This is a genomic window from Siphonobacter sp. SORGH_AS_0500, assembly GCF_002838835.1.
Classification (GTDB): Bacteria; Bacteroidota; Bacteroidia; order Cytophagales; family Spirosomataceae; genus Siphonobacter.
Genome location: NZ_NHPP01000027.1, coordinates 1 through 47,180 on the forward strand (window position 1 = coordinate 1; position 47,180 = coordinate 47,180).

The following is a 47,180-nucleotide window of genomic DNA, read 5'->3' on the forward strand; positions in this document are numbered from 1 at the left end:
GGTATGGCTTTCATCGTACGTATTCGCCCGATACGACTGTAACTGTCCCCCCACAAGCCGCCAAAATACATATAAGCTACGCCGTCATCATCCACAAAAACCGCAGGATCAATGGAATAACTTCCCTGGATGGCTTCGGGTTGCGGGGTAAAGGGTCCGGCGGGAGAATCGCTGACGGCGACGCCAATCTGAAAAATGCCGTCGGCTTTTTTCGCGGGAAAATACAGGTAATACTTCCCTCCTTTAGATGCCGCATCGGGTGCCCACATTTGCCGTTCTGCCCAAGGCACCTCCTTTACGTGCAAAGCCAGTCCATGATCAACTGCGGGTGCATTCGGCGTTTCCATGGAAAAAACGTGGTAGTCTTCCATGGCAAAATGGCTTCCCAAATCGTCAAATGGAATACCGGCATCAATATCATGCGAAGGATAGATGTAGATTTTTCCCTCAAATACGTGAGCCGACGGATCAGCGGTATACATGTGAGAGACCAGCGGCTGGGAAATCGCCTGCGTACGGAGTTCTGCAAAATCAATATGCTCAATTGAATCTTCTGGCATAGCAAAAATTAGTTATGGGTTTCTAGAAGGGCACTACGTCTGGCCTGAAGGTCTAATTCAAGCTTATCCTCCATTTTTTTATCAATGCGGTATCCGAACAGCAGCGTTGCTCCGCCCATGAAAATCAGGCCGGGAACCAAACTCACCAGTAAGCGAATGCCCTGAACGGCACTTTCGGTCTGCACAGCCGCCTCGGCATCGTAACCGAAGGTACTGAGCAACCAGGCGGCAATGGCTCCTCCAAAACTCAGGCCTACTTTCAGACCAAAAATCATGGCGGAAAAATGATGGCCGTTGCTCTCCGGTTGTTCTTCCATTCACTGTAATCGGCTACGTCGGCTATCATCGCCCATAAAAGCGGCGTGGTGATGCCGTACAGAAAGCCATGCAGCGTCTGTAAGGCAAAAACGGTGGACACGGCGGTCTGCGGAAGGAAATTGATGACCAGCAAAGTCATTCCCGAAAGGGTCAGAAAAATAGCATACACATTTCGCTTTCCGATTTTATCAGCCAGCGACTTTGAACAGATGATGCCTACAATCATAGCCAGGGTACTGGCCGCACTCACCACACTGGCCGTGGCGTAGGGAGCACTGCCGGGCTTGCGAAACTCAGCCAGAGCCGCTTTACCCGTGATACTTTCCAGGGAATTGAGCAGGCTTCCAAAGCCCAGATTATCCAGAAAAGCAACCTGACTGGCGGTAGTTAAGTAATACTTGAAGTAAAAAATGTTCATTCCACCCTTGATGGCCAGGGTAATAAATACCAGAACGGTGAGGCCCAGCATAATCAGCCAGGGCCGGTTATGAATCAAATCCGACAAGTCCTGTACCAGCGGCGTCTTCTGTTCTTTAGGCGGTGAGACGCGTTCTTTGGTGGTGAAGAAGGTAATCAGAAAACAGATTACCCCGGTAATGGCAAATACGGTCATTACCTTTTCGAACCCGGCGGCCTTATCGCCTTTACCAATCGAAATGACCAAAGGCAATAACAATACCTGTACGATAAACTGAGCAATCATTACCGCCACAAAACGGTACGAAGAAAGGCTGTTGCGTTCTTTCATATCGCCCGTCATTACCCCACTCAGGGCCGAGTAGGGCAGATTATTAGCCGAATACACCATAACCAGAATCAGGTACGTCACGAACGCATACGCTATTTTCCCGCTTTCGCTAAAGGAAGGCGTCGAAAAAGCGAGCAGAGCGATGATGCCGAAGGGTACAGATGTCCAAAGGATCCAGGGCCGGAATTTGCCCCATTTCGTCTGGGTTCTGTCGGCGATGGCTCCCATCGCCAGATTGAATATGGCTCCAATAAACCCACCCGTGAGCATAATAAAGCTGGCACTTCCGGGCGAAATTTTATAGACATCCGTATAGAAAAACGTAAGAAAAGCCATCAGCGTCTGGAAAATAAGGTTCGCTGCCAGGTCTCCCAGGCTATATCCTATTTTTTCGAGTACTGATAATTGAGGTGAGGGGGATGGTCGCATGGGTTAATTATTGATGAGCCTGAATGACTTTATAAAAAGCTGGTTTGGGATTGTATTGCCGGTCGAACAGCAAGGGATAATTGGTTCTTCCCCGCACGGGCCAGCCGTTAAGCCAGCTTTGTCCATCATGCACGCCCCAGAAAGTAACTCTCGCTATTTTGTCTTTGTGCTTCACAAACAGCTTAAACAGCGACTCGTAATCACGGGCCAGTTGTTGCTGAAGTGAGTCGGGTAGTCCGCTGGTATAAGGGTTCAGGCCTTGCTCATTACTCATCCGCTGGCTGACTTCAGCTCCCTGAAAATCACGTTTCAGTACCTCAATGTCCAGCTCCGTGATGGCTACTTTAACACCCAAAGCCGCGTACGCCAAGATGCTTTCTTCGATATGCTGTAAGGGGATTTTACCTACGTGCCAATGGCCCTGAATACCCACGCCGTCAATTCGTACGCCTGCCGCCTGAATCTTTTTAATGATTTCAATACAACCTGCTCTTTTGGCGGGTTGCTCATTGTTGTAATCGTTGTAGTACAGTTGCGTTTCGGGGGAAGCCGCCTGAGCCAGTCTAAATGCTTCCACCAGATACCCTTCGCCTAACTTATTGAGAAATATGGATTTGCGGAGTGTTCCATCTTCGTTTAAGGCTTCATTAACGACGTCCCAGGATTGTACTTTTCCACGGTAGCGACCCGCAACGGTCTGGATGTGTTCTTTGAGGAATAACTGAAGGGAGTCCGCACGCTTGATTTTCCGTACAAAAGGCGGCAACTGACTATGCCACACCAGCGTATGAGCATTGATGGCCAATTTATTCTTTTTTCCAAATTCAACCAGCTTGTCTGCATACGTGAAGTTGTATTGATCCCAACGGGGGTGAATCACTTCCGCCTTCATGATATTTTCGGGCGTAGCGGCATTGAATTGCTCCGCGATGAGCTGCGTCTCCTTTGGACTTTTCTCGTCAATCTGCCCCGCATTTAAAGCGGTTCCGATCAGGAAATCGTCCTTATACACCTCTTTCAGTGACGGAAGATTCAACGGTAGTAGCGAGTTAGAATCCGTCGTAAAATTGGTCAGGGCCAGAAAACCTATCCCCAGTAAAGCAATTGGCGTATACTTCAGTCGTATCATATCTATTTATCAGATGTTTCATACCTAGTTTCTTCCGGCCCCAAATAGCTTGGCTCGATGTTCCCAAAGTCCACTACCAGCTTTTGTAACACGACTCCCGGACTAACCAGCCAGAACTTGATCGTGTGTTTGCCCGGTTTGTCAAATCGGTGTTTACTGGGCTTTATGATGATATTGTTAGCCGCCCACTGGTTCCACACGCCCCGGTCACTCGTTTTGTCTTCCTGATTGAGACTGATGAGTTGTGGCGTTTGATCGTCTACGGACAAGGCATATTGCAATCCTTTTTCGGAACCATAGAAGTTCAGACTCGGAGAAAAATACGCGTGAATGGTGGCCTCTCCGTCGGCATACGTATAAATGTCATACGCTACGTGCGGGGCGTTTCCTCCCGGACTTTGTTCGGAGCCTGTTACGGGAAAAGCCGTCAGGGCCGAACCCGTTCGACCGTGGTCGGGCAGCACTTTCCAGGTTACTCCGTTGGAATGAACAACGTGGGTAAAATGATCCGCCTCTATGGAAACGCCCCGTTTTTCATCCTGATAGAAAACCGGGCTTTTTACTCCTGCCGGAATTGTTGCCTGACGCGAGTTTGCGGTTTGGGAGAAAGGTTTTTCGCTTCCTTCTCCATCGGACAAACGAAATACCTGAGGCATGCGTTGTCGTTCAGGCTGTTGCCAGTAGGTGTAACCAATGTGCGTCTGGCTCATGAAATGATTCCACTTACCATTATTAAGCTGGTGATACCGTTGGGTGATCAGTGAATCTTTTTCGTATAATTCCCTGACCCGTTCAGCGTACGCATTGGTTTCTTTCCATTTTTGTTGATACGCCTGATGATTGAGTGCGACCTGGTAATACATTTCATTCAGATTGGCACAGGCCTGAATCGGATGTAACACCAGTTGAAAAAATGCATCCCGATATTGCGTTGGAAGTTTGGCATTCAGCTTCTCGGCTTTGCCTAACAGATCATTATAATCGGTTACTACCGTTTCCCATTCTCCATTTTCTAGTCTGTACGTTTTTGCGTCCAGTAGTTCGGGTTTTCTGCGGGCATTATACTTGGCGTAACGGGCCAGCAGGAAGGCAATTTCAGAAGCGTCCGCTTTACCAAACTGAGCCGCTGCCCATTCCTGCGTATAGGTCTGTAACTGGTCAGGGCCTATTCGCTCTGGATTCCAGGCATAATCCAGGAAAAAAGAAATAGGAAATTCCATGGGTTTCAAGTCACCCACATTCACAATCCAGATGTTTTTAACCTGATGCTCCCAGGCCAGATGCATCTGCTCCCAGATCCGGGGTAGTGGATTGGTATTCAGCCATTTGTAATTTCTGGGTCCGCCTACGTAATCAAAGTGGTAATAAATCCCGTATCCTCCCTTCCGGCTACCAGCCTTTGGAGAAGGGAGCTTTCGCAGGTTACCCCAGTTATCGTCGCACAGCAATAGAGTAACGTCGTCGGGCACCCGCATTCCCTTGTCGTAATAATCCTGAACCTCTTTGTACAAAGCCCATAACTGCGGCGTTTCTTCGGCCCGTTTTCCGGTTACTTCCGAGATGATTTTCCGTTGGTCATCCACAATTTTTTCCAGCAGGGCAGTCGCCGTTTCTCTCGACATGGGTTCGTCTCCATCTCCCCTCATGCCGATGCTAACGATTTTCTCATTGGAAGCCCGCTTCATTCCCTCCCGCCAGAACTGACGCAGTTGCTGTGAGTTGGTTTCGTAATTCCAGGCACCTTTCCCTACTCGTCGCCACTCGTCATGGGCCCGCATTAAGGGTTCATGGTGAGACGTTCCAATCACGATGCCATACTTTTCAGCCATTTTGATATTCAGTGAGTCGTCCGCGTAAAAAGCGTTTCCCCACATGGCAGGCCAGATATAGTTCCCTTTCAGACGAAGGATAAGTTCGAATACTTTTTCGTAGAACTTATGGTTAAAGCCGCCAAATTTTTCTTTAGCCCATCCGGATAAGGCGGGGGCTTCATCGTTCAGAAAAATGCCCCGATACTTCACTTGGGGAGCATCCTGTAGCTGCGTATTTTTCTGAATGTATACTTCGTTCTGCTTTTTTACCGGTACATCAGCCCACCAGTACCAAGGAGACACGCCCAACTGACGGGATAATTCAAACACGCCATACGCGACTCCCCTTCGATCATTACCGTTGATGACTAAAGCCTGAGAAATGGTGGGAGAAGGATTGCTTATAAGTCTGATCTGGTATGCTTCCCAGGTATCGGTCATACCTGAAAGTTTCTGGGCCGTTGCTAATTGGTTCAGAAATCCAGATTGTTCCATCGTGCCAATGGCAATGACGTTTTGACGAATCTTGTCCAGCGTATGGATCAAGGGCACTTTCCGCCCCGTTACCCGTTCAATATCCTGTTGAAGCAATTGAGCTGAGGTCTGAACCAGCTCTGCTTCTTTGGTATCCACATAGATCACGGCTTTCGTGACCGCAAAATTGGTAGGTTTCTCAGATACCATTTGCTGAGCATGGCCCACCGATAACCAAAGTATGCCTACTGTAATGAGTATTCCTATTTTCATGATGAATGGGTATCCAATGAACTGACTTAGGAGTATGGGTAACTCCTCTCCTGTGAAGTAGTGATGCTGGCAATTGTCACGATAGAAAGGCCAGATCATTAATCAACTATCGCTTGTGCAGCTTCATTAAGCAGGCCAAGTGTTGCCCGACCCAATTCATGACTTTTCAAAGAAATAGTTTAACAAAAGTAAAATACAAGCTTTCGCTGCTGTGAGAACAAATGTATAAAAGAGTGAAACAAATGTTCAATAATCTGTAACGTGTACTATTATACGTTACCCAGGTCCATAGAAATGTCCTCTTCCTAGATTCCCTTGTTAATCGAAGCATTCATGCTTCCCAGTAGGGAGCTAAAAGGTATAAACCATTTCATCGTCCAGATTTTCTTTTTGACAAGGATTCAGTCTGTAAATATAAAGTGTCAATTGAACATTTATTTTCTGACCAACCCGTCTAAAATCATAATTATATTAATAAATAATTACATTTGTCTTAGAGAATACCTCAAAACATGCTTTAACTAAGGTAGAAAGGCACGAAAGTTAGTCTCTCCCTGCGTTCGAGCGGATGAAGGGAAGCGTATACAATTCGTCAAAAAAGCATTGATAACGATTCGCATGACCATCCGTACCTAGTCAAGGACGAACAGGATCTCAGCGAAAGGGAAGGAAATATATAGGGCATTTTTAAGGCTTTTCTTTTAACGATCATACATGCGGATTAAAAACATACTTGCTACCATTTTACTAAGCTGTACCCTCCTGTTTCCGACATTCGAGACATGGGCTGGACCGCAGCCCATGATGTTTACCTCGCTTACCACCAAAGACGGTCTTTCTTCAAACACCATTGCCGCTATTCTGAAAGACAAATACGGTTTATTATGGTTTGCGACGGAAGATGGGCTTAACAAATACAATGGTTCTAATTTCACGGTATACCACCATGAGCAATCCAATCCGAATAGCCTGGGCTCCAATGAGGTTTCTGCGTTGTTCGAAGATGCTGCGGGTCGCTTGTGGATCGGAACCATTGAGGGTTCTCTCCATTTATACGACCGGAAAAAAGATTCATTCATTCGGATTAATGTTGGGTTGAACGTGTATTCCATTTGCAGCGATCAACAGGGGAGGCTGTGGGTAGGAACGCATTCGGGTGTGTTTAACGTAGACCCCCAAACGTTAAAAGTGACTCGACCTCCCATTAAAAATTATGCCTTAGTAGACGGAAAACCCTGTCGGCGGGTATTCGAAGATCAGCAAAAACGTATCTGGATCACTACCAATGATGGGCTGGTTGTCTATCAGAAGAAAACAAACCAGTTCAAAGCCTTTTTCCACGATCCCAACAATCCTAACAGTCTGGCGAGTAGTACGACGATGTGCATTACTCAGGACAAAAAGGGAAGAATATGGGTAGGCACTCAAAACGGTCTCAATCTGCTTTTACCTGACGAAAGTGGATTTAAAACGTTTCGTTACCAAAAGAATGATCCTGCATCTCTCAGTAACAATACGATTTATGCCATCGAGCTGATGAAGCCAATCGATTATGGATTTGTACGGAAATGGGTCTGAACATTATGGATGGGGAGACGGGCAAAGTAGAAAGATACCTGCCAAACCCGAACGTACCGTTCAGTCTGGCCAATCGAGCCGTCAAGTGCATGTTCATTGATCCTATGGGCATTACCTGGTTAGGAACCTATCAGGGCGGCATTAACAAGTACGACAAAAATCTTACACTATTTGGTTTACAAAAAAGTCGGCCCGGTGATGCCGCCAGCCTCAGTGCCCCTTTTGTTACCTCTTTCGCCGAAAATCCTAACGGGGATTTGTGGGTCGGTACCGACGGTGGAGGATTGAATCTCTACCACCGCAAAACCAATCGATTCAGCCGGGTCAGGCTTTATTCAAACGAGGGAGCCGAATTACCTAACCTGGCTATTCTCTGCATGACCCTTGCTCCACATAATCAGTTATGGATTGGTACATTTCAGGAAGGCTTGTTTTTGCTGGACGTTGCCACGGGAAAATGCCAGCAGTTCAAGGCAGGCCTGCCTCATGCCACTATTAATCACAATGATATATTCTGCTTAAAGACGGACAGAAGTGGCAAAATCTGGATAGGCACAAACGGAGGCGGTCTCAATTGTTTCGACCCGGTTCGAAAGGAGTTTACGTACCTCAACCCTCCCTCCCACGCAGGCCCATCCGTTATTCCGTTAAATGCTTACATACGAGCCATCGAAGAAGACCAGCAGGGTAATCTCTGGATTGGTTCGTTTGGAACAGGTCTTGCGGTGTTGAATCCCGTGACTCAAAAGGCCATTCGGTATGACAAGGGGAACAGTAACCTGCCTAGTAATCGCATCACGTCCATTCATGCCGATGCAAAAGGTTCCCTCTGGATTGGAACGAATGGGGAAGGACTGGTCCGATTTAATCCAGCCAGCCGTTCATTCATTCCCTATGGGGCCCAAAAAGGATTACCCAACGGCATCGTTAATAAAATTCTTAGCGATGGAGAGGGAAGACTTTGGGTAAGTACCAATAAAGGCATCAGCAGCCTGGATGAAGGAGGCAGCCGATTTACGAATTATACCGCTCACAATGGTCTTCAGGATGACATTTTCGCGTATGGATCGGGCTTATTAGCTTCAGATCAGACTTTGTTTTTTGGGGGTATTCAGGGATTTAATTTCCTTACTACCAGTACTATAAAATCAAGTGCTTTGTCGTACCCCATTCAATTTACCGATCTGAAAGTGGGTAATAAAACCATTACGGCGGCTGACTCAACCATTACCACAGAGCATATTTCGCTGGCAAAAGTTATTCATCTGGATTACAAGCAGAATTTCTCCATTAGTTATGCCTCATTGAATTATACCAACGCCCATCAGAATGCGTATCGGTATCGGTTGAAAGGCTATCAGGAAGACTGGTACTATGCGGGCAAAACAACCGTAGCTCATTATACGAATCTCAATCCCGGTGAATACGTCTTCGAAGTACAAACCAGCACGCACGGCAATGTCTGGAACCCGCAGGGGCATCGATTACCATTGTGGTTCACCCCCCCTTTTATCTGACTATTTACGCCTACCTCTTCTATGCCTTCGCCCTTGGATTCACGATTTGGTACCTGCGTCGTCGTGGTATCCAGAAAATCAGGCAGAAATTTACGGAGGAACAGCAAAAGCGGGAGGTGCAACGCATTCGCGATCTGGACCAGATGAAAATTAAGTTCCTTACCAACCTTAGCCACGAATTCAGAACCCCTATTTCCCTCATTCTGGCTCCGCTGGAAGGAATTTTAGCTAAAAAACACGAATCGGCTATCGATTCCCAGTTTACAAACCATTGAAAGAAATTCAAAGCGATTGCTCAATCTGGTGAACCAACTGCTGGATTTCAAGCAAATTGAACAGCAGGAACAAACCCTGCATTTATCGACGAGAAACGTCGTCTCCTTCGTCAAAGAAACCTGCGATTCCTTTCAGGATCTTTCGGAGAAAAAACACATTGATTTTGTTTTTGAAAGCTACGCGGCTGATCTGGAGCTTACGCTTGACTTCGACAAAATTGAACGAGTGCTTTACAATTTACTTTCCAATGCCTTCAAGTTCACGCCTAAAGGGGGAAAAATCAGGCTTAAAGTTTTCTCCCAGATGGATGAACAAAATCCAGACCAGCACTGGCTCTGCGTTTCGGTCAAGGATACGGGCATCGGCATTGCTCAGGATAAACACTCGCAGATTTTTGAACGGTTTTATCAGGAAGAAACCCAGAATTCCATCATGAATCCAGGCAGTGGTATTGGATTATCCATTGCTCAGGAATTCGTCGTGATGCACGGCGGAAAACTTCTGGTTGACAGCGAGCCGGGGAAAGGCAGTACCTTCATCATGTATCTGCCTCTGGTGGAAGCTCCTTCTTCGCAGGTGGTTTTTCTTCAGGAAGAAAGGGCAGAGGCCGCCCCTCTGCTTACCGAAAATCTGGGATCGGACCCAGTGGCATTGATACAGCCGAGCGATTGTTAATTGTGGAAGACAATGACGAATTCAGGCATTACCTCATGGAGAGGCTTAAAGTGCATTACCACGTTTTTGAGGCGGCAGATGGCCGGGAAGGCTGGCAGAAAACGCTTTCTATTCACCCTACGCTCATTATCAGCGATGTAGCCATGCCGAATGTAGACGGCATTGAGTTTAGCCAGAAGGTAAAATCAGATAAAAGAACCAGCCATATTCCCCTGATTCTGTTAACGGCCTCTACTGGCGACCAGCAGCAACTTAGGGGCCTGTTATCAGGGGCCAATGATTACCTGACCAAGCCGTTCAATTTTGAGATTTTGAACGCTAAAGTCAATAACCTGCTGGCTTTGAACCGCGTTTCAAAAGGGTATTACTCCAAACGAATCAATCTGGTGAAACCGGAGGTTGAAATTGAATCGGGTAATGAAAAGCTGTTGAAAGATATTGCCTTCTTTATTGAAGAAAACTTGAATAACTCGCTGCTCAGTGTAGAGAATTTAAGTAAACACGTGGGCATGAGCCGGGGAACGCTGTACAGTAGGCTTCTGGAGTTAACGGGCAAGACCCCGGTAGAGTACATCCGGTCTGTCAAACTGGAAAAGTCAGCAATGTTGTTGGAAAAAAGCGATCTGAATATCTCTCAAATTGCTTACTCGGTGGGTTTTCCCAATGCTAATTACTTTACCAAGTCGTTTAAAAGCCAATTCAATATGCTGCCTTCGGAGTATCGAAATGCTAAACATCTGGCGAATGAAGTCTAAAATCGTTCTGTAGAAAGCAGCCAATTTAAGACTTCATTCACCGGAGCATCCTAGATGGTAACGCTTTTGCCCGAACGTACCGATTTATAAATGGCTTCGACCACTCTGATATCCCGTAACCCCTCTTCGCCCGGGGCCATGAGGTCCGTTTGATTCATGAGGGCCAGGCAATCTTCATCCAGTTGTTTGGCCTGCTGATTTTTAATGGGAAAGTTGATAATCGTCCCGTCAGACATACTTCCTTTATTACCCAGATAGCCCGACTGCGGTTCGAGTTTCAGCCAGCCCTTCTCATAGTTAACCTGCAAATAGTTCATATTGATGCCAAAGCTCGTCTGGCAGGCAGCCCGTGCCCCACTGGGGAAATCCAGCATGAACATCATGGTTTCTTCGACTTCTTTGTAGATGTCAGGCCGCGTGGTAGAAGCCTGGGCGATCACACTGATGGGCTCTTCGCCCGTAGCCAGTCTGGCTCCCTGCAAGGCATATACTCCCATATCCCCCATCACACCACCCCCAAGGGCTTTCTTCTGCTTCCAGTGGTCCGTCCGACCATCGAAATACCCGGCGGCACTGTTAATCATCTTTACTTTTCCGAATTTCTGTTCTTTGGCCACCTTCATCACCGCCTGAATATTCGGATCGTGCTGACAGCGATATCCAATGGCCAGTTTCACCTTGTTGTTTTTACAGGCGGCAATCATGGCTTCACAATCTGCTACGGAAGGGGCCATAGGCTTTTCACAAAACACGTGTTTGCCCGCCTTTGCAGCCCGAACGACAAATTCCCGGTGCATGGATGGCGGAAGCACAACGTAGACTACGTCAATGTCAGGGTTATTAGCAATCTGATCAAAATTCTGGTAGTTGTAAATGTTTTTGTCCGGGATCTTATACTTGGCTTTCCAGGCCTCTGCTTTGGCAGGCGTACCCGTTACAATTCCGGCCAGGTAGCACTTTTCAGTCATTTGAAGAGCCGGTGCCAGCAAGTCCGTGCTGTAGTAACCCAGCCCAACCAGGGCAATGCCTAGCTTGTCTTTCTTCGGTGCTGTGGCGGCTATTAACGCGTTTCCGGAAAATAAAGTGGCGGCACCCGCCAGTGATAAGGTCGTTAAAAACTCCCGTCTTTCGATTTGAGTCATATTTTAAGTGATTTTGATTCAGAGCTTTTCACTTTCCCCTGCACTTCCTCTGCTCTGCTTTTTCGGTTTAGATTTCTACGAAAGTTACCCATTCCATCTGAAATGTACCTCTGCCCGCTGAACCAGAGCGATGCTAACAAATGAAGAAAGAGGGAGCACCCCTCTTTCTTCACATCAAGTACACCGTATTAGCTTCCTTTCCTGGCATTTAATCCAGAAAAGAACCAGCGTTTATAAATAGCCTGGATTCTGATAAGTGGCTTTTTCATCAGCCGACATGTCCATGTTATCAAGCTGCCCCTGAGGAATAGGTCTGAGGTAGTGATAATTTTCGATCTTTCTATTGAATGTAGAGGGCGTATGATTTCCTACCCCTGGCCCACAAATCGTATAAGTCGAGGCAAGTTCTTTCCATTTCTGCGTACGAACCAGATCATACCAGCGGTAGCCTTCCCCGTAGTATTCACGCGAACGCTCAGCCAGAATGTAGTTAACATCAATCGTAGCGGGAGTCGCCGCAATCATGGCGGCACTATTGTCCTGTACTTTGGACACATTCCCCTGATTATACCAACGCCATTTACCTGCTCGTGCCCGGATCACATTGATGAGATCCCTTGCCGTTTGTCCTGCCTGTGTCGTCGCTCCTTTTACTGCTGCTTCTGCCGCAATGAAATAAAGTTCTGAGAATTTAGCGATGTTAAAGGGACGGGTACTTGCCGCATTGGGCTGACCTAATCCGTTACCATTATCCGTGCGATAAACACCTAACTTCCAGAGGCCTGGATAGACCAACCGACTGATGCCACTGGGTCCTACTACGTAGTCGGCCCGACCTGGCAGTACGCCCAGGCCCATTCCACTCTTGTATACTGAATTAGAATAGTCGATGGCTGTCGATGGCTCCTGATCCAGGAAGGTCATAATCGCATCTCCCGGACGAACCTGTAGGTTGTTTGCATTATATAAGAATTCGTTGGTAACTCCAGCCTTGTTCCAGTTACCCCGGTAAGCCGTAGTAAACGTACCGTCGTAGCGGGAATCGTTGGTTTTATCGGCAAACGTTTTGTTAAAAACCTCGTGAGGAGGAGCCATGCGTACCCAGGGGCGTCCTAAAGACTGAGCCGCTTCCCGTTGCACGGAATTAACCGTGCTGGGGGCACTCCAATTGGTCTTTGAGCTCGTAATGCTGGTATAATTCCAGGTTAACATCCACACGGCAAAGTTATCCGCATCACCACCACCGGCATACGTCAGGCTTGAACCATTAAACAGCTCACTGCTTTCGGTATGATCCGCATAGAGCAACAATTCACTGTTCCGATCGTTCGAACCCAGGTTTACGTCATAATAGGTACTCTGTAATCGGAAAGGACCAGGATTATTGATGGCCTGTGTCGCTACATCATACGCCTTCTGGAAGTACCACTGAGCATCGTGTCCGTCTGGGTCAGTCCGATTCGTGGCTGGGTACGTAGGAATATTATTTGGATTTTGCAGCCACCAGCCGTAGGTTAAATAAGCTTTGGATAGGTAAAGACTAGCCAGCGTCTTGGTTACTCCTCCGATCACTCGTCCACTCGCAGGCAGGTCATTTACTGCCTTCACCAGATCAGGAAAAATAACTTTAGTGTATACTTCAGGAACCGTGTTGCGTTTCGACGTTCGGAGCGTAGAAATGTTGAAAGCTAACTCACCCGAGCCCAGATCCAGAGGCACGCCTCCGAAGGTCTGAACCAGCATGAAGTAATCAAAGGCCCGAAAGAACCGTGCTTCGGCAATTAACGCTTGCGAAATCCCAACCGCAGTGGCATTTTCAATCACCCCATTGGCGGTATTGATATTCGGGAAGGCATTGTACCACAGGTTACTGGCATCACTCGCCAGAGGCGTAATGAGTTGATCCGTAGACAAATCATGCGATTGAAAGTTGCTTCCGCCCCCACTGGCACCCCAGGTTGCCTCGTCGGTTCCGGTCATGCAGGAATTATAGAAATAGGCATTTCCGAAAATCCAACGCAGGTGAGCATACATCCCCGTTAATCCACCGTATACTCCTTTTTCGGTTTTGAAATATTCAGGGGTGTAAATGGCTCGTGGCTTCTCGTCTAAAATTTTGGTACAACTCGTAAACAATAGCGTCAATACGGCTGCTGCTTTGAGATTTTTTATGTGTAAACGTTTCATAGTAATGCTTTTAGAAAGTCAGATTGACACCTACGATATAGTTTCTGGTCGAAGGCGTGTTCGTGCCAATGGTCAGGATGCGTCTGAGTGCAGAGGATAAAGGCACCGCCGCGTTTTCGTTACCATACGAGTTGGTTTCTGGATCCATTCCTGACTCGCGGTGATAGGGCGAGAACATCACGAATGGGTTCTGAGCGGTGAAGTACACGCGGAGGGTATTCATCCCTAGTCTTCCCAACACCTTGCTGTCTACGTTGTAGCCGAGCGTCATGGTACGGATTTTCAGGAAAGAAGCATCGAAATAGCCCAGTGTACTGCCATATTTCGGGTTGTCACCACCAATACCACCGGGTGCGGGGTATTTCGCTCCGGTATTTTCTGGGGTCCAGTAATCCACTCTTACGTTGTTTCCAGCCCGGGCATTCAGGTTGTTCAGGTAACCCGAAGAACCATAAAGGGTGCTGTTAAGCAAGCCGCCGCTTTTGAAAACGCCTACGATGTTCAGATCAAATCCTTTGTAAGCAACCCGGGTGTTCAGACCTCCCTGAAAATTCGGTTGCATGTTAAGAATCTGGCGATCAGAGGCATTGATGGCCCGCGTTGGAGCTCCATCCGAGTTATAATCGCCGGTGTATTTCACCCGAATCATCCCCGCATTACCACCGGGTTCGTAAATATTGCGGAATTGATCATTCTCCTGCCAGAGCCCTATTTTTCATAATCGTAGATTACATTAATCGGATGGCCCACAAACCACCAGTTTCCTTCGTCACGCTGTTGACCGGAAGACAGAGATACCAGTTTGTTGCGGTTGGCATACACGTTGAAACCTACGTCCCAGGTCCAGCCATTCGCGTTTTCCAGCACCGTTCCGTTCAAGTTAAACTCGACACCTTTGTTTTGCGTCTGACCAATGTTGGCTGTATAACCGCCTACTCCAGAGGTGGGAGGCAAACCAACGCCGAGAAGTACATTCTTCGTTTGCTGTTCGTAAAGTTCGAACGTGCCTGACAGCCGGTTATTGAAGGCTTTGAAATCCAGACCAATATTGATCGTGTTGGAAAACTCCCATCCTAAACGAGGGTTTGGAGCATTAGACACGTAAAATCCGGTAGCGTAGTTCGAACTGCCAAAGTTGTAAGGCCGGGTTGACAAAAGTCCCAGGGTTTCGTAAGGGTTAACGGCCTGATTAGACGTTTGACCGTAGCCCACTCTCAGCTTTAACTGGTTGATTTGGGTAACGCCACTCATGAATTGTTCCTTGGAAATATTCCATCCGGCTGAAATCGCGGGATACGCATTCCATTGGTGTCCTTTGGCTAAGCGGGATGAACCATCCGCCCGGAAAGTCACACTTAACATATACCGATCATCGAAAGAGTACATGACACGACCCATGTAGGACAACAATCCCCATTGGTTATAGCCCTGATTCGCTGGGTTTACGGTAATGATTCCATCGGCCCGGCCCAGGTTATAGAACTGAAAGGCATCGGATGGAATATCCCGGGCCCCAATAGAAGACGAATTGAAGGTATTCTGCTGAGCGGAGTATAACCCTACCGCGTTAATCTCATGTTTCCCAAACTTGCGGTCGTAGCTAAGCAAGTTTTCGATGGCCCAGTTGAGGGTATGAGAATTACCAATCCCCGCCGTAGATACGTTCAGGGGGTTACCACTGAAAACGCCCTCACCGGTGTAGTTTCCGCTGGTACTCTGCCGGTAGTTCAACCCTAAGTTAGCCCGGTACTTCAATCCCGTAACACCAGGAATCTGTATTTCGGTGAACAGGGTGTTGTAAGATCCATAAGCCCGCGTCTGATCAATGTATTTATCTCCCAGTGCATTAAACCGCTCCAGCGAAGGCACCCATTGAGGACCAGACGTTTGCTCCTGAATGATGGTCTTCATTGAACCATCGGCATTGTAAGGATTGGCAATGGGAGATCTTCCCAGGGCCATTCCTACGGCAGGCACACTGTTTCCGTTACTCACCGTAAAGTTGGAGTTGGTCGAAAAACCTACCCGGAAATGCTTGTTAATGTCCTGCGTAATAGAAGCCTGAAGCGAATAACGCGAGAAATCCTGAAGAGGCACCACGGCGTTTTCTCTGTAATAACCCAAGCCAAAGGAATAGTTTCCATTTTCAGAGCCACCCGATACGTTAATATCATGACTGCTCATCAGGCCGGTTCTATAGATTTTATCCTGCCAGTCGGTATTTACATCGTTGGATTCGTCAATTGTATTTTGGAATTTTTGCAAACTTGCAGCCCGCAGAGCGGCAAATTCAGGCCCGTTCATCATCGGATACTTGGCAAAAACGGTCTTGGGGCCGTGAAAACCATTGTACGAAAACGTAGCTTTCTGTCCTCTTTTACCCGTATTTGTGGTAATCAGAATGACACCGTTTGCACCCCGGGAACCATAAATCGCCGTCGCCGAAGCATCCTTCAGGATGTCAATGCTCTTGATATTGTTCGAGTTAATATCCGTGATGGACCCTGAGAAAGGAATCCCGTCCAGCACGATCAGCGGAGCATTATCTGCTCGGAGAGAACGCTGGCCACGAATCAGAATATCCATGGCAGCTCCGGGCTTAGTGGAAGTCTGTGAAATCTCCACCCCCACAATCCGGCCCTGTAAGGCCTGAGATATGTTCGCCGAAGGAATTTCCCGCATCACATTCCCGGTCACGGAAACAACCGACCCCGTCACGGCTTCCTGACGCTGAGTACCGTAACCTACTACGACTACTTCGTTGAGGACTTTATCATCGTTGGAAAGCACTACATTCAAAACGGTCTGTGATCCTATCGCCACCTCTTTGGGAGCATACCCTACCAATGAAAAGATCAGCGTCGCGTCGCCTGGGCGGATGGTCAGTTTAAAATTACCATCCTGATCGGCGGTGGTTCCACGGGTGGTTCCCTTAATCAGCACGTTTACGCCCGGAAGTCCTTCACCATTTTCCCCGGTAACTTTCCCTCTGATTTCAGTATCTACCGCGACCTTCCCCCGCGGCCCTGCCTTCGTAACCTCACGGAGGCGAACAGGGCTGTTAGGTTCGGCCATACTGGCGTGAGTCAGCACAACCATCAATACTACTTGCAGCAGCGGAGATTTTAAATCCCTTCTGCGGACCTTCCGAATGGTAGAAAATCGATGCATACTTTTTTTATGATTTAACAATTCACTTGAGATTTAAAGGCAAAATCTTCCTGACCATTCCTGCCTGGGAATGGAACCGTACGATCAACCATGCGGGTTGATCAATCAGTCAAAGGGGTTAAATGGCTACGTTGCCACTAGCGATCTGGACTCGCATTACTTCGATCAAAACTGTTTTGAGTGTATGGATTATCAGTACAAAATCTACTAACTTTACTGAATATACGTAACCTTAACTTACATTCCTGTTCCCAATGATTTACGAGTGGAACCTCGGCTTACGTTACAATGGATTTAAAGCGTTCGGAACGGATATATTTAAAAATACGATCTTTTTCGCTCTGCTTTATTCCCTTTAAATGAGTAGAAAAAGCATAATTTTTTTGATAATATTTTTAACTAATCATTGAACAAATGTACTTCTAACACGAAGAATGAAGAGAGAAGATTTGTATAAATAAATGCTACAAATGTTCAAAAGAGCTCTTTTTATAAAAACTGACCTATAAAATTAGAACGGAACCCGGATATCCGACCCAGAATCGACAGTTTCTTAGGGGATACCCAGCCTTTTTTGACAAATACTTAACAAGATTTTAAAACAGGATTACCAAGGCGATGCCAATCCCATCGCCTGCATTAACCTGACTTATTTCAGAAACGATTGGCCTGACTATACTGACTGGCACTCTGCCCCGTAATTTTTTTGAAGCTTCGTGAAAAGTAGGATAAACTTTCGAAGCCTGTCTCTTCGGCAATTTCTGATAAGCTCAGGGAAGTCGTCAGCATTAAATATTGAGCCCTTTCGATTCTTCGCTGCATGAGGTATTCCAAGGGCCGCTGACCCGTCGCCTGTAAAAAAGTTTTAGAGAAGTAATGAGCACTTTGATTAACCTCCCCGGCGAGCAATTCCACCGTCATCGGTTCGGATAAATGCGTTTGAATATACAATACCGTTTTCTCGATTTTAGGCGATAGTCGGCCCCGTTGGGATGAAAGAAATTCTTCATCCGTTAAAAATCGGGATAGTAATTGTAGAATCAGTCCGTTCGTTTCTACGTATGCCGCAAAGGAGATGTCATTATTCTGCTGCTGGAAACCCTTGAGTAAAGGTTGGTTCTGATACTCTCTGGGGTCATCGCTTCTTCTCAAGTCACGTCCTGGATTTAATTGCAGCAGACGCTTAAAAAGTAAGAAATCTTCGGGTATCGATGGTATTTTCAGTACCCTTCGGCTATAGGTAAAAAGCGAAAGTCCGGTTGGGTTATCTTCTAAAAAGTGTACGTAATACTGGCTTAAAAAATCCCGGCACGAATGATCACACCTGGTAAAACTTGGAATCAGATACAAGTATCCCTTCTCCAGAAGCAGGGCCTGATCGGTGTCTCCCAGCGAACCTGACCCGTCGTCAATGAGGTAAATTCGATAAAAGGGGCTCATTACATCTTTGTAATTCCACGATTTGTTCAACTGAACATAATCTGTATGCAATAATGAAAAAGTAGCTTTAAAGCCCGTATTGTGCATAAATAGCTGTTATATTAGGTCTAGTTAAGTAAAAAATGTACGTAAGTAATTTTTCAAAATTATTCATAAAACCCGATTTGTTAAAATTAAAAGCCTTTTTGTACAATTTAAATATTTTATTATACAATACATTTGTATCGTTGAAAGTCTCCATTGAACATGTTTTGCATTAGCCTCAGGATTTACTTATGAATCGTAGAACTGCTCTTAAAAGTACGCTTGGTTTATTACCCGCTTTAAGCCTCTCTAATATTGCACTAGGCTCTATAGCTGATCAGATCACCAGAAAAGGACCTTTCTTACCTACCTGGAAATCGCTCGAGCAGTTTCAGACGCCTAATTGGTTTAAAGATGCGAAATTTGGGATGTGGGCTCACTGGGGACCGCAGTGCCAGCCCGAAGCCGGCGACTGGTACGCCCGGGGCATGTATCAGGAGGGTAGCCATCAGTATAACTACCACCTCAAAAAATATGGACATCCCTCCAAATTTGGGTTCAAAGATGTCATCCACGAATGGAAGGCGGAAAACTGGGATCCAGAAGAGTTAGTAGCTTTGTATAAGCAGGCTGGAGCTCAATACTTTATGGCCATGGCGAATCACCACGATAACCTGGACCTGTATAACAGCAAACACCAGCCTTGGAATTCCACCAAGGTCGGTCCCAAAAAAGACATTATTGGTGGCTGGGAAAAAGCGGCCCGTCGGCAAGGCCTTCCGTTCGGCGTGAGTGTGCACGCGGCTCATGCCTGGAGCTGGATGGAAACGGCTCAGCGGAGTGACAAACAAGGGCCTTATAAGGGCGTTCCTTATGACGGCAATGTGACCAAAGCTGACGGAAAAGGCAAGTGGTGGCAAGGTATGGACCCACAGGAGTTATATGCCCAAAATCACCCCTTGAGCAAAAACAGCTGGGACGATGGTATGATTCACAGTCAGTGGAACTGGGGCAACGGTGTAGCTAAACCAACCAAAGCGTACTGCGATAAGTTTTTAAAGCGTACCATTGATCTCATTGATCAGTACAATCCCCAATTCGTCTATTTCGATGATACAGCCCTACCACTGTGGCCCATCGATGACGCTGGGCTAAAAATTGCAGCTCACCTTTATAACAAAAATATAGATAAGGATGGGAACCAACAGGCAATTGTGTTTGGCAAAGTGCTCGACGAGCAGCAACGCAAATGCATGGTTTGGGACATCGAAAGAGGACAGAGCAATGCCATTGAACCCCTGCCCTGGCAAACCGATACCTGCATTGGGGACTGGCACTACAACCGGGCGGTGTACGATCGGAAAGGGTATAAATCGGCGAAAATGGTCATTCAAACCTTAGTTGATGTAGTCAGCAAGAATGGAAACCTGATGCTTAATATTCCGGTACGGGGCGATGGTAGCATTGATGAGCAGGAGCGGGCTGTAGTGGTCGAAATTGGTAACTGGATGAAAGTCAATAGCGAAGCCATCTATGGTACTCGCCCCTGGAAGGTGTTTGGCGAAGGACCAGCCCAGGAAGGAGCAGCCCCCCTTTCGGCTCAGGGTTTCAACGAAGGCAAAGGCAAAGCTTTTACTTCCCAGGATATTCGGTTTACGGCCAAAGGCGAAGCTTTGTACGCGACGCTCATGGGCTGGCCTGATGATAAAAAAGTGGTAGTCACCTCACTGGCATCTGGTAAGGGCTTACATACCTCCCCCATTCGCCGCGTTTCGTTGCTTGGAGGTAATGATTCACTGTCTTTTGAGCAAACCAATCAGGGTCTTGTCGTTCAGCTACCCGAAAATAAACCAGCATTGTCCTATGCCAACGTGTTGAAAATTGTCTAGACCCGCGTATGAAAAAGTTCTGCCTTGCTCTGGATTTGAAGGACGATCCCGAGCTCATCCGCCAGTATGAAATCTATCATAAATCCGAAAATGCCTGGCCTGAAGTCACCCAAAGCATGCTCGATAGTGGCGTGACCGCATGGAGATCTATCGCACCGGCAATCGGCTCTTCATGATTATGGAAACAAAGGATGATTTTGACTTTCGTGTGAAAGAGCAAATGGATCGTAATAATGCCAAAGTCATGGAATGGGAAGCCCTCATGTCACAATTTCAGCTTCCCCTGAGCTGGTCAGCTGAACATGAAAAATGGGTGCGAATGGATCGTATCTTTACCTTAATCCCTGCTTAACCTCTGGGTCACCAATGTATACAATCGTTCTATTTTAGTAACGTATATTTGTAAACGTTACTAAAATAGGGCACGACCTATTTTCTAAATCCTCATGCTTAATGATCTCCTCCGAAGGCGAAGCCTCCAAAATTCAGGATAATTTCTCAAGCTATTCCTTGCATACTGTCTATTATACATGACTGAATACTAAAGTATTAGGTTTTGATGTCAGTTCGCAATAGAAGAGGTAAATAGTACGAAAAGCATAGGCTCATGTTTTCAATAAGTCAACTTCTCACCAGCCAATGCTCTCGAGTATGGTGCATGATATATTTCTCTCAACTTAACAACGCATGAGTTCATCTACCAATCATCAAAAAACAGGCTTTGCCTTCTTTCTTATTGCCTTTCTTTTTTTCTTATGGGGTTTTGCTCACAATTTAGACCCCATTCTGATCCCCCATTTAAAGCGATCCTTTGCCCTAACTACGACTCAATCGACATTGGTTGATTCTTCTGTTTTTATCGCTTACTTTCTGATGGCCCTTCCAGCAGGATTAGCTATCAAAAATGGGGCTACCAAATTGCATCATCCTGGGTTTACTTTTATTTTCAGTAGGCTGTTTCCTATTCATTCCTGCGGCAAATCTGCAATCCTATTCTTTCTTTCTAGTCGCTCTATTTGTCATTGCCTGTGGATTAACTTTTTTGGAAACATCAGCTAACCCCTACGCTAGTGCATTGGGAACCCCGGAAACTAGTACGCAACGACTCAATTTAGCTCAGTCATTCAATGGTTTAGCTACGGCTTTGGCTCCTGTCATCGGAGCCAGGGTTATCTTAACGAGAAGCTATTCAGACACCGAACTTTCGGCCATGTCTGAATCATTACGAATGCAAGCCTTAGCCTCGGAAGCTTCCTCAGTAAAGCTTCCCTACCTGATTTTAGGAATGATTTTATTGATTATTGCCATCATTTTTAAATTAATAAAACTTCCTCAAATCAATTACAAAACTTCCCATCATCAGAAAAGTCAGTCTATTTTCCATGCGTTCAAACACCGTCATTTAACGTGGGCTGTTGTTGCTCAGTTTTTCTATGTAGGTGCTCAAGTTTGTATATTCAGTTTGTTTATTCTATACGCTACGCAAGTAGCTTCACTTCCCGAAATTCAAGCAGCCGATTATTTGGGAGTTTGTGGAATTGCCTTGCTAATAGGCAGATTCCTGGGTACTTTCTTTATGCGATTTGTAGCTCCGAATCGACTTTTAACCCTTTATGCGGGAATAAATGTTTTCCTGTGTCTGATTGCCATCATGGCCCATGGCCTCATTACCGTATACGCGATAGTACTGATTTGCTTCTTCATGTCAATCATGTTTCCAACCATCTTTGCGTTGGGTATCAAGAATTTGGGAGCAGATACAGAATATGGTAGTAGTCTCATTATTATGTCCATTGTCGGAGGAGCTCTATTACCCAGGTTGTTTGGTTACCTAAGCGATATAACCGGCAGTATCCAAGTGGGATATTTTGTACCATTGCTAAGCTTTATAGTTATAGTCATTTACGGGTTGTATGGGTATAAATCGGCCCCTACTAAAAAGGATACGGGCCCAACGCTCGTTTCTTTTTCTCACTAGCCCTCACTTTTTGATTAGGCTTCTTACTTAAATGGTTACCCAAGTAGTTCCAGTGAAATCTTGGACTACGCCCGACCACCAACAATACATTACCTCTAGCTATTCATCATAGCTTTTTAATCCTTTCTAGTATCAATCACTATGAAAACACTCGTTTGTGTTTCACCGGGGCACTTTGAATATCAATCCACAACAACGCCTTCCATTAAACCGGGCTTCTCCCTGCTTGCGATCAAACGCATTGGAATTTGTGGTACTGATTTGCATGCTTATCAAGGGAATCAGCCCTTTTTCAACTACCCTCGTACCCTGGGGCACGAGCTTTCAGCCGAGGTAGTACTGACGGATAACCCTGATTTTAAACCCGGTGATGCAGTAACCTTTATTCCATACTTTTATTGTGGCCTTTGTATTGCGTGCCGAAGCGGTAAACCCAATTGCTGTAAACATATTCGGGTCAGTGGCGTGCATATTGATGGGGGCATGACGGAACAACTTCTGGTTCCTTCTTACGCTTTAATTAAAGCAGAAGGGCTTAGCTATGATGAGCTTGCTTTAGTCGAGCCGCTGGCTATCGGGGCACATGGTATTCGTCGGGCTAACGTCATTAAAGATGAATTTGTCCTGATCATCGGTGCGGGTCCTATTGGATTAGGAGCCATGGAATTTGCCAGGATTGCAGGGGCAAAAGTCATTGCAATGGACATCAACGACGATAGGCTTACCTTCTGTAGTAAAACCCTAGGCGTAGATTATACCATAAACCCACGGCGAGAAAACCCTCTGGAGAAACTGGAACTCATTACGAATAGAGGTATGCCTACAGTTGTGATTGATGCAACAGGTAATCTGAATGCCATTAACTCGGGCTTTACGTACTTAGCTCATGGAGGCAGGTATGTATTAGTAGGCTTACAAAAGGAAAATATTACTTTTAGTCATCCCGAATTTCATAAAAGAGAAGCTACATTGATGAGCAGTAGAAACGCCACCAGAGCCGATTTTATGCACGTCATGGATTGCATGCGAAAAGGCTTAGTCTCTCCGGCCACTTACATTACTCATCGGGTAGATTTTGATCAGGTACGAGACTGCTTCGAAGACTTCTTAGATCCGAACAATAAGGTTATTAAAGCAATGATTCATTTAAAATAGCTAATGCAGTGAACGACGTACTTAGAAAACTCTTTTTCACGATCACAAGCTTCACGTGGGTTACCTTCGCAGGTATGGCCCAGAATCAACCGCAATGGGGAGCCTGGGAGCACTGGGGAGACCAGAAAAATGGAACCTACCGGAATCCCATCATTCCCAGCGATTACAGCGATCTTGATTGCATTCGGGTAGGAGAAACCTATTACGCCATCTCTTCCACCTTCCAGTTCTCTCCCGGTATGATTATCCTGGAGTCAAAAGACCTGGTGAATTGGAAAATCTGCGGTCATGCCGTTTCGGATCTTACCCAGATCTCCGATGAATTATCCTGGCAGAAAATGAATCGGTACGGCAAAGGCATTTGGGCGGGATCTTTGAGACATCATAATAATCGCTTTTACCTGTATTTCGGAACACCTGACGAAGGGTATTTCATGACTTCAGCGGCCAAAGCGGAAGGCCCCTGGGAACCGCTAACTCCCCTACTCAAGCAACCCGGCTGGGATGATTGCTCGGTAATCTGGGACGAACAGGGCAAAGGCTATTTCATCGGTACTCACTTTGCCGATGGCTACAAAACGTATCTTTTCAACATGTCTGCCGACGGAAAGTCCATTGACCGACAATCGGCCATTCTAGTAAATGCCGGGTCAGGAAGAGAAGCCAGTAAGTTACTCAAGGTCAAGGATTGGTATTACCTCATCTTCAGTGAACACAAGCCCGATAAAGGACGGTATGTGATGGCCAAGCGATCCAGAACGATCACGGGCCCATATGCCGAAGAAAAGCAACTCGCTCTGACAAGTCAGGAAGCCATGGAACCCAATCAGGGAGGAATTATACCAGGGAAGGATGGGAAATGGTACTTTCTGACTCACCACGGTACGGGCGATTGGTCAGGACGAATCGTAAGCTTACTACCCGTTACCTGGATCAATGACTGGCCGATCATTGGCACGGTACTCGGGGATTCGATTGGAACCATGACCTGGGAGGGTAAAATTCCTTCCGCTAATGCTGGCGGCTATTCTCTGGCCCGAAGCGATGAGTTTAATACGCCCGTAATAGCCCAGCAATGGGAATGGAATTATCAGCCCAGAAGCGAAAAGTATTCGCTCCGTGAACGTAAGGGCTGGCTCCGACTCGAAGCTTTCAAGCCCCTGAAAAACAATGAATTATTAACAGCGGGCAATACCCTGACGCAACGTTGTTTTAGAACACGTAGCAATGAAGTCATCGTGAAGCTGGATATCACTCGCATGGCTAACGGGCAGCGAAGCGGATTATGCCACTTCTCCCAGCAACAAGCTGCCATTGGCATTGCTCAAGAGGGCTCAACCCGCTGGATTGAATATCGAAAGAATGGAACAGTCATAAAGGGAGATACCCTTACCGGATCTTCGATCTGGCTACGTTCGGTCTGGGGATTAGATGGAAAGTCTACTTTTTCGTATAGTATGGATGGTAAAAAGTATACCTCTTTGGGCGAGCCCTATACTTTAGCCTGGGGTTACTATCGGGGGGACAGAATCGGTCTCTACTCCTTTAACAACGAAGCCGAAAAAGGATCAGTAGATATTGACTATTTCCATTACACGATTGAAAAGTAGAGCATTCAGAAGATAAAATTATAGTACACGTATTTATATACGTACTACTTGCTTAACCTGTCCGTCTAGGTAGAATTAGAATGAAGCCTGATTCTGCCTACCCAAAACTTAAATCAGGTATGAATAGTATTCGTTATTCTCTTCTTCTCTTCCTGTTAGCAGTAGCTGTCCGTGTGAACGCTCAGCAATTGTATTCGCCTAATAAAAAAATAGAACTGAGCTTATCTCAGTCCAAAGAAAAACCAGGCAGCTGGTTTTTGTCCGTTCATTATCATGGGAAAGCTAAAACCCCCGTATTTTCTCAAATCAAGCTTGGACTCGAAAGGGAAGATCAATCATTTACAGACAACCTTTCTTTAAAGAGCAGTAGTAAGCCTGTACCTATCAAAGAACAGTACACCGCTCTTCACGGGAAAAGCTCGAAACGGGAGAATGAAGCTCAGGAAATCACCTTTGCTTTCGTGAATACCAAAGGTAGTAAGTTGAATGTAGTCGCCCGAGCCTATAACAATGGCATTGCTTTTAAATACGAGTTTCCCGAGAAAGGACAGGGACCACTAGTCATGAAACGCGAAGCAACGGCTTTTGAAGTGGAAGATAAGGCCGAACGTTGGTTACAGAAGTTTGTTACCAGCTATGAAGGTTTTTACCCCGATCAAAAAGACTCTACCCTAACTGGAGAATGGGGCTATCCGGCTTTGTTCAAAACGGGAAATCAAGAACCCTGCTGGGCCTTACTAACCGAAGCAAATGTAGATCGTAACTACTGTGCCACTAAACTCAGTAATAGGCTGAGCAAATCCAGTTATCACCTGGAATATCCAGCCGCGACAGATGGATTTAATACCGGGCAGGTCAACCCTACGCTAACGTTACCCTGGAGTTCTCCCTGGAGGGTAGCTATCATCGGACAACTAGCGGACCTTGTTGAATCTACCTTGGTTGAGGATGTAAGTAAGCCCTCCCAGCTCACGAAGACCGACTGGATTAAGCCAGGAGTTTCGTCCTGGGTCTACTGGGCTTATAATCACGGAACGAAAGACTACAAAAAGCTTTGCGAGTACATTGACTTAGCGGCCCGAATGGGCTGGCCCTATACCCTGATGGACTGGGAATGGGACGAAATGACGAACGGAGGAACGCTCGAAGATGCCGTAAATTATGCGAAATCGAAGGGGATCAAACCTTTGCTTTGGTATAATTCTGGGGGAGCTCACAATGAGGTTACCTCCGGTCCTAGAGATCGACTGACTACGCCGGAATCCAGAGCTAAAGAATTTGCCTGGTTAAAGAAGATTGGAATCTATGGAGTAAAAGTAGATTTTTTGAAAGCGACAAGCAGGATATGATGCGGTATTACCTGGATATTCTGGAAGATGCGGCACGCTATGAATTAATGGTCAATTTTCACGGCAGCACGGTTCCGAGGGGCTGGAGCCGGACCTACCCACATTTAATGAGTATGGAAGCCGTTTATGGAGGCGAGCAGTATAACAATCAGGAATATATGACTACGAAAGGAGCCTGGCATAATACCCTATTGCCCTTCACTCGTAATGTCATCGGTCCGATGGATTATACGCCCGTCGCTTTTACCAATTCCCAGCATGCTCATACGACTACTTACTCCCACGAACTGGCCCTTGCGGTGCTATTCGAATCGGGCATACAGCATTTGGCGGATCGTCCACAGGGCTTTGATCAGTTACCGGACCCCGCAAAATTTATGCTCAAAGAAGTGCCCAATGCCTGGGACGAAACACAATTTCTGGCCGGGTACCCCGGAAAAGAAGCCGTTATAGCCCGAAGAAAAGCAGGACTCTGGTATGTGGCAGGCATTAACGGAGAAGATCGATCGAAAAAAATTTCCATCCCCTTTCATTTCCTGACTAAAGGCAAAACCTATCGGGCTGAACTTATTGCCGATGGTGAGTATGACTCAGGTTTCAACGTCAAATATATAACTGTGAAAGAAAGAGATGCTCTGGAAGTAGAGTGCTTGCCTCGGGGCGGCTTTACGCTGATTTTAAATGAAATGTAATACTTACTTTTTGCATTAGTAAGGCATGTATTTGCCCGAACAGCAGTAAATGATTTACTGCTGTTCGGGCAAATTAGGTGTAAGTCCTAATTACTAGTATTCAGTAAAGTCTGAGAAGTTGTTTAAAGGTTCACGACAAAACAAATAGGAATCGGTCCGATAATTTGGGGTTACTAACTTTCAAATTACCCTGTCATGAATCCAACAGGTTTGAACCATTCCTACAAAGAAGCTATTCCACTACTACTTTCCACCCTGCATTTGGCGACGTAAACGGAAGCACTGCATTCGCTTTATTAGTATTGCTATCTTATGCATTAGTTAAGGGAACTTACGTGACATCAGATACCAAATGATCCCAGCCTAGTCATTAGTGTACGATTCTTCGATTAACTGCTAATGCTTGTACTGAGTTATTCTAGTGGGTGAAGCATATGGTCTGCTTTTGCCATTAGTGCCTTACGAGTAATTAAAATCGCCCCTGGTCTTCGGATGTGACAGGGAGTTCAGCCGTAAGTATTCTGAGTGCAGAAGCTGCCCAACACCTATCCCTCTGAGCCAAACATGATCTTTTCTCTCACCAAACCAAACATTCCTTAGAGAAGTATAAATACCATTGAATAGGATCTATTTAATGAATGATTCCACGCAGTGCTAATTGTATCCATAAAATGAACTCAGTACCTACTTTTGTTTTATGAGACTATTAGTAATTGAAGATGATGACCGGGTCGCTCATCTGATTGGTCGAGGTTTTGAGGAAGAGGGCTGGCGGGTAGACCTGGCTTTTGATGGACAGATGGGTAAGCGACTCGCGTTAACGCCTGATCATGATGCGATCATCATGGATCTCATTTTACCTAAACTCAATGGGCTGGATTTATGTCGCGAAATTCGCCAGGCCCGGCCGGATGTACCCATTCTTATGCTTACCGCTTTGGGAACCACGGACGATAAGGTGGAAGGATTCGATGCCGGGGCCGACGATTATCTGGTGAAACCCTTTGAGTTCCGCGAACTCTCCGTGCGGCTCCGCACCCTACTTAAACGGCAGGCCCGACAGCCAGTGGGGTCGCCGGTTACGCTGCGGCTGGCCGATCTGGAACTGAATGTGGTAACCCATACGGTTACCAGAGCGGGGCAGGAAATACCCCTGACTCCTAAAGAATTCAAGTTACTGGAATACATGCTCCTGCACCAGGAACGCTTGCTGACCCGTGCCGAAATTGCCGAGAAGGTCTGGGATACCCATTTGATACCGGTACTAATTTCATCGACGTGTATATCAACTACCTACGCAAAAAATTGACCGGGATTATGAGCCGAAGCTTATTCACACTAAATCAGGCGTTGGGTTTGTGCTTAAAATAGGCTAGATCGATGAAAATTCGTACGCGTCTGACGCTGCTTTTTACCGCCATTTTTGCTACGCTGTTAGTCACATTTGCCTTCGTGGTCTTCTTCGCCTACAGCCAAAATCGTCGGCAGGCGTATTATGACCGATTACGGGAACAGGCTGTGACCAAGGCGGATCTGTTGCTGGATGCCCAGGTGTCCCCCTCGGTGCTACAGGTCATCTATCGTCATATGGCTTCTTCGCCTTTTCAGGAGGAAGTAGCTATTTATGATACGGCGTTTCACCTGCTTTATCACGATGCGGTCGAGGTGGACAAGGTCAAGGAAACTCCGTCCATGATTAAAACGATTCTCCAGCAGCGGGAACTTCGGTTTGAGCAAGCCAACACCCAGGTCATTGGTTTTTTACACCATCGACGAGGCATTCCGTATGTCATCACAGCGGCTGGTCGTGACCAGCTAGGCTTAGCGAAAATGCGTTCGCTGGGTTTAATTCTAGTACTTACCCTTTTAGGAGCGGTTGGACTACTGTTATTGGTCGGTTATTTCCTGGCTCGAAAGACCCTGGAACCCGTAGCCCAAATGGTGGCTCAGGTCGGTGATATTACAGCCAGTAATCTGGACCAACGAGTGCTCGGAGAAACTGGGCAGGATGAGTTAGCTGAGCTGGCCCGGACGTTTAACCAGATGCTCGACCGGCTGGAACATTCTTTCGACGCTCAGCGACAGTTTGTCTCCAATATTGCCCATGAATTACGGACACCACTGTCGGCCATCGTGGCCGAACTGGATCTGGCCGCTGTCCGGGAGCGAACCGTCCCCGAGTATCGGGCCGTCATTGAACGCACCTCTGCCGATGCCCGCAAACTAGTCCGTTTGTCTAATGGCCTGTTCGATCTGGCCAAAGCCAATTATGACCCCTCGGAAATTGCCTTCCGTCATTTGCGTCTCGATGAAATTCTGTTGGATGCCCGGCAGGATCTGCTACGGGCCAATCCAGACTATATGGTCGAATTATTCGTTGAGCAGGAAGGCGACGATGCCGACGTTATGTCGATGTACGGGAACGAATACTTACTACGGGTAGCCTTTAAAAATCTGCTGGAAAACGGGTGTAAATTTTCTCCCGACCACCGCTGTACAGTAACCCTTACGCATACCTATCAAACAGCCATCCTACGCTTTGACGACCGGGGAATTGGGATTCCGCCCGACGAACTCCTGGATTTGTTCAAACCCTTTCATCGGGGACGTAATGTTCAACATATTGATGGGAATGGCATTGGTTTGCCACTCACCCAACGTATCATCCACCTGCATAAAGGCACCATCCAGCTAACTTCCCGCCTGCAGGAAGGCACTACCGTGACCGTCGAATTGCCCCACGTGTGACGGTTCTTCTAATAGAATTCTAATAATTTTCTGTGAGTTTTCTAACAGCTGCTTCTTAAGCATTGGCCTACTTTTGCCCTCGTTAATCGAAAAGAAAATCGTATGGACGCTGGTCCGAGTCATCGCTCATCTCTTTCTATACTACCGGGTCTGTTGGGGCCAGGGGTCGCTCCGTAGTGCATTATTTGCATGAAGTGACCCATCTGCTCCACCAAAGGCCACGGGCAGATGGGCGGCTGGACGGCTTCGTATTTATCAGAAAGGAGACCTGTGATGACTACGCTAGTATTTGCCGAACGTTTAGCCATGGCCATGCTGTTAGGGGCACTTGTGGGTTTCGAGCGGCAATGGCAGCAGAAAAGTGCCGGGCTACGTACCAATACGCTGGTATCGCTCGGTGCAGCCGCCTTTATTCTCTTATCGGTGGCCATGACCGATGCGAAAGGCGATCCCTCACGGGTGGCAGGGCAGATTGTGACAGGAATTGGTTTTCTGGGGGCGGGAGTGATTATGCGTAATGGTCTGAACGTGCAGGGGCTCAATACGGCCGCTACCATCTGGTGCTCGGCAGCCGTCGGTAGCTTGTGCGGAGTGGGATTGTTAGGCGAAGCAGTGGTCACGACTACCGCTATCGTGCTGACCCACCTGTTGCTACGTCCGCTCGGGACCCGCATTAGTCGTGCCCCCGTTAACCGAGCTGACGAAGCCGAGCAAACCGACTACCTGATTAGTGTCAAGTGCCGTGAAACTGTCGAAAATCACATTCGGGTCCTGCTCATGCAGTACCTAACGGGCGACGAAAATTTACTATTACGATCCCTGACCAGCCATGACAACGGTCACCCCGCCAACGCTATCATCACCGCTGAAATTATAGCGGCAGGCCAACAGGAGCATCGGATGGAACGCATTGTGAGTCGATTAACTATCGAGGAGCAGGTTACCCAGGTCAGTTGGGCGGTAGTAGGCCAACAGGTTGATTTATAAGCATTTTCTAAAGTCGACCGGATTATAAACCTTATCCTTTGCCACCTAACTTAAGTGTATAAAAGCTGAATTTTCATTTAGCCTGACCTATCTTCCTATGCTTTGTTTTAAGTGCATTACTCAGCTACTACTAGTAATGAGTCTGCTATGGGCCTGCCAACCCAACCCCCCCCAGCAGGCTGAAGAGCCCAATCTGGTTATGAAAGGTGATACCGTTGTGGTCCCCGCCAGATCTACCATTCGCTCCCAGCTCAAAACGTATCTGGTCACCCAGGAGCAGTATCGACAGCAACTGACCTCGGCTGCTACGGTGCAGGCGATCCCCAATCAGTACGCCGACATTGCTCCTCCTTTCGATGGCCGTATTCTCCGCTCGTTTGTGCAACTCGGCCAGTCGGTTGCTGCAGGTGCTCCTTTGTTTGAACTCAGTTCACCCGATTTTACCGACGCTCAGAAGGCTTATTTTCAGGCGAGGCAACAGCACCAGTTGGCCGACCTGAATTTCAAACGCCAGCAGGATCTGATGGAAAACGGCGTAGGTACCCAGCGGGAACTGGAAGAAGCACGAACCAACGCGGCTATTCAGCAAAAAGAGTACGAAAATGCCCTGGCCAGCCTCCGGTTATTCCGGGCCGACGCGGCCAAACTCACGCTCGGTCAGCCGCTGGTCGTTCGTTCACCCATTGCTGGGCAGGTGATCCGTAACAGCATTGTAGTCGGACAATACCTGACCGATAATGCGACTCCTGTAGCTACCGTTGCGGAATTGTCCAAAGTCTGGGTGGCCGGGCAGGTCAAAGAAAAAGACATTCGGTTTGTCCACCAGAACGACGAAGTAAGCGTGCAGGTGACGGCTTATCCGGGCGAAAACATTCCCGGTCGGGTTTTTCACCTGAGCGAAACCGTAGATGAAGCAACCAAAGCCATTGAGGCACTGGTGCTTTGCCCTAATCCGAACCGGAAACTCAAACCCGGCATGTACGCCACCATTCGATTCATTGAACAGGCTCAGCCCACCATCCTGATTCCAGCAGCCGCCCTGTTGCAAAGAGAAGAAAAAAGCTACGTCTTTCTGCAAACGGCTCCCGGTCATTATATCCGCCGGTCTTTGGAAACGGGTGATACCCAAAACGGACGGGTAGTAGTCAAATCAGGGTTAAAAGCCGGTGATGTCATTGTATCGACCGGTGCTTTCTATCTACTTCAGGCCGAACAATAAGCCCGCTTCCCATGAATCAACTCGTTCGTTCCGCTATCCAGAAGCGTTGGCTGATGGTAGCCCTGTTTGTCCTGATCGGGGTATTTGGCTATTATTCCTGGACACAACTTAGCATTGAAGCCTATCCCGATATCGCCGACGTAACGTCACAGGTTATTACACAAGTGCCCGGGCTGGCGGCTGAAGAAGTCGAACAGCAGATAACCATTCCCCTCGAACGTGCCCTCAACGGTATTCCGGGGCTGCACGTCATGCGTTCCAAAAGCACCTTTGGCTTGTCCATGATTACCCTCGTCTTTGAAGACGGTGTCGAGGACTACTGGGCTCGCCAACGCATGACCGAGCGAATCAATGGTGTAGATCTGCCGTACGGAGCTACGCCCGAGCTGGATCCGCTGACTTCGCCCATCGGGGAGATTTACCGCTACATCATCGTCAGTGACCGCTACAGCCTACGTGAGTTAAAAGACATGCAGGACTGGACGATTATTCCCCGGCTCAAACAGGTTTTCGGGGTCGTCGATGTAACAAATTTCGGGGGTATCACCACCCAGTATCAGGTCGAGATCGATCCACGTAAATTAACTCAGTACAACCTGTCGCTCAGCAACGTAACGGATCAAATCGGGAAAAATAACGCCAATGTCGGCGGCAGTATCCTTAACCGGGGCGATGAAGGCTACGTTGTTCGGGGTATCGGGTTACTCAAATCACTGGACGATATTGGTAACATCGTTGTCGCCACCAATAAAGGGGTTCCCGTATTTGTCAAAGATCTGGGAACGGTCAAGTATGGTCAACTGGAGCGAAAAGGCGTTCTGGGCTACACAGACCACCAGCATGGTTATCCCGAAAGTATTGAAGGGATTGTATTGCTACTGAAGCGGGAAAACCCGTCGCACGTACTCGAAGGAGTACATCAGGCCGTTAACGAACTCAATCACGGGCTATTACCCGAAGGCGTACAGATTGTACCGTTTAGCGACCGCACCGCACTGGTAAAAACGACTCTGAACACCGTTTCGCACACCCTACTGGAAGGCATTGGGCTGGTCGTTGTCGTCCTGATCGTCTTTCTGGGCAATTGGCGGGGGGCTTTACTGGTGGCTATTACCATTCCGCTGGCTTTATTGATGGCCTTTATCCTGATGCACCTGACCAATATTCCGGCGAATCTGCTTTCGCTCGGAGCCATTGACTTCGGGATCATTGTCGATGGGGCCATTGTAATGATGGAAACCATCCTGAAACAGCGTGAACATCATCCCGACGAGGTATTGGAAGAAAAAAGCATTGCCGAACAAGCCATGCAGGTGGCCCGCCCGATCTTTTTTGCTACGCTGATCATTATCACGGCCTACCTGCCCTTGTTTGCCTTTGAGCGGGTCGAACGAAAACTGTTTACGCCTATGGCCTTCACGGTAGGCTATGCCCTGTTTGGGGCACTGATGGTGGCACTCCTACTGATTCCCGGACTGGCGTATGCTACGTATCGCAAGCCCCGTAAGCTGTTTCACAACAAGTGGCTGGAACGGCTGAACGAGGGCTACCACAACCAGGTTGTTCGAATTCTGGAACGACCCAAGCGGGTGTTTGCTCCCTTGGGAGTCGTGCTGGTCGGAGCTATTGTGCTGACAGGAATGGTTGGTAAAGATTTTCTGCCGCCCCTGGATGAAGGTTCGATCTGGCTTCAGGTGACGCTGCCGCCCGGCCTGACCCTGCAACGGTCGCGGGACATGGCTAACCAGCTCCGGGCTGTTACGCTCCGCCATCCGGAAGTAACGTACATGATGACGCAGGCCGGACGGAACGACGACGGAACGGACCCCTGGACACCTTCGCATTTTGAGTGCTCGATTGGTCTCAAACCCTACGATGAGTGGCCTTCCGGAATGACCAAATACGATCTGATCAATCAACTAGCGGCCGATTACGCCACAATGCCGGGGTATACCGTCGGCTTTTCCCAACCCATGATCGACGGAGTTATGGACAAGATTTCCGGGGCACACTCGGAACTGGTGGTTAAAATCTACGGGAAGGATTTTAAAGAAACCCGGCATCTGGCCGAGCGGGTGGAGCGGGTTCTTCGGCAAACGCCCGGTGCCGTTGACGTAGCTATCGACCAGGAACCACCTTTGCCGCAGCTCCAGATTAAAGTAGACCGCGACGCGGTGGCCCGGTACGGGCTAAACGTCGCAGACGTTGCAGAACTGATTGAAGTGGCCATCGGAGGAAAAGCCGTCTCGCAGATTTTTATCGGCGAAAAAGTGTACGACATCACCTGCCGCTTCACCGAAGACAGCCGCCGAACCCCCGAAGACATCGGTAACCTAACCCTGACAACGCCGAGCGGAACCAAGATTCCCCTCTCTCAGGTGGCTCTGATTCAACTCAACACGGGAGAAAGTACCATTACCCGCGAGATGAACAAACGGCATTTGACGGTAAAGCTCAATGTGCGGGGCCGTGATCTGACATCCCTGTTAACGGATGCTCAGGCTCGTATTGCCCAGCAGGTGAAGTTCGACCCTGTCAAATACCAGATCAAATGGGGTGGTCAGTTTGAAAACCAGAACCGGGCCTACGCCCATTTAGCCTTTATCGTGCCGTTGGCCCTGGCTATTATGTTTTTGTTATTATATGCCGCCTTCGGTACGTTTAGTCAGGCAGGGCTGATTCTGTCGGTTGTGCCGTTGGCTTTGTTCGGAGGAATGCTGGCTCTGAACATTCGGGGTATGACGTTGAACGTATCCAGTGCGGTAGGCTTTATCGCTCTTTTTGGGGTAGCTATCCAGAACGGTGTCTTGATGATTTCTAACCTAAACCGGCTTCGCCGGGAAGGAATGGCCCTGAAAGAAGCCGTATTAGCTGGCACGCATGAGCGATTCAGACCCATTCTGATGACGGCTACGGTTGCCGTACTGGGCCTGTTACCGGCTTCCCTGGCGACGGGTATCGGTTCAGACGTTCAGCGACCCCTGGCAACCGTTATCGTGTACGGCTTGTTTGTGGCGACGGCCATTACCCTATTTGTTTTACCAGCTCTGTATTTTCTATTGGAGTCCCGTTCGTCGAGTCTGACCAAACCCAACGCTGGCGACACTAACTCATCCACCCCTTCCGCCGTATGATTCAGGTTATTTTTCGTCAAACAATAGGTGTTTTGCTGCTCACCGCTCTGGCCATTCCCGCTGTTCAGGCCCAGGTCGATACGACGTTCCGGCGGGAGCCACTGGCATTTGCTGCGTATCTGGGTCAGGTGGGTCAGCAAAACCTAAGCTATGCCAGTCAGCAGTTCAATGTCGATGTAGCACAGGCCGCCATTGCTCAAGCCCGTATTTTTCCCGATCCTACGCTGGGGGTTGGCTATTTTAATAATGGCCAGCGTCGACTCCAAACGGGTTACGGTTTCCTGTTTCAGTATAGCCAAACGCTGGAGCTGGGCGGAAAGCGACGGGCCCGTATCCATCTGGCACAAAGCCAAACCGAACTGGCCCAGGCTACGCTGCTCGATTTTTTTCGGCTACTTCGGGCCGATGCCACGCTAGGCTTTCTGGAAGGCATCCATCGGCAGCGGATTTTTCAGATTCAGCAGATGAATTACCGCTACCTGGTTCAGTTGGCCGAAGCCAACCAGAAACGGAATCGTCTGGGAACGCTCTCCGAAGTAGATGCCATTCAATCGCGGGTGGAGGCCGACAATGCCCTGAACAGCCTGATTCAGGCCGAAGCTGACTGGAAAACGGCCCTGATTGCCCTGGGACAGTTTCGGAGTGGCTTACCCAAAGATACCTTATATCAGCCCGTCGGTGATCTTTCCCGCTTCGATCGCACCTTTGCGTTAGAACCGCTCATTATTCAGGCACAAAACACTCGGGCTGACTTACTAGCCGCCCGACAGGGACAGGATGTAGCCCAAAAAGCCTTGCAACTTGCCCGAGCCAACCGCATGATTGATCTGGGGCTATCGCTCAGTAATAACTACGTCAGCCGGATCACCAACATCATTGAACCCACGCCTTCCTACAATACCCTATCGGCGGGCATAGCCATTCCACTTAAATTTTCCAATCGCTACAACAGTGATATACGGATCGCTCGTTTGCAGAGCCAGCAAGCCGATCTGGCTTATCGGCAAGTCGAGGTACAGATTCGGGTTGAGGTCACGCAGGCCTTTGAGCAATATGGAGCCGCCCGACGACAAATCCAGCAATTCAACAACGATCTATTAACCCGGGCACAGCGGGTGCTGGAAGGTCGGATTTATTCGTACAACCGGGGTGAATCTTCGCTGCTGGAAGTACTGGCTGCCCGGCAAACGTTCAATCAGTTACAACTAGCCTATACCGAAGCCTTGATTACGTATGCCTCGGCTTTAGTAAATCTGGAACGAACGGCGGGTATCTGGGATATTGATTTTTAAGCCATTAGCTATCCAGTCTATGAAAATAATGCTTATTCCTCTGCTGTTGCTGGCAACGGTTGGAGCCACCGCTCAGGTTTACAAGCCCTTACCAGACCAGCCAGAATCTGGTCAACTGACCATCAGTCTGCGTGGTGGCGTGGGCCTGTCTACGGTTGTGGGTCGAGATGCCCACGATAGTTTGTCAACCGGGGGCTCCCCTGGCTACAAGACTGGGTTAACCCTGGGGCTGTGCGTTACGTCCCATCTAAAACCTACGTTCTGGCTCGGACACGAACTCTGGCTTCAGCAGCAGGGGGCTATGGTTCGTCTGAATGACGACAACGGACAATCATACACCAGCCGGTTACGGCTACAGTACCTTACCATTTTTCCGGCCAATTTCACCTGGGTGCAAAGAAGTTTACGGCTGTACGCTGGTCCTTACGTAAGCATGGCATTAGCTGCATCGATCCAACGAAAAGACCCGGCTGGCCATCTGCAAACTGATACCTCGGTATATGGCACCGCTCGTACATTGACTGGTTACGTGTCAAAAATCGATGCCGGATTAGGCTGGGTCTGGATTACGCCATTGGAAGCCGCTGGACGGTTGGGCTTCGTTTCCAGCGGGGATTAGTACCCATCTGGAACGAGAACACGCTCAATCAACGGGGGCAGCCAGCCGTTTACAACCAGAACGGAACACTTACGGTGGGGTATCAACTGAGTCACTAGTGACCTAGCGGTCAATCTTTGCTTATTAAACATGAAGACTCGTTCGTAGGCATTTTTTTGTCCTCAGGTCCACCAAACTCATCTTTAGCCCAGTTTAAGGGTTACATCCAGGACAATCAATTTTCTACTTGAGCTTCTATGGCGATAATCCTTCTTCCGTTGCGATGAGCTTTTCTAATTCGTAGATCACCGTGACGGATTGAAGGTTTTCAGATTAAAGCAAACTATTACCCCTGAAGTGCCCTTAGTCCCAATTCCGTTTTGAACAGCTTCTTTATCCAGAAAAAGGGTATGTTTAAAACGTTGGTACACAAGGGTATAAGAGATATCTAACGAAAATCAAGCGTATAAAGGGGGTTAAAAAGACGTCACGTGCCATGGCATTACAGCAACTTTCGTATCTTCTTTTCCAGACTCCTAGCCTGTTTTTGTGCCTGATCCAGGGGTAACCCGGATGGTAAGCCGGGGCGTTTGTGACCTGTTGCCGAAAGCCAGGCGTTCCTTACTATTTGCTGCTGTTCCGTTATTAGTTTTACTAGTTCATCAGCGTTCTTTTTATCGCCTAATGCTTCAGATAAAGACTCAGTTCTGCTTAGTTTTTCGGAATCGTCTTTCACGAGGTACCTCAGCATTTCTCTGGCCATTAACCAATGGCCCAAAGCTCCGGGATGTACACCGTCTTGGGCCAGGTAAAAAGTAGAATCCCGTTTTTTCTGTTGTTCGAGAAACGCCTTCATCGGAAAATGGAGGTCGATTACTTCCCAATGTTGTCGCTCTCGCTGGTTAATCAACCAGTCCGAGTAATCATCTAACACTTGAGCATAACCCGTTGCTCCTCCTCTACCATCATCGTATAAGGGCGGTGTGCTGTGGATGATTCTGGCCCCGGCCTTTTCTACTTCCTGATGCAACCACTCCATTCCCGACTGAAAAGCCTTGAATCGGGAGGAATCGAAAGGCATATAAATACCATCATTCATTCCATAGCAGGCAAAAACCAAATCGGGTTTGATTTGAGTTAATACCCGCTCAAGCCGTTCGTGCAGGTCGGGACGGGGAAATTTTCCATCCGCATGATTGGGCTCAGACAAACCAGAAACCGTTTCACTGGGCAACCCTACATTGATAAACGTATAATTACTTTTGGGGTAATGCATACGCACATAAGCGATCACATCATTCACATATCTGCCGTCGTACGTTATGCTATTCCCCAGGAAAAGCACCCGGCTAACACCTTTAGGTAAAGGCTGAGCCACCGATACGCTTGGGAATAGGAAACAGTAACCTATAAGAAAGATTAATCGGATGGTGCTTTTCATAAATAATAACAATTTTTGATTATTGATAATAACAGATACTTATTAGTCATTTCCTACCCGATTCTACAAAAACTTTGATTAATAAGGGATAACCTTCTGGTAGATTTAAAACAATTTGATGGAATTATGATTAAACATACGAGCTGTAAGTTAAGAAATGAACCTTTCCATTTCTTAATACTTAACACCCATTCCATTTAATTTCAAGGGACACTATTATTATGACTGAGACCGAATCCTCAGAGCAGTTTTTAGCCGGTGGTGGCGAAATGGGTCAATTAATCCGGTCTATGGACTGGTCGAAAACGCCTTTGGGACCCGTTGAAAGCTGGCCCCAAAGTCTTCGAACTTCGGTGAGTTTATGCCTCTCCTCGACCTTCCCTATTTTAATTGCCTGGGGACCCGAAACTATTCAGATTTATAATGATAGCTATAGACCCATCTGCGGAGCCAAGCACCCGGAATCCATGGGTCAGAATTTCAGGATTTGCTGGGAAACGGCCCTGCCCGTCGTAGGTGATAAGTTTACCCGGGGCCAACAGGGCGAAGGGACTTACATCAAGGATCAACGGATGTTCCTGGATCGGTATGGTTATCTGGAAGAATCGTTCATGACTTTCTCGTTTGCTCCCATTCGGGACGAATCCGGCGAGGTAGGTGGCATCTTTCACCCCATTACTGAAACCACCGACAAAATGTTGAGTGCCCGCCGCACGCAGGTACTTCGAGACGTAGCCGCCGCAACGGCCCAGGCAAAAGAAAATGAGGACATCTACAGCAGCATTGCCTCCATTCAGGAAGATTTTAGCCTGGATTTGCCCTATTTGCTTTTTTATGAGCTTGATTCTGAAGCAGGAAAAGCTAGTTTAAAGCAGACCACTGGTTTGAAATCCCATTATCAACTTCCTGAAGAATTATTGGAATTAGATCTCTCGGCTACGGAATGGCTACAGGATTTATCACAAACGCTGACGATTGAAAACGTTGCCGAACGCCTGAGTCTTATTGAAGGCGGTCCTTATGAGGCTGCTCCGCACACCCTGATCCGGCTTCCGATTTTCATTTCCACGAAAGAACAACCCGTTGGATTTTTATTAGCCGGGGTTAGCCCACACCGGGCCATCGATCAGGATTACCTTAACTTCTACGCTCTGCTGGCCAATACCATTAATACGGCGTTCTCTAACGTTAATGCCTACCAGGAAGAACAGAAAAAAGCAGAAGCTCTGGCGGCCATTGATCGGGCTAAAACGGCTTTTTTTAGCAACATTAGTCACGAATTCCGTACGCCCTTAACCCTGATGCTGGGTCCGCTGGAAGAGTTACTTCGGGACGAAAAGGTACTCGAATCTCCTTACAAAGCTCCCGTAGAAGCCACCCATCGGAATGCGTTACGTTTGCTCAAACTTGTCAATAATCTGCTGGATTTCAGCCGGATTGAAGCAAATCGGGTGCAGGCCACCTACCGGCCCGTTGATCTGGTCGCGTTAACTACCGATTTATCCAGCAGTTTCCGATCCCTGATTGAGCGAGCGGGATTAACGTTCGACGTTCATACGGACCCCATGCCCACTCCCGTGTATGCGGATGCAGAAATGTGGGAGAAAATTGTTCTGAACCTGCTCTCTAATGCGTTTAAGTATACGCTTGAAGGTAGCGTCAGCGTCATCTTAACCACTGAAGGCAACCAAGCCGTTTTACACGTAACGGACACGGGCGTAGGTATTCCTGAAAAAGAGTTACCGCACATGTTTGAACGATTCCACCGCGTGGAAAATGCCGGTGGACGTACCTACGAAGGCAGCGGAATTGGGCTTTCGCTGGTGCATGAACTCGTACGTTTGCACGGAGGAACGATCGGCCTAACCAGTGTGGAAGGTCAGGGAACTACCTTCACCGTTCGAATTCCGCTGGGTAAAAATCATTTGCCCACCGATCAGATCGTCGAAGAAAGCTCTATCGTAGGGATCAGTCATCTGGCCGATTCTTTCGTGAAGGAAGCCAGCACCATGCTTGAGGATGACAAACCCGCAAGAGAAGGTTTAGAAGCGAACTCAACCGACGTTGATAAAAACACGCAAATTCTGATTGTCGATGATAATGCCGACATGCGAGCGTATCTGACACGGTTACTAGAGCCTTATTTCACCATTCATACCGCTTTCAACGGAGCCGATGCCCTTGAAAAATTAAGTTACTCCTTACAGCCAGACCTGATCCTTAGTGACATCATGATGCCCGTCATGGACGGGAAAGAGTTGCTGGAAAAACTGAAAAAGAATGCATCAACGGCTCATATTCCGCTGATTTTCCTCTCAGCCCGGGCGGGTCAGGAAGCCCGCATCGACGGACTGGAAGCCGGAGCAGATGATTACCTGGTCAAGCCTTTCTCGGGTCAGGAATTATTGACCAAGGTTAGAGCCCAGATTAACCTTAATCAGTCTCGTCGCCAGATCGAAATTCGTTTACGTAACCTCGTTCAGCAGGCTCCGGTGGCGATGATGCTGGTCAAAGGCGAAGAATTAACCATTGAACTGATAAACCAAACCATGCTTTCGCTCATTCAGCGGGAGAATGATTTAATTGGTCAACCCCTGCTGGAAGCCCTGCCCGAACTAAAAGGGCAGGATTTTGTGGAACGCTGTCGGAAAGTTTATCAAACCGGCGAACCCGATCAGGCCTATGCTCTGGAAATTCCTTTATTAAAAAATGGAATGCTTGAGGTTCGTTATTTCAACCTTCTGTTGTCGCCTTATTATGAAGGTAATAGACAAACGGGTGTGCTGGAAGTTTGTACGGAAGTAACGGATATTGTATTGATTAACCGGGCTTTACAGGCCAGCGAAGCCCGCTATCGTGACTTATCGAACGAGCTCGACGAGCAGGTACAGCAACGAACGAAAGAATTGCAGGAATCCGTGTATGATTTACAACGGTCGAACGAACAATTACAGCAATTTGCCTACATCGCTTCGCACGACTTACAGGAACCCCTTCGTAAAATACAGTCGTTCAGTACCTTATTAAAATTACAGCATAGTGAAGATTTAGGCGACAGCATTATCTACCTGGATCGAATGCAAACCGCAGCGGGACGTATGTCCACGCTGATCCGGGATTTATTGAGTTTCTCGCAAATCACGACCCAGCAGATTTCAGCCCATCCGGTACCTTTGAATGAGGTTCTGCAAACGGTTATCAATGATCTCGAAGTTACCATTCAGGAAGCCTCTGCCCAGATACACGTTTCGAGTCTTCCAACCGTTATGGGGGATGCGTCCCAACTGCATCAGCTTTTTCAGAACCTGTTATCTAACGGCATAAAATTCCGTAAGGACGACGTTTATCCGCAGATCCATGTTCATTCAAAGGTAATTGACCATACCGAGCTACCGACTCTTATTAAACCGACCAAACATACTTCTCATTATTACTGCATCGACGTTACCGATAACGGAATAGGTTTCGATGAGAAATACTTGAAGCGAATTTTCCAGGTTTTCCAACGTTTACACGGCAAGACTGAGTTCGCGGGTACTGGGGTGGGCTTAGCCATTTGCGAAAAAGTAGCCGCCAACCACGGCGGTGCCATTACTGCCAAAAGTCAATTAGAGCAGGGTTCTACGTTTCGCGTGTTCTTACCCAAGTAATAAGTTTTCAATAAAAAACCCGGTTCAGCGTAAGACCTGAACCGGGTTTTTTATTGAAAATCTATTCAACTGCATGATAAGTGACAACATCAATTCCAATTCCATTGGGATCCGTAAATGCAAAGTGACGGTCACCCCAGGGTTCGTCTCGCAACTCAATAACAATCGGGATCTTCAGATTTTTGATTCGCTCATATGCTTCGTCTACGTTAGGCACTTCCAGTGTTAGGAAAACACCTTTACCGTCAAATTCAGGATGAAATAAAGGATGTTGCGAAGGATGCTCCGGTAGCATAAAGCTGATTTCGGCTTTGCGGTCAGGCGTATGCATAAGCACGAAAAAATCGTTTTCGAACGTAATCCCGAACTGAAAAATTTCCTGATAAAAACGTTTCGTCTCGGCTAAGCGGGAAATAATAATTCCGGCGTTCATTTTGATAGACATATCCATTTGCGTTTTAGTGAGAATGGATCCAAAGGTCTACCCCATCCATGACAGCCTTATGTCAGCAGGAATGACTTCCTTGTGAATTTATTTGAATACTTCTCTCGCGTTTCGCTTATGTAACGGTTATTTCCATTACGGCACTATTTCACCCACCAGTAATAACTTCCCTGCATAACAGGCATTTTCCTGAAAGCGTGACGGATCATTCATAACCTGGTTTCGGGTCTTAAGAATGGCGGCTTTATCCACTTTTTCGTCCGAAACTTTAAATCGAATCACATGCGTCTGATTCGGCGATGTAGGGACAACGAAGAAATTCGAGCGATAATCTGTACAATAAGCATCGAACCGGGCAATGGTTTGTTTGAAGTCCTGATCCACTTCCATACTATACTGACCCGTTCCCGGACCCATGGCATCATACAACCCGCAAGCCAGACCTTTCATTTTTACTTCCAGATAATCACCCGGCGTGCTGGATTTTATTAAGCTCGAAAACCGCTGCTGCAAAGCCAAAGCCACGGAATCCGTATTAGGAGTAATTGTCGTCCAGTTCCCTTGTTTTTTCAATTCGTCCACTGCGATCATACGGGCCGCTTCCCAGTTATCATTCACGTAAGGTTTAGCTAAAACCCGCTTTTGTGGCGTTACTTTCAGGTCCGCCATTTGCTTCAAAGCTTTCGCCAGGGCTTCCGTATACAACCGATGCCCTGTTTCGGGATAAGGATGCACGTTATCGGCTGAAAACACAATTTTGTCCGGTGCATCTTCGGGTTTGCCTTTGAAAATCAGCTTACCTTGCTGGGCCAAAGCTGCCACCTCCAACCCCAGACAAACGCTGGGAATTCCATAATATTCCGCAATTTGTTCCATGGCTAAAGCCGAAGCTGGCAGTTTTCCCTGCTGGTAAGTTGGGGCCAGATCTGCCGTTAAGGTGTATACGAAACAGAGATCGGTATGAGGATTTTGCCGCCAGGTTTTTCGAACGATTCCTTCCATGGCTTTGTAAATCTGCTCTGGCTTTTTACCGTTATCGTTTACAGCAAATTCTACGAAAACCAAATCAGGATTCTGATCGAGCACCTGAGTTTGCACCCGAAAAACACCTAAATCCGAGCCCGTTCCGCCAACTCCCGCATTAATCTGCCGAAAGGGAACCTGCGGATAGGTTTTCTGTAACCAACTCAGTGACTGCTCCCGCCAGCCTTTTCCGGCTTCGGTAATGCTACCACCGAGATATCCTACCATGATCGGCTTTCCAGCTTTTATTTTTTCAAAAAAGAAAGGTAACCCTTCCCTGGCACGAAGTAGCGTGGCATTTTCCAATGCACTTGTTTGGGAGAATACCAAGGTCGGAAAACAGAAGAAAAGCGTAATGATTCTCAGCAATGACTTCATAGGTAACTAGTTCTTTCGGTTGCCTAAACCTACGTAATGAATCATAGCAATGACTATTTTACTAGTAGTAAGTTAATTTTAGAAAAACAATTTTAGTAACCATCTATTTTACAGACCAATAGTACAACAAGAAGTGTTAACAGTATTATTAATCTACTATTTCTATAGATTTTATTTGTTTTATTAAATTCCCCTACTTTACTTTGCATTGTCTTCAATTACCATTGGTAGTTGGGGCTTATACAGAAAGGAGGAGAGACAGGCTCGACGAATCCTTAGCAACTTTCCGACGCGGAATCAGTGCTAACCTGCCTAACATTTTTAGGAACTATAAACCCCATATGCCATGTCATTCCTCCCCAATCTAAGGAACCGATCGGCCTGCTCATTACTGATGAGTTAAGCCTTTCTCTCGTTTGTCACGAGATTCACTTTCATTACCAAGCATCGCTCAGGTTTATTTGATACCTGTGCTCCTTATGTGTCCATTCATTCACCCTTCATCAGCTCTTTTATACCATGAGTATTTATTTAGATAACTCCGCGACTACCGCTTTGTCTCCTGCTGTTTTGGAAGCCATCATACCCTATTTTACGCAACATTTTGGCAACGCCTCTTCGAATCACTGGGCGGGCCGGGAAGCGAAAAAAGTAATTCAATCGAGTCGTCGGCAAATTGCTGATTTACTGAACATTACTCCCGAAGAAATTATCTTTACTTCTGGCGGTACCGAAGCCGATAATTTTGCTTTAAAAAGTAGCATTCAGCACTTTAACATCCGCCACGTCCTTACTTCGAAGATTGAACATAAAGCCGTGCTTTTGCCGCTGAAACAGTTGGAACAGGCGGGGCTCATTCAAGTTCATTACGTCCAGTTAGACGAGCATGGTCGAGTATCCATTCCTGATTTAATCCAATGGCTGGAGAAGCATCACAACGGACTCGTCAGCCTCATGCACGCCAATAACGAACTAGGTACGCTTTTGGATTTGGAAGAAGTGCATTCGTTAACTCAACACTACGGAGCTTATTTCCATACGGATACCGTTCAAAGCATCGGTAAAGTGCCCGTAAACTTACATGCGGTTGATTTTGCGACGGCTTCGGCTCATAAATTTCGTGGTCCTAAAGGCGTAGGATTTTTGTTTGCCCGTCAGGGACACCGATTGCCCGCCTTTATCAGCGGCGGCGGACAGGAAGGGGGGCAACGCGGAGGAACCGAAAATATTCCCGGCATTGTGGGCTTAACCAAGGCTCTGGAGCTCGCGATAACCCATCAAACGCAAAACATCGCCCATCTGAATTCATTGAAACAACAGTTCATCGACGAAATCCAACGGCAAATTCCTGGGGTTTTGTTTAATGGTCGATGTCAAAGCCTCGAGGAAAGTTTACCCGGATTAATTAACGTCGCCTTCCCTATTCTTGACGGCCCCTGCTCATTGGTAGAAGCCCTGGATGCTCGCGGCATTGCCGTCTCCGGTGGTAGTGCCTGTTCCAATCTCGCCGGGGGCTCACACGTACTACAAGAAATTCCCACCAGTTTTGCGAAAGAAAACGTTCGCTTCTCCTTCGGAGCGGATAATACGTTTGAAGAAATCAACGAAGTCTTGTCTATCCTTAGTGAATTGTATCAGACTGAAGAAGTTAGTCTGGCTTCGTAAAGCATTCCCAGTTTGAAAACATCTTCGAAGAAAAGCTGCCAACTCTTATGCTGGCAGCTTTTCTTTTTTAACAAATGCTCCAAACATCTGTCATTTAAGTGTCTCCGGATTTCATCCGGGGACACTTAAATGACGTCTAACTAATTTATCATCAGCGTCTGTCATCCAGAGCGAAGCGAAGGATCTTCCTTTTCTCCAGAGTATTTTGTCGTCAGTAAAACAGTCTGGTTATCATCGTGCTGAGGCTCTAAGCTATCGTTCTAAAGAATAAGCATAAACCCCCGCCCATTTCTTGGCGGGGGCCAAAGAAACTAACTCAACTTCCTAAATTACAAACTTATATACTCAAGCAAGTTCTTGATCCATTCGAAAAAGCAGCGACGGAAACTACCCATCAATGGATAGTAATGCTTTTAATACCCTCTTCCAAAGCAACTTCTTTTCCGACAATGGCCTGCCCTTCTGCTCGAAAAACGCCCATCACTTCAATGCCAATTGATGTTAAAAAGAAACGCACGTACGTATCAATGAAATCATACGGCTTGAGTTCTCCTTTGGAATAAACACCTCCCGAGGTAATGGCCAGATAAGCCTTTTTGTTTTTCAGAAGTCCTTCGGGAAGTAAACCATTACCCGTGTAATGGAACGTGATTCCGGCTCTGGTTATGTGATCAAAATAGGCCTTTAATGTAGACGTGATGTTGAAATTATACATGGGAGCTTCCATAATAATAATGTCACTTTCCATTAATTCCGCAACGGCCTCATCCGAATACTTGATGCTTTGCTCCTGCTCCGTTGAGAGATTTTCTTTAGGCGTAAAAAAGGCATTAATATGCGATTCATCCAGATGAGGAGCGGGTTCTTTATATAAATCGCGAACCTTTACCTGATTGATTGGATATTTTTCCTGAACCTCTTTCAAAATAGCAGCTCCCAGTTTTCGACTGACTGAGGCTTCATCCTGAGGACTGGAAATAATATGCAGTATATTTTTCATTTGCTTCGAATTATATGATGATCGCAAATGTATTTATATTAACTACGCAAAAACTAGTACTAAACAAAACCTTAGCAGTAAGGTTTATATTACTATACTATCTGAAAAGAAGATGAACGATCCCCTAATATTTTACTCCGAAACGCAGTGTGCCCAGAATTTAGCGGCCGTAGAAGATGCTATTTATGTATTAGGTGGCAAGTGGAAACTCCGCATCATTATCGCTTTAGTAAGCGGATACACCCGATTCAATGAATTACAACGAACCATCAAGGGCATTTCGCTACGGTCCTTTCCAGTGAATTGAAGGCTCTGGAACAAATGGATTAGTAAACGAGTCGTGCATGCAGAAAACATACCGGTCATTGTTGAATACCAACCACCGAATACGCCGAGACGCTGAAAGAGCTTGTAACGTGC

General features: G+C 47.2%; 32 protein-coding genes, 3 pseudogenes and 1 riboswitch. Of the genes and pseudogenes, 22 read left to right on the forward strand and 13 right to left on the reverse strand.

Features of this window, described 5'->3' with window-relative positions; all coding sequences use genetic code 11:
* The 4 genes and pseudogenes from BWI96_RS20515 to BWI96_RS20530 all read right to left on the reverse strand — a co-directional run.
* The coding region (locus BWI96_RS20515; protein ID WP_157830465.1) for a family 43 glycosylhydrolase at positions 1 to 560 on the reverse strand (560 nt) is incomplete at its 3' end.
* Between the two features lie 8 nt (positions 561 to 568).
* A pseudogene (locus tag BWI96_RS20520) lies at positions 569 to 2,055 on the reverse strand (MFS transporter).
* 7 nt (positions 2,056 to 2,062) lie between these two features.
* Positions 2,063 to 3,184, reverse strand: a complete 1,122-nt coding sequence (locus tag BWI96_RS20525) for an endo-1,4-beta-xylanase (RefSeq protein ID WP_106638376.1) — start codon at positions 3,182 to 3,184, stop codon at positions 2,063 to 2,065.
* 2 nt (positions 3,185 to 3,186) lie between these two features.
* Positions 3,187 to 5,742 (reverse strand): glycosyl hydrolase 115 family protein, encoded by a 2,556-nt coding sequence (locus BWI96_RS20530; RefSeq protein WP_106638399.1) that lies wholly within the window; start codon positions 5,740 to 5,742, stop codon positions 3,187 to 3,189.
* Between the two features lie 801 nt (positions 5,743 to 6,543).
* On the opposite strand from BWI96_RS20530, the gene BWI96_RS20535 reads away from it, so the two are divergent.
* The 5 genes from BWI96_RS20535 to BWI96_RS20555 are packed head-to-tail and all read left to right on the forward strand — an operon-like array spanning position 6,544 to position 10,543.
* Entirely contained in the window at positions 6,544 to 7,320 is a 777-nt protein-coding gene (locus BWI96_RS20535) for a two-component regulator propeller domain-containing protein (protein WP_198555330.1), read from the forward strand.
* The gene (locus BWI96_RS20540) at positions 7,311 to 8,837 is read left to right on the forward strand and encodes a two-component regulator propeller domain-containing protein (protein ID WP_106638378.1); all 1,527 of its coding nucleotides are present in this window, start codon (positions 7,311 to 7,313) and stop codon (positions 8,835 to 8,837) included. Before BWI96_RS20535 ends, BWI96_RS20540 begins: the two co-directional genes overlap by 10 nt.
* Entirely contained in the window at positions 8,813 to 9,112 is a 300-nt protein-coding gene (locus tag BWI96_RS20545; protein ID WP_106638379.1) for a hypothetical protein, read from the forward strand. Before BWI96_RS20540 ends, BWI96_RS20545 begins: the two co-directional genes overlap by 25 nt.
* Before the next feature lie 28 nt (positions 9,113 to 9,140).
* Positions 9,141 to 9,788 (forward strand): cell wall metabolism sensor histidine kinase WalK, encoded by a 648-nt coding sequence (locus BWI96_RS20550; RefSeq protein WP_157830466.1) that lies wholly within the window; start codon positions 9,141 to 9,143, stop codon positions 9,786 to 9,788.
* 35 nt (positions 9,789 to 9,823) lie between these two features.
* Positions 9,824 to 10,543 carry a helix-turn-helix domain-containing protein gene (locus BWI96_RS20555; protein ID WP_157830467.1) on the forward strand — a complete coding sequence of 240 codons (720 nt, stop codon included), beginning with the start codon at positions 9,824 to 9,826 and terminating at the stop codon, positions 10,541 to 10,543.
* A gap of 50 nt (positions 10,544 to 10,593) precedes the next feature.
* Here the strand turns inward: BWI96_RS20555 and BWI96_RS20560 are convergent, their stop codons facing one another.
* The 5 genes from BWI96_RS20560 to BWI96_RS20575 form a co-directional block, all read right to left on the reverse strand.
* Complete coding sequence (locus BWI96_RS20560) at positions 10,594 to 11,685, reverse strand: Gfo/Idh/MocA family protein (protein WP_106638382.1); 1,092 nt, start codon at positions 11,683 to 11,685, stop codon at positions 10,594 to 10,596.
* A gap of 231 nt (positions 11,686 to 11,916) precedes the next feature.
* Positions 11,917 to 13,872 (reverse strand): RagB/SusD family nutrient uptake outer membrane protein, encoded by a 1,956-nt coding sequence (locus BWI96_RS20565; RefSeq protein WP_106638383.1) that lies wholly within the window; start codon positions 13,870 to 13,872, stop codon positions 11,917 to 11,919.
* Between the two features lie 10 nt (positions 13,873 to 13,882).
* On the reverse strand, positions 13,883 to 14,521 hold the full coding sequence (locus tag BWI96_RS22720; protein ID WP_232793854.1) for a hypothetical protein: 639 nt from the start codon (positions 14,519 to 14,521) through the stop codon (positions 13,883 to 13,885).
* A 59-nt stretch (positions 14,522 to 14,580) separates the two neighbouring features.
* Entirely contained in the window at positions 14,581 to 17,043 is a 2,463-nt protein-coding gene (locus BWI96_RS20570) for a SusC/RagA family TonB-linked outer membrane protein (protein WP_232793855.1), read from the reverse strand.
* 654 nt (positions 17,044 to 17,697) lie between these two features.
* Positions 17,698 to 18,483, reverse strand: a complete 786-nt coding sequence (locus tag BWI96_RS20575) for a helix-turn-helix domain-containing protein (RefSeq protein ID WP_157830468.1) — start codon at positions 18,481 to 18,483, stop codon at positions 17,698 to 17,700.
* A 275-nt stretch (positions 18,484 to 18,758) separates the two neighbouring features.
* Here BWI96_RS20575 and BWI96_RS20580 point away from each other — a divergent pair, with 275 nt between their 5' ends.
* The 14 genes and pseudogenes from BWI96_RS20580 to BWI96_RS20640 all read left to right on the forward strand — a co-directional run bounded on the left by BWI96_RS20580 (position 18,759) and on the right by BWI96_RS20640 (position 37,179).
* The gene (locus BWI96_RS20580; protein ID WP_106638385.1) at positions 18,759 to 20,396 is read left to right on the forward strand and encodes an alpha-L-fucosidase; all 1,638 of its coding nucleotides are present in this window, start codon (positions 18,759 to 18,761) and stop codon (positions 20,394 to 20,396) included.
* Positions 20,397 to 20,404: 8 nt separating this feature from the next.
* Positions 20,405 to 20,748 (forward strand): annotated as a pseudogene (locus BWI96_RS20585) (L-rhamnose mutarotase).
* A 552-nt stretch (positions 20,749 to 21,300) separates the two neighbouring features.
* On the forward strand, positions 21,301 to 22,374 hold the full coding sequence (fucP, locus tag BWI96_RS20590; protein ID WP_369804245.1) for an L-fucose:H+ symporter permease: 1,074 nt from the start codon (positions 21,301 to 21,303) through the stop codon (positions 22,372 to 22,374).
* A gap of 141 nt (positions 22,375 to 22,515) precedes the next feature.
* Entirely contained in the window at positions 22,516 to 23,529 is a 1,014-nt protein-coding gene (locus BWI96_RS20595) for a zinc-binding alcohol dehydrogenase family protein (protein ID WP_106638386.1), read from the forward strand.
* A gap of 74 nt (positions 23,530 to 23,603) precedes the next feature.
* Entirely contained in the window at positions 23,604 to 25,139 is a 1,536-nt protein-coding gene (locus BWI96_RS20600; protein WP_106638400.1) for a glycoside hydrolase 43 family protein, read from the forward strand.
* A 119-nt stretch (positions 25,140 to 25,258) separates the two neighbouring features.
* Positions 25,259 to 26,820, forward strand: a pseudogene (locus BWI96_RS22055) (glycoside hydrolase family 97 catalytic domain-containing protein); the annotation flags it as partial.
* A gap of 45 nt (positions 26,821 to 26,865) precedes the next feature.
* Positions 26,866 to 27,180 carry a glycoside hydrolase family 97 C-terminal domain-containing protein gene (locus BWI96_RS22725; protein ID WP_232793857.1) on the forward strand — a complete coding sequence of 105 codons (315 nt, stop codon included), beginning with the start codon at positions 26,866 to 26,868 and terminating at the stop codon, positions 27,178 to 27,180.
* 697 nt (positions 27,181 to 27,877) lie between these two features.
* The gene (locus BWI96_RS20610) at positions 27,878 to 28,489 is read left to right on the forward strand and encodes a response regulator transcription factor (protein WP_369804247.1); all 612 of its coding nucleotides are present in this window, start codon (positions 27,878 to 27,880) and stop codon (positions 28,487 to 28,489) included.
* 71 nt (positions 28,490 to 28,560) lie between these two features.
* Positions 28,561 to 29,928 (forward strand): HAMP domain-containing sensor histidine kinase, encoded by a 1,368-nt coding sequence (locus BWI96_RS20615; RefSeq protein WP_106638387.1) that lies wholly within the window; start codon positions 28,561 to 28,563, stop codon positions 29,926 to 29,928.
* A gap of 273 nt (positions 29,929 to 30,201) precedes the next feature.
* Positions 30,202 to 30,915: an MgtC/SapB family protein gene (locus BWI96_RS20620; RefSeq protein ID WP_106638388.1), complete on the forward strand. Its 714-nt coding sequence runs from the start codon at positions 30,202 to 30,204 to the stop codon at positions 30,913 to 30,915.
* Positions 30,916 to 31,051: 136 nt separating this feature from the next.
* Complete coding sequence (locus tag BWI96_RS20625; protein WP_157830469.1) at positions 31,052 to 32,134, forward strand: efflux RND transporter periplasmic adaptor subunit; 1,083 nt, start codon at positions 31,052 to 31,054, stop codon at positions 32,132 to 32,134.
* 11 nt (positions 32,135 to 32,145) lie between these two features.
* Positions 32,146 to 35,268 (forward strand): efflux RND transporter permease subunit, encoded by a 3,123-nt coding sequence (locus BWI96_RS20630; RefSeq protein ID WP_106638390.1) that lies wholly within the window; start codon positions 32,146 to 32,148, stop codon positions 35,266 to 35,268.
* Positions 35,265 to 36,560, forward strand: coding sequence for a TolC family protein (locus BWI96_RS20635; protein WP_106638391.1), 1,296 nt, complete (start codon positions 35,265 to 35,267; stop codon positions 36,558 to 36,560). The genes BWI96_RS20630 and BWI96_RS20635 overlap by 4 nt, the downstream gene beginning before the upstream one ends.
* Before the next feature lie 19 nt (positions 36,561 to 36,579).
* A complete protein-coding gene (locus tag BWI96_RS20640) occupies positions 36,580 to 37,179 on the forward strand; it encodes an outer membrane beta-barrel protein (RefSeq protein WP_106638392.1) in 600 nt (199 codons plus the stop codon).
* Between the two features lie 481 nt (positions 37,180 to 37,660).
* On the opposite strand, the gene BWI96_RS20645 is transcribed toward BWI96_RS20640, so the two are convergent.
* Positions 37,661 to 38,599 carry an SGNH/GDSL hydrolase family protein gene (locus BWI96_RS20645; protein WP_106638393.1) on the reverse strand — a complete coding sequence of 313 codons (939 nt, stop codon included), beginning with the start codon at positions 38,597 to 38,599 and terminating at the stop codon, positions 37,661 to 37,663.
* A gap of 221 nt (positions 38,600 to 38,820) precedes the next feature.
* On the opposite strand from BWI96_RS20645, the gene BWI96_RS20650 reads away from it, so the two are divergent.
* Positions 38,821 to 42,249, forward strand: a complete 3,429-nt coding sequence (locus tag BWI96_RS20650) for an ATP-binding protein (protein ID WP_106638394.1) — start codon at positions 38,821 to 38,823, stop codon at positions 42,247 to 42,249.
* Positions 42,250 to 42,310: 61 nt separating this feature from the next.
* Here BWI96_RS20650 and BWI96_RS20655 read toward each other — a convergent pair whose 3' ends face one another.
* Both BWI96_RS20655 and BWI96_RS20660 read right to left on the reverse strand, forming a co-directional pair.
* Positions 42,311 to 42,694 (reverse strand): VOC family protein, encoded by a 384-nt coding sequence (locus BWI96_RS20655; protein ID WP_232793856.1) that lies wholly within the window; start codon positions 42,692 to 42,694, stop codon positions 42,311 to 42,313.
* A gap of 135 nt (positions 42,695 to 42,829) precedes the next feature.
* Entirely contained in the window at positions 42,830 to 44,095 is a 1,266-nt protein-coding gene (locus tag BWI96_RS20660) for an SGNH/GDSL hydrolase family protein (protein WP_106638395.1), read from the reverse strand.
* A gap of 235 nt (positions 44,096 to 44,330) precedes the next feature.
* Positions 44,331 to 44,432: riboswitch (SAM riboswitch) on the forward strand.
* A gap of 182 nt (positions 44,433 to 44,614) precedes the next feature.
* On the opposite strand from BWI96_RS20660, the gene BWI96_RS20665 reads away from it, so the two are divergent.
* A complete protein-coding gene (locus BWI96_RS20665; protein WP_106638396.1) occupies positions 44,615 to 45,760 on the forward strand; it encodes a cysteine desulfurase family protein in 1,146 nt (381 codons plus the stop codon).
* Positions 45,761 to 46,154: 394 nt separating this feature from the next.
* Here the strand turns inward: BWI96_RS20665 and BWI96_RS20670 are convergent, their stop codons facing one another.
* The gene (locus tag BWI96_RS20670) at positions 46,155 to 46,760 is read right to left on the reverse strand and encodes an FMN-dependent NADH-azoreductase (RefSeq protein ID WP_106638397.1); all 606 of its coding nucleotides are present in this window, start codon (positions 46,758 to 46,760) and stop codon (positions 46,155 to 46,157) included.
* Positions 46,761 to 46,872: 112 nt separating this feature from the next.
* Here BWI96_RS20670 and BWI96_RS20675 point away from each other — a divergent pair, with 112 nt between their 5' ends.
* Positions 46,873 to 47,067 (forward strand): helix-turn-helix domain-containing protein, encoded by a 195-nt coding sequence (locus BWI96_RS20675; RefSeq protein ID WP_106638398.1) that lies wholly within the window; start codon positions 46,873 to 46,875, stop codon positions 47,065 to 47,067.
* Positions 47,068 to 47,180 lie beyond the last annotated feature (113 nt).

What these genes read in the sequence shown, in the direction of transcription:
- BWI96_RS20525 (WP_106638376.1), bottom strand. Translation starts at nt 3,184, where the DNA reads ATGATACGACTGAAGTATACGCCAATTGCTTTACTGGGGATAGGTTTT.
- BWI96_RS20530 (WP_106638399.1), bottom strand. Translation starts at nt 5,742, where the DNA reads ATGAAAATAGGAATACTCATTACAGTAGGCATACTTTGGTTATCGGTG.
- BWI96_RS20535 (WP_198555330.1), top strand. Translation starts at nt 6,544, where the DNA reads ATGATGTTTACCTCGCTTACCACCAAAGACGGTCTTTCTTCAAACACC.
- BWI96_RS20540 (WP_106638378.1), top strand. Translation starts at nt 7,311, where the DNA reads ATGGGTCTGAACATTATGGATGGGGAGACGGGCAAAGTAGAAAGATAC.
- BWI96_RS20555 (WP_157830467.1), top strand. Translation starts at nt 9,824, where the DNA reads ATGGAGAGGCTTAAAGTGCATTACCACGTTTTTGAGGCGGCAGATGGC.
- BWI96_RS20560 (WP_106638382.1), bottom strand. Translation starts at nt 11,685, where the DNA reads ATGACTCAAATCGAAAGACGGGAGTTTTTAACGACCTTATCACTGGCG.
- BWI96_RS20565 (WP_106638383.1), bottom strand. Translation starts at nt 13,872, where the DNA reads ATGAAACGTTTACACATAAAAAATCTCAAAGCAGCAGCCGTATTGACG.
- BWI96_RS22720 (WP_232793854.1), bottom strand. Translation starts at nt 14,521, where the DNA reads ATGATTCGGGTGAAATACACCGGCGATTATAACTCGGATGGAGCTCCA.
- BWI96_RS20570 (WP_232793855.1), bottom strand. Translation starts at nt 17,043, where the DNA reads ATGCATCGATTTTCTACCATTCGGAAGGTCCGCAGAAGGGATTTAAAA.
- BWI96_RS20575 (WP_157830468.1), bottom strand. Translation starts at nt 18,483, where the DNA reads ATGAGCCCCTTTTATCGAATTTACCTCATTGACGACGGGTCAGGTTCG.
- BWI96_RS20580 (WP_106638385.1), top strand. Translation starts at nt 18,759, where the DNA reads ATGAATCGTAGAACTGCTCTTAAAAGTACGCTTGGTTTATTACCCGCT.
- fucP (WP_369804245.1), top strand. Translation starts at nt 21,301, where the DNA reads ATGGGGCTACCAAATTGCATCATCCTGGGTTTACTTTTATTTTCAGTA.
- BWI96_RS20595 (WP_106638386.1), top strand. Translation starts at nt 22,516, where the DNA reads ATGAAAACACTCGTTTGTGTTTCACCGGGGCACTTTGAATATCAATCC.
- BWI96_RS20600 (WP_106638400.1), top strand. Translation starts at nt 23,604, where the DNA reads ATGGCCCAGAATCAACCGCAATGGGGAGCCTGGGAGCACTGGGGAGAC.
- BWI96_RS22725 (WP_232793857.1), top strand. Translation starts at nt 26,866, where the DNA reads ATGCTCAAAGAAGTGCCCAATGCCTGGGACGAAACACAATTTCTGGCC.
- BWI96_RS20610 (WP_369804247.1), top strand. Translation starts at nt 27,878, where the DNA reads ATGAGACTATTAGTAATTGAAGATGATGACCGGGTCGCTCATCTGATT.
- BWI96_RS20615 (WP_106638387.1), top strand. Translation starts at nt 28,561, where the DNA reads ATGAAAATTCGTACGCGTCTGACGCTGCTTTTTACCGCCATTTTTGCT.
- BWI96_RS20620 (WP_106638388.1), top strand. Translation starts at nt 30,202, where the DNA reads ATGACTACGCTAGTATTTGCCGAACGTTTAGCCATGGCCATGCTGTTA.
- BWI96_RS20625 (WP_157830469.1), top strand. Translation starts at nt 31,052, where the DNA reads ATGAGTCTGCTATGGGCCTGCCAACCCAACCCCCCCCAGCAGGCTGAA.
- BWI96_RS20630 (WP_106638390.1), top strand. Translation starts at nt 32,146, where the DNA reads ATGAATCAACTCGTTCGTTCCGCTATCCAGAAGCGTTGGCTGATGGTA.
- BWI96_RS20635 (WP_106638391.1), top strand. Translation starts at nt 35,265, where the DNA reads ATGATTCAGGTTATTTTTCGTCAAACAATAGGTGTTTTGCTGCTCACC.
- BWI96_RS20640 (WP_106638392.1), top strand. Translation starts at nt 36,580, where the DNA reads ATGAAAATAATGCTTATTCCTCTGCTGTTGCTGGCAACGGTTGGAGCC.
- BWI96_RS20645 (WP_106638393.1), bottom strand. Translation starts at nt 38,599, where the DNA reads ATGAAAAGCACCATCCGATTAATCTTTCTTATAGGTTACTGTTTCCTA.
- BWI96_RS20650 (WP_106638394.1), top strand. Translation starts at nt 38,821, where the DNA reads ATGACTGAGACCGAATCCTCAGAGCAGTTTTTAGCCGGTGGTGGCGAA.
- BWI96_RS20655 (WP_232793856.1), bottom strand. Translation starts at nt 42,694, where the DNA reads ATGTCTATCAAAATGAACGCCGGAATTATTATTTCCCGCTTAGCCGAG.
- BWI96_RS20660 (WP_106638395.1), bottom strand. Translation starts at nt 44,095, where the DNA reads ATGAAGTCATTGCTGAGAATCATTACGCTTTTCTTCTGTTTTCCGACC.
- BWI96_RS20665 (WP_106638396.1), top strand. Translation starts at nt 44,615, where the DNA reads ATGAGTATTTATTTAGATAACTCCGCGACTACCGCTTTGTCTCCTGCT.
- BWI96_RS20670 (WP_106638397.1), bottom strand. Translation starts at nt 46,760, where the DNA reads ATGAAAAATATACTGCATATTATTTCCAGTCCTCAGGATGAAGCCTCA.
- BWI96_RS20675 (WP_106638398.1), top strand. Translation starts at nt 46,873, where the DNA reads ATGAACGATCCCCTAATATTTTACTCCGAAACGCAGTGTGCCCAGAAT.